This window comes from Psychrobacter sp. UBA6291 (genome assembly GCF_002439405.1).
In the GTDB taxonomy this organism is placed as follows: domain Bacteria; phylum Pseudomonadota; class Gammaproteobacteria; order Pseudomonadales; family Moraxellaceae; genus Psychrobacter; species Psychrobacter faecalis.
In genome coordinates, this window is the sequence record NZ_DJUD01000013.1 from 1 (window position 1) to 45079 (window position 45079).

Annotated in this window: 40 protein-coding genes and 3 tRNA genes; 25 read left to right on the forward strand and 18 right to left on the reverse strand. The window is 44.1% G+C overall.

What is annotated here, in order from left to right; translation table 11 throughout:
* Window positions 1-540 precede the first annotated feature (540 nt).
* The 4 genes from lptM to B3R91_RS01085 all read left to right on the forward strand — a co-directional run bounded on the left by lptM (window position 541) and on the right by B3R91_RS01085 (window position 4468).
* The gene (gene lptM, locus B3R91_RS01070) at window positions 541-852 is read left to right on the forward strand and encodes an LPS translocon maturation chaperone LptM (protein ID WP_286795949.1); all 312 of its coding nucleotides are present in this window, start codon (window positions 541-543) and stop codon (window positions 850-852) included.
* A gap of 123 nt (window positions 853-975) precedes the next feature.
* Window positions 976-2310, forward strand: coding sequence for a diaminopimelate decarboxylase (gene lysA / locus B3R91_RS01075; RefSeq protein ID WP_286795953.1), 1335 nt, complete (start codon window positions 976-978; stop codon window positions 2308-2310).
* A 223-nt stretch (window positions 2311-2533) separates the two neighbouring features.
* Window positions 2534-3421 (forward strand): diaminopimelate epimerase, encoded by an 888-nt coding sequence (gene dapF / locus B3R91_RS01080; protein WP_144297846.1) that lies wholly within the window; start codon window positions 2534-2536, stop codon window positions 3419-3421.
* A 6-nt stretch (window positions 3422-3427) separates the two neighbouring features.
* Window positions 3428-4468 carry a tyrosine recombinase XerC gene (locus B3R91_RS01085; protein WP_286795958.1) on the forward strand — a complete coding sequence of 347 codons (1041 nt, stop codon included), beginning with the start codon at window positions 3428-3430 and terminating at the stop codon, window positions 4466-4468.
* 34 nt (window positions 4469-4502) lie between these two features.
* Here the strand turns inward: B3R91_RS01085 and B3R91_RS01090 are convergent, their stop codons facing one another.
* Entirely contained in the window at window positions 4503-5390 is an 888-nt protein-coding gene (locus tag B3R91_RS01090; RefSeq protein WP_286795960.1) for a carbon-nitrogen hydrolase family protein, read from the reverse strand.
* A gap of 297 nt (window positions 5391-5687) precedes the next feature.
* Here B3R91_RS01090 and B3R91_RS01095 point away from each other — a divergent pair, with 297 nt between their 5' ends.
* Together B3R91_RS01095 and hpf are read left to right on the forward strand one after the other, a co-directional pair.
* A complete protein-coding gene (locus B3R91_RS01095; RefSeq protein ID WP_414707478.1) occupies window positions 5688-7406 on the forward strand; it encodes an RNA polymerase factor sigma-54 in 1719 nt (572 codons plus the stop codon).
* A gap of 430 nt (window positions 7407-7836) precedes the next feature.
* The gene (gene hpf / locus B3R91_RS01100) at window positions 7837-8217 is read left to right on the forward strand and encodes a ribosome hibernation-promoting factor, HPF/YfiA family (protein ID WP_068406286.1); all 381 of its coding nucleotides are present in this window, start codon (window positions 7837-7839) and stop codon (window positions 8215-8217) included.
* A gap of 271 nt (window positions 8218-8488) precedes the next feature.
* Here the strand turns inward: hpf and thiS are convergent, their stop codons facing one another.
* The 4 genes from thiS to B3R91_RS01120 form a co-directional block, all read right to left on the reverse strand.
* Entirely contained in the window at window positions 8489-8689 is a 201-nt protein-coding gene (gene thiS, locus B3R91_RS01105; protein ID WP_102077024.1) for a sulfur carrier protein ThiS, read from the reverse strand.
* Between the two features lie 66 nt (window positions 8690-8755).
* Window positions 8756-9127, reverse strand: a complete 372-nt coding sequence (locus B3R91_RS01110) for a DUF423 domain-containing protein (RefSeq protein WP_068406292.1) — start codon at window positions 9125-9127, stop codon at window positions 8756-8758.
* 63 nt (window positions 9128-9190) lie between these two features.
* Entirely contained in the window at window positions 9191-10054 is an 864-nt protein-coding gene (rpoH, locus tag B3R91_RS01115) for an RNA polymerase sigma factor RpoH (RefSeq protein ID WP_197488882.1), read from the reverse strand.
* 240 nt (window positions 10055-10294) lie between these two features.
* A complete protein-coding gene (locus B3R91_RS01120; protein ID WP_286795964.1) occupies window positions 10295-10777 on the reverse strand; it encodes a sulfurtransferase TusA family protein in 483 nt (160 codons plus the stop codon).
* 345 nt (window positions 10778-11122) lie between these two features.
* Here B3R91_RS01120 and B3R91_RS01125 point away from each other — a divergent pair, with 345 nt between their 5' ends.
* Entirely contained in the window at window positions 11123-12751 is a 1629-nt protein-coding gene (locus B3R91_RS01125; RefSeq protein WP_286795965.1) for a M48 family metallopeptidase, read from the forward strand.
* A gap of 63 nt (window positions 12752-12814) precedes the next feature.
* Here B3R91_RS01125 and B3R91_RS01130 read toward each other — a convergent pair whose 3' ends face one another.
* Together B3R91_RS01130 and rpsU are read right to left on the reverse strand one after the other, a co-directional pair.
* Window positions 12815-13264: a GatB/YqeY domain-containing protein gene (locus B3R91_RS01130; protein ID WP_286795967.1), complete on the reverse strand. Its 450-nt coding sequence runs from the start codon at window positions 13262-13264 to the stop codon at window positions 12815-12817.
* Between the two features lie 174 nt (window positions 13265-13438).
* The gene (rpsU, locus tag B3R91_RS01135; protein ID WP_010195908.1) at window positions 13439-13654 is read right to left on the reverse strand and encodes a 30S ribosomal protein S21; all 216 of its coding nucleotides are present in this window, start codon (window positions 13652-13654) and stop codon (window positions 13439-13441) included.
* Window positions 13655-14154: 500 nt separating this feature from the next.
* Between rpsU and B3R91_RS01140 the strand changes: the two genes are divergently transcribed.
* From B3R91_RS01140 to B3R91_RS01155, 4 genes are all read left to right on the forward strand, one after another.
* Complete coding sequence (locus B3R91_RS01140; RefSeq protein ID WP_286795969.1) at window positions 14155-14583, forward strand: hypothetical protein; 429 nt, start codon at window positions 14155-14157, stop codon at window positions 14581-14583.
* 144 nt (window positions 14584-14727) lie between these two features.
* Entirely contained in the window at window positions 14728-15255 is a 528-nt protein-coding gene (locus B3R91_RS01145; protein ID WP_286795971.1) for a c-type cytochrome, read from the forward strand.
* Between the two features lie 94 nt (window positions 15256-15349).
* On the forward strand, window positions 15350-16387 hold the full coding sequence (gene tsaD / locus B3R91_RS01150; RefSeq protein ID WP_286795973.1) for a tRNA (adenosine(37)-N6)-threonylcarbamoyltransferase complex transferase subunit TsaD: 1038 nt from the start codon (window positions 15350-15352) through the stop codon (window positions 16385-16387).
* A gap of 65 nt (window positions 16388-16452) precedes the next feature.
* The gene (locus B3R91_RS01155) at window positions 16453-16824 is read left to right on the forward strand and encodes a CrcB family protein (RefSeq protein ID WP_286795975.1); all 372 of its coding nucleotides are present in this window, start codon (window positions 16453-16455) and stop codon (window positions 16822-16824) included.
* Between the two features lie 83 nt (window positions 16825-16907).
* On the opposite strand, the gene B3R91_RS01160 is transcribed toward B3R91_RS01155, so the two are convergent.
* The 4 genes from B3R91_RS01160 to potA all read right to left on the reverse strand — a co-directional run bounded on the left by B3R91_RS01160 (window position 16908) and on the right by potA (window position 20917).
* Entirely contained in the window at window positions 16908-17798 is an 891-nt protein-coding gene (locus tag B3R91_RS01160; protein ID WP_286795977.1) for a LysR family transcriptional regulator, read from the reverse strand.
* A gap of 118 nt (window positions 17799-17916) precedes the next feature.
* Complete coding sequence (gene potC / locus B3R91_RS01165) at window positions 17917-18735, reverse strand: spermidine/putrescine ABC transporter permease PotC (protein WP_144297837.1); 819 nt, start codon at window positions 18733-18735, stop codon at window positions 17917-17919.
* Window positions 18735-19643 carry a spermidine/putrescine ABC transporter permease PotB gene (gene potB / locus B3R91_RS01170; RefSeq protein ID WP_198328838.1) on the reverse strand — a complete coding sequence of 303 codons (909 nt, stop codon included), beginning with the start codon at window positions 19641-19643 and terminating at the stop codon, window positions 18735-18737. The genes potC and potB overlap by 1 nt, the downstream gene beginning before the upstream one ends.
* The gene (gene potA, locus B3R91_RS01175; RefSeq protein ID WP_286795980.1) at window positions 19643-20917 is read right to left on the reverse strand and encodes a spermidine/putrescine ABC transporter ATP-binding protein PotA; all 1275 of its coding nucleotides are present in this window, start codon (window positions 20915-20917) and stop codon (window positions 19643-19645) included. The genes potB and potA overlap by 1 nt, the downstream gene beginning before the upstream one ends.
* A gap of 451 nt (window positions 20918-21368) precedes the next feature.
* On the opposite strand from potA, the gene B3R91_RS01180 reads away from it, so the two are divergent.
* Both B3R91_RS01180 and gloA read left to right on the forward strand, forming a co-directional pair.
* Window positions 21369-22007 (forward strand): carbonic anhydrase, encoded by a 639-nt coding sequence (locus tag B3R91_RS01180; protein ID WP_068406318.1) that lies wholly within the window; start codon window positions 21369-21371, stop codon window positions 22005-22007.
* A gap of 117 nt (window positions 22008-22124) precedes the next feature.
* On the forward strand, window positions 22125-22694 hold the full coding sequence (gene gloA, locus B3R91_RS01185) for a lactoylglutathione lyase (protein WP_286795982.1): 570 nt from the start codon (window positions 22125-22127) through the stop codon (window positions 22692-22694).
* A 77-nt stretch (window positions 22695-22771) separates the two neighbouring features.
* Here gloA and B3R91_RS01190 read toward each other — a convergent pair whose 3' ends face one another.
* From B3R91_RS01190 to ribA, 3 genes are all read right to left on the reverse strand, one after another.
* Complete coding sequence (locus B3R91_RS01190; RefSeq protein WP_286795984.1) at window positions 22772-23242, reverse strand: c-type cytochrome; 471 nt, start codon at window positions 23240-23242, stop codon at window positions 22772-22774.
* 491 nt (window positions 23243-23733) lie between these two features.
* Entirely contained in the window at window positions 23734-24741 is a 1008-nt protein-coding gene (hemF, locus tag B3R91_RS01195; protein WP_286795987.1) for an oxygen-dependent coproporphyrinogen oxidase, read from the reverse strand.
* 18 nt (window positions 24742-24759) lie between these two features.
* Window positions 24760-25443 carry a GTP cyclohydrolase II gene (gene ribA, locus B3R91_RS01200; protein ID WP_068406328.1) on the reverse strand — a complete coding sequence of 228 codons (684 nt, stop codon included), beginning with the start codon at window positions 25441-25443 and terminating at the stop codon, window positions 24760-24762.
* 541 nt (window positions 25444-25984) lie between these two features.
* On the opposite strand from ribA, the gene dxs reads away from it, so the two are divergent.
* Together dxs and B3R91_RS01210 are read left to right on the forward strand one after the other, a co-directional pair.
* Window positions 25985-28033, forward strand: coding sequence for a 1-deoxy-D-xylulose-5-phosphate synthase (gene dxs, locus B3R91_RS01205; protein WP_286795989.1), 2049 nt, complete (start codon window positions 25985-25987; stop codon window positions 28031-28033).
* 264 nt (window positions 28034-28297) lie between these two features.
* Entirely contained in the window at window positions 28298-29125 is an 828-nt protein-coding gene (locus B3R91_RS01210; protein ID WP_068406329.1) for an inositol monophosphatase family protein, read from the forward strand.
* A gap of 56 nt (window positions 29126-29181) precedes the next feature.
* Here B3R91_RS01210 and B3R91_RS01215 read toward each other — a convergent pair whose 3' ends face one another.
* Together B3R91_RS01215 and B3R91_RS01220 are read right to left on the reverse strand one after the other, a co-directional pair.
* On the reverse strand, window positions 29182-30621 hold the full coding sequence (locus B3R91_RS01215; protein WP_286795993.1) for a WS/DGAT/MGAT family O-acyltransferase: 1440 nt from the start codon (window positions 30619-30621) through the stop codon (window positions 29182-29184).
* 259 nt (window positions 30622-30880) lie between these two features.
* Window positions 30881-31720: a thiazole synthase gene (locus B3R91_RS01220; RefSeq protein WP_144297981.1), complete on the reverse strand. Its 840-nt coding sequence runs from the start codon at window positions 31718-31720 to the stop codon at window positions 30881-30883.
* A gap of 379 nt (window positions 31721-32099) precedes the next feature.
* Between B3R91_RS01220 and tnpB the strand changes: the two genes are divergently transcribed.
* Window positions 32100-33251: an IS200/IS605 family element RNA-guided endonuclease TnpB gene (tnpB, locus tag B3R91_RS01225; protein WP_286795995.1), complete on the forward strand. Its 1152-nt coding sequence runs from the start codon at window positions 32100-32102 to the stop codon at window positions 33249-33251.
* Between the two features lie 253 nt (window positions 33252-33504).
* A complete protein-coding gene (gene gspE, locus B3R91_RS01230; RefSeq protein ID WP_286795997.1) occupies window positions 33505-35061 on the forward strand; it encodes a type II secretion system ATPase GspE in 1557 nt (518 codons plus the stop codon).
* A gap of 123 nt (window positions 35062-35184) precedes the next feature.
* On the opposite strand, the gene B3R91_RS01235 is transcribed toward gspE, so the two are convergent.
* Both B3R91_RS01235 and B3R91_RS01240 read right to left on the reverse strand, forming a co-directional pair.
* The gene (locus B3R91_RS01235; protein WP_286795998.1) at window positions 35185-35679 is read right to left on the reverse strand and encodes a RidA family protein; all 495 of its coding nucleotides are present in this window, start codon (window positions 35677-35679) and stop codon (window positions 35185-35187) included.
* A gap of 74 nt (window positions 35680-35753) precedes the next feature.
* Entirely contained in the window at window positions 35754-36521 is a 768-nt protein-coding gene (locus B3R91_RS01240) for a DUF4442 domain-containing protein (protein WP_286795999.1), read from the reverse strand.
* Window positions 36522-36872: 351 nt separating this feature from the next.
* Here B3R91_RS01240 and B3R91_RS01245 point away from each other — a divergent pair, with 351 nt between their 5' ends.
* The 8 genes from B3R91_RS01245 to gspF all read left to right on the forward strand — a co-directional run bounded on the left by B3R91_RS01245 (window position 36873) and on the right by gspF (window position 44659).
* Window positions 36873-38315 carry an McrB family protein gene (locus tag B3R91_RS01245; protein ID WP_286796002.1) on the forward strand — a complete coding sequence of 481 codons (1443 nt, stop codon included), beginning with the start codon at window positions 36873-36875 and terminating at the stop codon, window positions 38313-38315.
* An 18-nt stretch (window positions 38316-38333) separates the two neighbouring features.
* On the forward strand, window positions 38334-39944 hold the full coding sequence (locus B3R91_RS01250) for an McrC family protein (RefSeq protein ID WP_286796003.1): 1611 nt from the start codon (window positions 38334-38336) through the stop codon (window positions 39942-39944).
* 242 nt (window positions 39945-40186) lie between these two features.
* A tRNA-Pro gene (locus B3R91_RS01255) sits at window positions 40187-40263 on the forward strand.
* A 109-nt stretch (window positions 40264-40372) separates the two neighbouring features.
* Window positions 40373-40449: transfer RNA gene (locus B3R91_RS01260), tRNA-Arg, on the forward strand.
* 39 nt (window positions 40450-40488) lie between these two features.
* Window positions 40489-40564: transfer RNA gene (locus B3R91_RS01265), tRNA-His, on the forward strand.
* A 466-nt stretch (window positions 40565-41030) separates the two neighbouring features.
* A complete protein-coding gene (locus tag B3R91_RS01270) occupies window positions 41031-41966 on the forward strand; it encodes an AraC family transcriptional regulator (RefSeq protein ID WP_286796004.1) in 936 nt (311 codons plus the stop codon).
* A 355-nt stretch (window positions 41967-42321) separates the two neighbouring features.
* Complete coding sequence (locus B3R91_RS01275; protein ID WP_286796005.1) at window positions 42322-43377, forward strand: hypothetical protein; 1056 nt, start codon at window positions 42322-42324, stop codon at window positions 43375-43377.
* A gap of 79 nt (window positions 43378-43456) precedes the next feature.
* Entirely contained in the window at window positions 43457-44659 is a 1203-nt protein-coding gene (gene gspF / locus B3R91_RS01280) for a type II secretion system inner membrane protein GspF (protein WP_286796007.1), read from the forward strand.
* Window positions 44660-45079: the final 420 nt, after the last annotated feature.

Genomic DNA, 45079 nt, shown 5'->3' on the forward strand with positions numbered 1-45079 from the left:
ATACTTTTTGATACACCACCATTTTTCTTAATATTGTTTTTCGCATTTCAGGCTTGCAGTGTTTTTAAAATACCTTAAAAGCGCATAATTGCCCAAAATTCTCGCAGCAATTAATGGCTATTAAACCCCATATTAGCGCTTCATTGCCGCTGCAAGGCTTCACTATAATGTACCATATTTTGAGGTTTATACCACGATAACTATAAGGCTTTAATCATGCCGTTTTATACAAGTGTACACCGAATGCCATCAACCGCTGCCAGAAATAATAGGATAAAAGCACTTTTTATAAAATTGTAAGTAAGTTTGTCTGTGGTTCTCTATCTGTAGCTATTGATAGCGTTTATAAAATCCCATTTTGCCTATCGTTAGTCGTTAATTCTTATAAATTTATGCGCCAATCAGCAGCAGGGGGCGCACAACTTTATCGAATAATGCTATGATTAAAAAATTGTCCTATTTCTATATTGCAGCCTTATTTTCGCTGATAGTGATTGTTATCGCCTGCAAACCATTGCAAGATGAAAGGTTAGCCATTCTATGTTTACTATACGCCGTACCTCAAATTTTAACAGCGCTAATTTAAGCGTTGATGTCAAACCTGCTATATATCAGTTAACCATAGCGACGCTGGTAATTGGGGCAACTGCGTTGGCAGGTTGCGGGCAAAAAGGCGATTTGTACTTAACAGAATCGAGTAGCCAAACGGTAAAAGATAATACGGCTGTGCTTGAGAGCACCAGTCATCCGCAAGATGCCGCCTTTACTAAGCTTAATGACAATGCAAATCACGCGCAAAACGCTGAAGATTTTCAGTTGCCTGCGCCGAGTACGGATCCTAACGATTATTAATGCTTGTCTATTAGTATTGGTTTATTAAAAGCCAAATATTCAAACGATTCTTAGCCTATTCAAGCTGCTAAACCCATTAATCCGTTAATCCCTTAATACATTGATTATATTAGAGACAACTTTATGAGTCAGTCAGTCACGACCAAAACTGAGCAAGGATTGTATGTGCATCCTGAAGCCTTAACCGACCATTTGCCTGCGCTCGATTATCGCGATGGCGCGTTATATATGGAGCAGGTAAGTATTGATGAGGTGGTTAAACACTATGGTACGCCATGTTATGTTTATTCAAAACAAGCGATTTTAGACGTTTATCAGGCTTATACGACGAGTTTTGCCAGCCTAAAGCATCAGATTTGTTATGCGGTGAAAGCAAACTCTAACCTTGCCGTACTTGGCATCTTGGCGCAAGCAGGGGCAGGATTTGATATTGTCTCACGCGGTGAGTTGATGCGGGTGTTGGCAGCGGGCGGGAAAGCTGAGCGCGTGGTATTTTCAGGCGTTGGCAAAACCTATAGCGAAATCGAATATGCCCTTAACCAAGGTATTGGCTGCTTTAACGTTGAATCAATTAGTGAATTGGCGCTGATTAACGAAGTGGCAAAAGCGCTTGATAAAACAGCGCCGATTTCATTGCGGGTCAATCCAGACGTCGATGCCAAGACCCATCCGTATATCTCAACCGGTTTAAAAGACAATAAATTTGGCATCAGTCACGAAAATGCCGTTGCGGTTTATGAACAAGCGGCGCAATTAGCGCATATTGATATTGTCGGTATCGACTGCCATATCGGTTCGCAACTGACCGAGGTCGCGCCATTTGTCGCGGCACTTGATAAAGTGATTGAGCTGATACATAGTTTGCGAGCTAAAGGCATTGAGCTGCGTCATATCGATTTGGGCGGCGGGCTTGGCGTGCGTTATATCGATGAAACGCCAGTGTCTATCGAGGAGTTTGCGCAAGCGTTACTACCCAAACTAAGTGAGCTTGATTTAACGGTATTCTTCGAGCCGGGTCGTAGTATCGTGGCCAACGCCGGTGTATTATTAACCAAGGTTGATGTACTTAAACCAACCGAGCACAAGAACTTTGCTATTGTCGATGCGGCAATGAATGATTTGATACGTCCTGCTTTATACCAAGCAGAAATGGCAGTGATTCCTGCGACATTGCCCAAAGACGGTTTAGATACCGATGGTACACAGCCGTGGGATATCGTTGGGGCGATTTGTGAAACTGGTGACTTTTTAGCAAAAGACCGCTTATTGTCATTAGCAACAGGTGATATTTTAGCTATCACTGGCGCTGGTGCGTACGGCTTTACCATGAGTAGCAATTATAATTCGCGCGGTCGTGCTAGCGAAGTGATGGTAGCCGATGATAAGCATCAACTGATTCGCAAACGCGAAACGCTTGAATCTTTATATGCTGAAGAAGTGTTGTGGCAGGATAAATAGTTTTTTAGCCAGTTTAGTGCTTACGAGTTTTTTTAGTTAAAAATGACCCATTGTGATAACGACAATGGGTTTTTTATTGCCTGCTTTAATGAAGGTTTGGATAAGAAATATTTGTTCGGTGATAGAGCTTTAACTTAGCGTTTGATAGCGGTGATAATTATGATTGTATCTGACAGCGTGCTAATATAAGGCATACATAAAAATAGGATAGGATAACAAGGATATGCTAATAGAATTTACAAAAATGCATGGGCTAGGCAATGATTTTATGGTCATCGATTTGGTGACCCAACGCTTAGAGTTGACCAAGGAATTGGTACAGCTGTTGGGTGATCGTCATTTAGGCATCGGCTTTGATCAATTGCTCGTCGTCGAGCCGCCGATGCGCCCCGATGTTGATTTTAGTTATCGCATTTTTAATACCGATGGCACAGAGGTTGAGCAATGCGGTAATGGCGCGCGCTGTTTTGCCCGTTTTGTGCAAGCGCGTAAACTGTCATTTAAGCAGCGCCTGCGCGTTGAAACGGCGAGCGGGATAATCTCCTTAACGACCGACCGTTATGGCTGGGTCGAGGTTGATATGGGTAAGCCCAAATTTGAGCCAAGTGAGATTCCCTTTACCCCAAGAGCGACGACCAAAATCCAAAATGCCTATCATCTAAACGTTAATGGTACGCCGGTGCAGCTTTATGTCGCCAATATGGGCAATCCGCATGCGGTCATCAGGGTTGATAATGTCCTAGAAGCTGATGTTGAGACCTTGGGTAAAGCCATCGAATCACATCCGGCCTTTCCAGAGCGCGTCAATGTCGGCTTCATGCAGGTCATGAATCAGCGTCATATCCGTCTGCGTGTTTATGAGCGCGGCGTTGGCGAAACCCAAGCTTGTGGTACGGGCGCTTGTGCAGCGGTGGCGGTTGGTATCCGTGAAGGCTGGCTTGATGAAGGCGAAGACATACGCGCGCAGCTTTATGGCGGCAGCATGATTATCAAATGGCAGCCGGGTTATTCTGTGATGATGACTGGGCCAACGGCGTTTGTCTATGAAGGGGTGTTTAGCCCAGATGGCTTAATGGCGCAAGCAGGCATTAAGCCTACTCCAGAAGGCTAATAGATAATGACGACAACGCCTAGCTCGAATATTCAGTCAAACATTACATCAAACACTAAATCAAACACATGGCTATCGGCAGAATTGGCAACAACCATCGAAGCAGATAGTACGCTACGTGAACTGCTAGCGCCAGTGCATCGTTGGCTAAATACGCTGTCGGTACGCAATCACTCCGAGCACACATTGGTGGCTTATTTTGCAGGTCTAAATCAATTGGCGCTGTTTTTACGCGGCAAACGTCTGACATGGACGCGTTGTGATAAGCGGCAGTTAGCCCAGCATATCAGCCAACGCCTAGATGAAGATAAGCTGGCACTGGCGAGCGTTCAGCAAGAGCTATCGGCTATCCGTCATTTTTATGGCTGGTTGATAGAAGAGGGTTTAGCGCGTATTAACCCGACTACGGGCTATCAGCTTAAGCGCAGCCCTAGACCGCTGCCGTCTATCGCCGATGTAGATTTATTGACGCAATTGCTTGACCAAGAGATCCCTGATACGCCAGAGCAGGCGCGCTTGTGGTTGCGTGATAAGGCAATGTTCGAACTGCTTTATAGTAGCGGTCTGCGTGTTGGCGAGTTGGTGGCGCTCGATATGGCCGATATAGACTTGGCTGATTTGCGCGTGCGCGTGACGGGTAAGGGCAACAAAACGCGCTTAGTACCTTTAGGCATCAAAGCCGCCGAGGCGATTAAACGTTATCTACCGCACCGCAATCTTTGGGTAGAGCAGATGGACAATGCGTTGTTTATCAGTGAAAAGTTAGGTACACGTTTATCCACGCGGGCGGTGCAGCAGCGACTCAAAGTTGCGGCTACGCGGGCTGGGATTGCGCAAAATATGTATCCACATTTATTGCGCCACTGCTTTGCATCGCATATGCTATCTGGCAGTGGCGATTTGCGCGCGGTACAAGAAATGCTCGGTCATAGCGACATTAGTACCACGCAGATTTATACTCATGTTGATTTTGCTAAATTGACCCAAGTTTATGATCGCGCTCATCCGCGTGCGTCGCATACGCAAAATGGTGTTGATGTTACTTAAGTTCTGGTTATTTCTTAAGCATTTAATCCTACATTTATGCCAAACGGTGACAGTCAAAGATTGGCATCTTTTGCCGTCCTTGCGCTTGTCCTGCTTTATCTAAGTTTGCTAATACCAAGGCATAATTTTTATTAGCAGAGTTTTTTAAGTCACTATCCTCATAGCTATTGATAATCGTGCCGTCATAAGCAGTAATCGTGCTATGTCCCCATGTTTGCCGACTATCGCCATTCTTATAAAGATGCTCACCACCTTGTGCGGCACCAATCACCATACACTGACTGTCTAATGCCCGCGCGCGTAGCAATAGCGACCAATGTGCCTGTCCCGTTAAATAAGTAAACGCCGATGGCGCACTTAACACCTCTGCGCCCGCCTGCCGTAATCGCTGCGCTAAGGCTGGAAAGCGTAAATCAAAACAGACCATCATACCGAGCTGATAAACGGCATCATTTGCTTCGAGTGGAACCACAACCGTTTGCGTGCCAGGCTCAAAAGTCGCCGCTTCATTATAGCTGCCTTTTTTATCGGCAACGGTTGCAGTGAATAAATGGATTTTGTCATAGCGTGCCACACGTGTACCATCGGGCGCAAACAACTGACTGACTTGGCGCAGTCTACCATTGGGCACGATGACGCCATCAGGGCGATAAGGGCAGGGCAGCGAGCCTGCTAATAGATAAATACCAAAAGCACGTGCATACTCGGCCATTGCGTCGGATAACTCATCAAAACGCTCGGCAGTGGCAAACTGTCGACCCATGCTACAGCAGTTTTCTGGTAAAACGATTAACTGCGCGCCTTGCTTACTTGCCTCGCTAATAGCAGCTTTTATATCGGCTAAATTGGCTTCGATGTCTTGCTGACTGCTCATTTGTACAGCAGCAACGGTCAGCGGTTCATTTTTAGTAATCTCATTCATAATATTATTCTCAATTTTTAAGCTTTATAGGGCTTTACTCTTAGTTATTTTTATTCTGTTATATTTAAAAGCTCGGCATCCCTGCAAAGCTTTTGCAGTTTTATAAGGTGAACAAAAGCTAAAAATGGCTTACCTGAACAGAATATAAATTATCATAGCAACATTGTAGCAAAAAATGCTATCGTCATGACCTGATAGGCTAAAGCGCTTATTAGTGATGATAAGCGTTAATAAGCGCAGGCTTTAACCAGCAAAACATATAGAATCTCACCACGATCGAAAGGTAAACAGTCACCCATGAGTATGTCGTTTGGATTGGCGACCACGCTAAATACCTCGCAAAAGCTAACCCCGCAAATGCAGCAAGCCATCAAATTGCTGCAGCTCTCTAGTCTTGAGCTTGCGCAGGAGGTACAGGCGAAGCTTGATAGCAATCCTTTGCTAGAGCGTGTGGAAGAGGATGAAGATGACTATGCTAATTGTGATAGTTACGACAGTCATAATGGCGAGCCGTTAACATTAGATAGTTGGAACCGAAATGCTAGCGTTGATTCGTTTGCTAAATCTACCCATTCTTCAGATGATGGTTTCGACTCTTCTGACAATAGCAGTGCTGCCAATATAAGTGATGAATACAGTGGCGATAGCTTAGATAAATTGCAGCAAGCCAGTTTTGATGATGAAGCAATCGACAACCATACCGTAGAGGGCGACGATTATAGCGGTTTTGGCAGCGGTAATTATGCCTCTGCCGCGATAGGTTCAGAGAGTCTTTCATCTCATTCGGCTAACGGCAACAATGAAGACTTTGATAGCTATCAGGGCAGTACCAGCGCTACCATTCAAGACCATGTACGCTGGCAGCTGAACTTTAAGCGCCTCTCCGAAACAGATACACTTATCGCCGAATATCTCATGGATTCTATGGATGAAATGGGCTTTATACGCCTTGATATCGATGAGTTGTTACAAAGCTTTGATACCATCGCCAGCTTTTATCAATGGGACGAGCGCGTCGAGTACGATGAGGTCATGGCGGTACTGCGCATTATCCAATCGTGCGATCCGCTTGGCGTTGGCGCACGCAATCTCAATGAGTGCTTAGCGCTGCAATTGTGTAAGCTTGATACGAATACAAAATATCTTAAAGAAGCCCAAGCGCTTCTCTCAGCCAGTGAGCATTTGGTCAGCAATAATATCAAAGCCTTGACTGAACTCACCGGCCTCGCGCCTGAACAGATTACCCCCGCGCTTAACCTGTTACGTACGTTAAATCCATCACCCGGCCTACTATTTCAAAGCAGTCAGCCCGATTATATGCAGCCGTCAGAAAGCTACGATATTCCTGATGTATTAGTCACGCCGATTCGCCGCCACAATAGCAATCACACCACTGATAACAAAAATGGAAACGACACGACTGCGCAAATAGACGGCTGGCAAGTGCGCCTCAATCCTGACACTTTACCTAAGTTGCGGGTCAATCAAGAATATGCCAATTTGGTCAAACGTGGCGATGACAGTCCTGACAATCAATATCTGCGCGAAAATCTCACCGATGCGCGCCTGTTTATTCGCAGTATCGAAGAGCGCAATCAAAACCTATTAAAAGTAGCAACCAGTATCGTGCGCTACCAGCAAGAGTTTTTGCAACATGGCGCCACTGCCATGCAGCCTTTGATTTTAAAAGCCATTGCCGAAGAAGTTGATTTGCACGAATCCACCGTTTCGCGCCTCACTACGAGCAAAACCATTTTGACGCCCCAAGGGTTGTTTTCCCTTAAGCATTTTTTCTCATCTCACGTCAGCAGTAGTGACGGAGACATCTCCTCAACCGCCATCAGCGCCATGATTAAACAGCTTATCGCAGATGAAGACCCGAAAAAGCCATTATCTGATAGCCGTATAAAAGATTTTTTATTCGCAGAAGGCATCGATATCGCCAGACGAACGGTAGCCAAATATCGTGAAGCAATGAATATCGGATCATCCACTCAGCGCAAACGAAAATATTAAATGTTGTCATTCAACGACTTATAAATGTCATACCACCAGAATTAAGCCAATTCAAACATAAATAAAAAATAAAATTTTTTGATTATATAGAAACATTTATGAAACATCATTTTTTATTACATTTACTTACAATTTGATGGCTTGCTACTCTTTGGTTTTCATGACAAATTAGAGTCATACCAACAACGAAAACCCAGTATTGGTTTGGCCGATTTAGTTAATTTAACAAATGATAAAAATGTATTTTAATTTTTTATTTTAATAAAGGAGTAGAAGAATAAAGCAGTTAGCGAATAGAAAATGACAAGCCAAACTTTATGATAAGAAAGGTACTGGATGAATTATTGGTAAGGCAGCATGACAAAAGCTATAAAGCTAACTCACTGCTGATTGTACGTAATAATATAAGCAATAATAAAAGGACGATAATATGAATGTTTCTATCAGTGGTCACCATATCAGTGTTACCGAAGCCATGGACAACGCCGTTCGCGAAAAGCTTGTAAAAGTAGAACGTCATTTCGATCAGATTCAAAGTATTCAGGTAAAATTATCGCTAGATAATAGCGGCTCAAGTGAAGGTGGGAAAAAGACCCATAAAGCCGAAGCGATTATGCGAGTTGCAGGTCAAGAAATGTTCGTCCAAGCCTGCGAAGACGATATGTATAAAGCCATTAATGAGATGGCAGACAAACTTGATAGACAAGTACGTAAATATAAAACCCGTCAGGATCGTAAGAAAACTCAAGGTCCAGGGCGCGATGAACGCTACGAAGAGCTGACAGTTGATGATGCAGCACCTGTCATGTAATGGGTTCGTCACTGCTCTAAGTAGTATTCACTACAGCAACCGATCTACATAGTAGCTGACTTTATTATTATGACTGTTTGATAAATATAGCCTATAAGATAATTATTATAATTGGCGTATTTACTAAGTAATCATATTGGAATGATAGCTCGTAAAGTTGCTTTATTTGTTAAGAGCACGACAAATAAAAAAGACCTCAACGTATCAACGTAAGAGGTCTTTTTTATTGCTTAATTTTTATCCATGAAAAAATTAGCGGGCCAATATTCGCTTAACCACCACCAACTGCTTGTACCACTTCTATATTCATACCTTCAACAATACGCATTTTATCAAGCTCACTTTTTGGAATAAGTTCACCATCGATTTCAACCGCATAGCGGCCTTTACTAAGTCCAAGCTCATTGACGACCATTTGGACGGTTTGATGCGTGGTCTGCAATTTTTTACCATTAACACTAATATTACTCATAATATGTGCTCCCTAAAAGCTAATAATCCTTTGTTACTCATCCATTGACCCATTTTGTTATTCAACTTAAGCAGTATGGCCTAAGCGAAATGTCGAGACCGCAAGCCATAGCCAACCGGCAATCATCAGCATACCGCCGATAGGGGTAATCGCTCCAAGCCAGCGCGGTGCCCCAAGCGTCATGGCATATAAACTGCCCGCAAAAATAAGTGCGCCGATTTGTAGCAGCCATGCTGTGGTTTGGGTCGTATAATTAAGGCGAATAAGAATACCAACGAGCAATAATCCAAGCCCGTGTACAAACCAATATAGAGTTGCCGTCTGCCACCATTCAAGCTGCTGGATACTGACCGAATTTTTAAGCCCATGAGCGCCAAACGCGCCCAAGGCGACGGCGATAGCCATATTAATAGCGGCGATACTTATCCAATTTAGCATGGTAAAACTCGTGTTATAAATAGGATTGTTATCATAGGTAAGTTTTAACTAACAAACTAAAGCTTATTGGATATCATCGGGCAAAATAACGCTATCGATGGTCATGGCTTCACGGATTTTATCCATGGCGTTTTTTTCGATTTGGCGTACGCGCTCTGCTGAGATAGAGTAAACCGCTGCTAGTTCATGTAAGGTTGATTTTTGCTCAGAAAGCCAGCGCTGCTCAACGATATCGCGTGAACGATCATCTAGCGTATCCATCGCTGCTAGTAGAGCCGATGAGTTGTTCTCTTCCCAGTCATCCTCTTCAACCATCTCTGCAGGGTCGATACCATCTTCTAAAAACAGCTGCGGCGCGTAGCGACCATCGTCATCATCGCTCGATTGCGCTTCAAACGACGCATCATACGAGGTCAAGCGTGACTCCATTTCTAGCACTTGTTTACGTGTTACATTTAAATCGTTGGCAATGGCATCGGCTTCTTCGAGCGTTAATTGGTTGTTGGTCTTTTTCAGGCTGCGTAAGTTAAAGAATAATTTACGGTGCGCTTTAGTAGTAGCAACTTTGACAATACGCCAGTTACGAATGACGAATTCGTGAATCTCAGCCTTAATCCAATGCACGGCAAAGGATACCAAACGCACGCCTTTATTAGGATCAAAGCGTTTAACCGCTTTCATCAAGCCCAAGTTGCCTTCTTGGATTAAATCGGCTTGCGGCAGACCATAGCCTGAGTAGCTACGGGCAATATGAATCACAAAGCGTAAATGCGACATAACCAGCAGACGCGCCGCTTCAACATCGCCCTCATCATAATAGCGGTGAGCAAGTTCTTGCTCTTGAGTCGGTGTCAAAATCGGAATTTGATGCACGGTATTAATATAAGCGCCCAAGTTTACGCCAGGCGCTGATAAATGTGTTGGCATAGCAGGCACTAAGTCACGAGTACGTGTATCGCCAAGTGCGCTCGCATCGTAAGGCGGACGCGCCGCAGCGGCTTTCAAGGCCGCATCGCGTGCTTCGTTTTTTTCAGGTGCTGCGCTGTCTTTTTTACGGGTATTTGCAGCGTTATTAGAAGTATTAGCCATATTCTTGACCTTGGTTAAATAGATAAGCAATGAGTCAGATAAAAATCTTATAGTTATAATTGTAAAGGATAGCGCCGCTTAGTTGCTATCAGTTTTGGTAATGATGAAGTGATATATTGTATCAACAGCAGTACTGGTTTTTGTTCCTAGCATTTTGTCGCTACTTGCCGCTGTTGCTTGATTGATAAGCAGTAATAAGGGGTTTGCTGTGCCTGTTTGCTGGCTCTGCTGACAAAAAGCGCTGATATCAGCTTGTGAGTTTGGGTCCGTGGCAACGACATATAGCGATTCACCAACCGCTACTTCTCGTAGCGCCACTTTGGTTTTTAATAGCGGCATAGGGCAGGCAAGACCGCGCCCATCGACCATATTTTTAATTATGATTGGCTGTTTTTGCTCTGCGCTATCCGTCGAGTTAAAATTTTCTACTAAGTTAAGAGTATCTGCTGGCAATAAATCGAGCAGCTGCGTTATCGATTGTTGCTGGGCGTCAGATACGGTTTCGACAAAACAAATAGGATATGAGTCTCGTACAATGACAGATTGGTTATCAGTAGACATAAAATAAACCTTTAAAATATCAATGTTTGAGAAAGTATCACTTGTAGTCCATGGATAACAAGCGCTTACCACGACCTACTATTATAGCAAATTGCCACTACTCAATTGCAGTTGAATATAGTTATCATAATCATTGGTCAATTAGTATATCTAATAACAACCGGGCGATAAGATAAACTTTACATTTAATACTTCGCTTTATAACGCTTAAGTTTACACAAGCATGTTGCACAAGCGTGACGCGTGGCAGCGTTATTGGTAGCCAGATGCAGACGGCAATTGACCTTAACTAAACAAGCTCGTATAGTCAAAAAGACGTTAGGATTACTCGGATAGGATACGCACTTGTATTATTTTCATAGCCCAGCACTGCTTAAAAAATCGCTGTTTAAAAGAACGCTAAAAACGTTAACAGGCGTTTTTGTACTAAAGGTGGGTATATCGGCTACCTTGCTGGCACTGGCAACTACTGCCAATAGTGCTGGCACGCAAGTCGCGCCATTTACTTACGGTTCCTGGCAGACGTCAAGTGCTGAAGAATTAGATTTACCCAATTTGCGCGGGCAGGGGCTAAGCTTTGCTGAGCAATATGAAAATAAACTGCTTGGTGAGTGGTCATTAAGAAACATCAATAGTCGCGCGAAGATGGAGCACGACCCTTGGATTTATGAAACCATAAAAGAGATGACGTGGCGGCTAAATGCGCAAGCTCGCCAGCAAGCGCCGCTAGGTTTGGTTATCATTGATAACCCTAGTATCAATGCTTTTGCAGCGCCCGGCGGGGTAATTGGGCTCAATACTGGAACGATACTGGCGGCAAGCAGCATGGATGAGCTTGCCAGCGTCGTTGCTCACGAGGTGGCTCATATTAGCCAGCACCATTATGAGAGCGGCGCGGATGAGCGCAAAAAAGCCTTGCTGATGCAAATAGGCGGTATGCTGGCAGCGATTGCGGCATCAGCGGTCGATGGCGATGCGGCGGCGGCAGTCATGATGGGCAGCCAAACCGCTACCATGAATAGCAGCATGGCTTTTAGCCGTAGTAATGAGCGTGATGCCGACCGCGTTGGCATGCAAATCATGAACCAAGCAGGTTACGATCCACGCGCCATGCCGCGCTTTTTTGCAACAATGAATCAAAAAAGCCAATTGAACCAAACCGCCAATCAATTCCTGCCCAGTTTTGTGCGCTCACATCCTTTGAGTAATGAGCGTTTAAGCGAATCGCAAAGCCGCGCCCAGCGTTATGATGCTCTGCCATTGTCCAAGCAGCAGCGCCATCAAGCCTTGTTTGATTTGCTCTATTGGCGCACGCAAAGCACCGGCGAGCATGTCTCTGAAACCGCGTTGACGACCGCCGCGAAAAATAGCGTTGGCGCAAAATTGGCGCTGATGTATTGGTATGGCGAGCAGCAGCGTTTTGGCGAGGCCCATGAGATATATACTGAGCTGTCAGCGCTACCCGCAGTCCAGCGGCAAATACTCGAGCCGTTATTGTCCATTACCCAAAGTCAAATTCTCACTGAGCAAAATAAATGGCAACAAGCGGCGGAACTGCTTGAGAGTCAGCAGCGCTTATATCCTGAACGCCGTGACTTGCGTCTTTATTTAGCAGAAGCACTGACCAATAGCAATCAGCCAGCCAAGGCGCAAGCACTGCTTAAGCCACTGACCGAGCAGCAGCCAAGCGACCGCTATGCGTGGCAAAGCTTGCAATTGGTCAATGAAAAAATTGCCAAAACTACTGATTCGCCGCAACTGGCAAAAATCGCTACTATCAACGCGCTGCGTTATCGTAGTCACGACCAGCTGTGGAGCGGACGTTATGAGCGCGCGCTGACTTCCTTAACGCAAGCCAAGCAATTAACTGAACAAATGCAAAAAACTGCGCAAGCAAGTAGTGCTCGACCGTTACTTGCCAGTATTAATGCGGAAATCAAAGCGGTAAAAACCGCCAAAGACTTTAAGCCTTAGGCGGTTGTTTGCTAGCTTGGGTCGATACGCAGTTTAAGAATATATAACTTTTTTTAACTTCACTTAACCTTGCAGAGCATCTTTTACCAATTTAGAGATTAATGCAGGGTCAGCACGGCCTGCGGTTTTATTCTTTAACACGCCCATCACGCTACCCATATCGCGCATTGAGGTGGCGCCTTGCTCTTTGATTTCAGTATTCACCAAAGCGGCAAGCTCGGCATCATCCATTTGTTTTGGCATAAACTCATTGATGATATCAATCTCGAACTGCTCTTTGCTGGCCAAATCATCGCGGCCGTTTTCGGTAAAGATAGACAATGACTCATGACGCTGCTTGAGCTGCTTTTGTAGCACTTCTAATACTTGCGCATCGTCAAGTTCGGTTTGGCGATCAATCTCAATCTGCTTGACCACAGATTGGACGTTGCGCAACACTTTGACGCGTTCAAGCTCGCGCGCTTTCATAGAGGTTTTGATGGTGTCAGATAACGTCTGTTTAAGTTGGCTCATTGTTATTATTCCTTATAAGTATGGGTAAAATAGTTTTTGGTAAGTGTTAAATAAAAATCTGCTGGGCATTTATCAGCAGCAATAACAAAAATTGTAGCATAAAAAACGCCACTGTTATTCATCGATAACAGTGGCGTTAGTGTAGCGCTGGTAGGTAGCTAATCGTATTGGTGATTAGTACATACGAGTGGTACGAATAGTTTCGCGTTGTAATTTTTTCTTATAACGCTTTACAGCAGCGGCTTTTTTGCGCTTGCGTACTTGCGTTGGTTTTTCATAAAATTCACGCTTACGTACGTCTGATAGAACGCCGGCTTTTTCACAAGCACGTTTGAAACGACGGATAGCGATGTCAACTGGTTCGTTTTCTTTAACCTTAACTGCAGGCATGAAATCTCCTTGATTAGGATGAGATATAAGGGCATTAGTTTGGCTGTGTATTAGTATTTAGCCGTAATATCTCAAGATTATCGGCATCAGCTCAAACTAGGATAGTCTTGCGCACTAGCACAAGGGCGCTTATTTTAATCAAAAACTGCAGTAAAGTCAAAGGCTTTAGCGTATTTATGTAAGATAAAGGCTTAAATAGAGGTCAAATAATAGACAATAAAATTTAATTACACCGTACAAATATAATAAGATTTAACCGAAGGCGTGAGTGTTAATATTTTTAATAATCTTTTAACAAATAATCAATAAATTGTGGACAAAACAGCTGTTTAGCAATAACGGCTTATATGGAGTCTATGGTATCCTATCCTATACTCAGTCTGTCGCTCATATTTAAGCTGCTTTAAATTTCAAGATTTAGCTATTGAAACTAGACGCTTAAAAATATGCCGAGATAGACGTTACAAGGCTTTTATAGCTATTATTTTGAGGATCTTTGAATGAAAAATGGCATGAAGAAAACAACGATTGGTACTGCATTGTGGGCGACATTGTTTCTGACGATGGGCGTCAGTCTAAGTGCTTGTAGCAGTGACAAGGAAGAAGCGGGCGCTGAATCAGGTGAAGTCTTAGCAAAAGATAAAGTCGATGAAGCTTCAGAACTTGCACGTGCAAACGCACCTGAAGCAGAAGATATGGACTTCCCAGAAACAGCGCCGATGCCTGTTGCTGACACGGCAGAAGGGACAGAAGAGGGTGCTGCGGGTACTGACACTGCAGTAGCAGAAGATGGCGCAGCGACAGATGCGGCAGGAGATATGGCTACTACAAGTACTGATACAGAAGCGGCTACTACTGATAGTGCCACGGCGACAAATACCGATGCGGCCGCTACGACTACTGATACGACTGAGCCTGCAACGAACTAATAGTATTTAGTAGCTATGAGTAATTAAGTAAGTAAGCCACATGCTCATTTCATAATAGCGATTCATCATTGCCAGCGATGACTATTAATATGCCAGCTACGATATTTAAGTTTATATTAACAAACTATAGATGAAGGATTAACTATGACTATGCAGCAAAATACAATGAAGAAAAAATCCGTTGCTAAATTGGCGCTCACAAGCCTAAGCTTGAGTGCACTTTTGGCATTGAGCGCTTGTAGTGGCGGCGACAATACAGCGGCTGAAGAGCCAGCTACTACCAATGAAACTGAAACAGTTGCTGTGGAACCTGAAGCGCCTGTAACAGAAACCGAAGTGGTCACCCCTGAGCCTGCGGTTGAAGCAGAGCCTACGGAAGTACCTGTCGTAGAGACTGAACCTGAAGCTGCTGCTGAACCAGAAGTGTTGGCGGCCGATGCTGGTGCTCAGCTGTACGAAAAGCAGTGTAAAGTTTGCCATGAGAATGGTTTGCTTGACGCACCGAAATTTGGTGATAAAGAAGCTTGGGCACCGCACCTTGCCAAAGACATAGAAACGTTACACATGCATTCTGCTAAAGGCTTTAATAAAATGCCTGCGCAAGCGGTTGGAGACGTCACTGAAGCACAAGTTCATGCCGCAGTTGATTATATGGTTGCTGCCGCTCGCTAATATTACGTATTGAAATTTGCTAGAATGACCGCCATTGTAAGCTAACAGTGGCGGTTTTTTATTAATGCTACAAAGCAAATATAAAGGCACATAGATGAAAGTATTGGGTTTAGAGACCTCTTGTGATGAAACAGGTCTGGCGATTTTTGATAGCGAGCAGATAGATAGCAATAATAACGGCTTGCTTGGGCAAGTGCTGTATTCACAGATAGAGCTGCATGCACTTTATGGCGGAGTAGTGCCTGAGCTTGCCAGCCGCGACCATATTCGTAAGCTGGTACCGTTATTCAACGAATTGCTAGAGCAGTGCGATATCACTAAAAATGAGATTGATGCGATTGCTTATACCAAAGGGCCGGGACTTATAGGGGCGCTGATGACGGGCGCATTGTTTGGACGTAGCTTGGCTTATGGCTTGGATGTGCCAGCGATTGGCGTTCACCATATGGAAGGACACCTGTTAGCGCCTTTGATGGGAGCGAATCCGCCAGCGTTTCCATTTGTCTCCTTACTGGTTTCTGGTGGTCATACTTTGCTAATTGCCGCATATGGTATCGGGCAATATGAAATCCTTGGCGAGTCTATCGATGACGCAGCGGGTGAATGTTTTGATAAAGCGGCTAAAATGCTTGGTCTGCCATACCCTGGTGGACCAAATATTGCCAAATTGGCAGAAAATGGCAATCAAAATGCCTATGACTTACCGCGCCCGATGCTACATCGCGGTTTAGATTTTTCCTTCAGCGGTATGAAAACGGCGGTGCATAATCTTATCAAGGACACTGATGGCTCCGACAGCGATCCAAAAGTGCGCGCCGATATTGCGGCAAGCTTTCAACATGCAGTAGTTGATACGCTAGTGAAAAAATGCGTCAAGGCACTGAAACAAGTCGAGATGAGTCGCTTGGTCATTGCAGGCGGCGTCAGTGCCAATAGCCATTTGCGTGAGATATTAGAGCGCGAGCTTGCTAAAATTAATGCTAGCGTTCATTACGCGCCGCCAGCCTTATGTACCGATAATGGGGCAATGATTGCTTATGCGGGTTACGAGCGTTTGCAAGCCGGTCAAGCAGATGATTTGGCTGTTAGCTGCGTCCCACGTTGGCCGATGACCGAGCTGCCTGCGCTATAAATGCTATAAGCTATGAACTATCTTATACTTAACCTATTAAACTTTATCTTACTCAAGGATAGCTTATGCAGTGGCTTGCAATTGGACTAGGTGCTGCCATTGGTGCTTGCCTGCGTGGCTGGTTGGCGCGTTTTAATCCGCTGCATAGCTGGATACCGCTCGGTACGCTTGGCGCCAATGTCTTAGGTGGACTTTTAATAGGATTAGCATTAGTTTGGTTTGAGCGTATGGGTAGCGACTTGTCTCCCAATGTCAGGTTGTTTGCCATAACTGGTTTTTTGGGTGGACTGACGACTTTTAGTACCTTTAGTGCTGAAGTATTTACCTTTATCCATAACGGCAAACTGCTTGCGGGTTTAGGACTGATTGGGTTACATGTGGGGCTGACGTTATTAGCAACGGCAATTGGCTTTTATTTGTTTAAATTGATTTTGTAATAATAAAAACTCAACAATAAAAAAGAGCCATATTAATGTTTAATACGGCTCTTTTTTAAACAACTTTTTAAAAAAAGCACTAGCTATACCGGTTTTACAATCCCTTCTAATAAACTGGCAAACCCTTGCATATAAGCAATATCTTGGCTTGCGGTGCGCGTCGCCGCATAGAGCTGACAATAGACGCCATTGCCTAATGCCCGCGAAACCACCCAGCCTTTTTTTTCATACTCGCTTACCACCCAATCAGGCAGTGCCGCCACCCCGCGTTCACTTGCCACCAATTGAATTAGCATCGCCGTGAGCTCGGTGGTACGAATCGCTTTAAAACTGACCGCTTCTGGGGTCATAAAATTGGCAATGATATCGAGGCGCTTAGCTTCCACCGGATAGGCAATCAAGGTTTCAGCAACCAAGTCTTGGGCATGAATAAATGGTTGCTCAGCCAAGTCGTGAGTCGGCGACAGCACCAAACGGCTCTCGTACTCAAACAATGGCTGATAACTGATACCTTCTATCGGTAAATTACTGGTGGTAATCAATAAATCGATATCACCTTCTTGCAGTAAATGATGCGGCTCAGGCTCAAAACCGGTGGCAAAATCCAGCTCAACATCTGACCATTCGCGGCGATAATGATTGAGAATGGGCATCAGCCAATCGAAGCAGCTATGACATTCAGAAGCCAAGCGCAATCTGCCCGCTTGACCATGAGCTAAGCGTTTTAGATTGGCTTTGGTGCGTGTGACCTGCGGCATGATACTGTCTGCCAGCGCCAGTACCGTTTTGCCCGCTGGCGTAAAGGTCAGCGGACGCGTGCGCCGATTGACCAAGCTAATATCGTAGTAATTCTCTAACTCTTTTAACTGATGCGAGACCGCAGAGGCGGTGACATGCAGCTCATCGGCAGCAGCGGCCAATGATCCATGGGCTCGCAGCGCAGTTAGCGTATTAAGATGACGAAGCTCTAGCATAAAATAACCTAACCACTGACGTTAAAGAAATAGGAAAATAGGTGTTTATAATTTTGAAAAATCATAGGCACTTTTTGCCTAAAATTACATTGCCATTATTTTACCGTAAAAATTAAAACTAGCGCCGACGCAGCAGTAATTGCGAGATTACCACCAAAACTAATGAAGCGACCAATAAAATGGTCCCAATGGCATTGACCTCAGGTTTAAGTCCCACGCGCACCATAGAATAAATACGGAGCGGTAAAATCTCATAGCTAGGGCCGGTCACAAAGGTCGATACCACCACATCATCAAGCGATAAGGTAAAGGCAAGTAGCCAACCAGCCATCACCGCAGGGAAAATTACTGGAATCAACACCGTACGAACCATCGTTGATTCGCTAGCACCTAAATCTCGCGCCGCTTCCATCAAACGCTCGTCTAAACTGCTTAAACGCGCAAAGACAGTGATAACGACAAACGGCAAGCAAAAGGTAATGTGCGCTAGTAATAGCGAGACAAAACCGAGCTGCAGGCCGATTAATAAAAACAGCGCCAATAGCGATATCGCTAGGACAATTTCAGGTGACATCATCAGCACAAATAACAGGCCATTGAGAAGCCCTTTACCGCGAAAGTCATAGCGATGCAGCGCAAGCGCCGTTAATGTACCGATAACGGTCGAAACCGTAGCCGCAACCAAGCCTAAAACAATAGAGTGCCAAAAGGCATCAAGCATCGCCTGATTATTCAGTAGCGACTCGTACCACTTTAAACTAAAGCCGCCCCAGTTATAACCAATTTTTGATTTATTAAATGACATTACCACCAAAACGATGATAGGCAGATATAATAAAATATAAATCAGACTGAGATAGCCTTTGGCGGCAATATTACCTAATTTGATAGAGCGTTTATTTTTAATTGGAGTACTATTCAGTGAACTATCAGACATTAGGCCACCTCGTTAAAATCAGTCTTGCCAATACGGCGGCTACTGGCACGATAAGCGAGTAATAATACCGCCATCGCAAGGGTCAATAGCACACTGGCGGCGGCACCAAACGGCCAATCACGCGCATCTAAAAACTGGTTTTTGATAATATTACCAACGAGTAAGTTACGTGAGCCGCCCAAGATATCGGCGACATAAAACATCCCCATCGCTGGTAGTAGTACCAACAGCACCCCGGAGATAATCCCCGGTGTGGTTAAGGGTAATACCACGTGCCAAAAGGTTTGGCGCTTTGAAGCACCCAAATCTTGCGAGGCAAGCAGCATATCATTACGCAAATCACTGAATACCGCATACAGTGGCAGCACCATAAAGGGAAATAACAAATAGGTTAAACCGGCAATAACCGCGCCTTGGGTATATAGAATATCAATGGGCGCATCGATAATACCAAGTGTTAATAAGGATTTATTAATCAAACCATTGCTGGCAAATAATAGTTTTAGCGCATAAGTCCGCACCAAAGAGTTGGTCCAAAATGGCAATATCAGCATAAGCATCAATAGTGGCTGCCAGCGTTTATCCACTCGAGAAACAAACCAAGCAAAGGGATAGCCAAGTAATAAGCAAATGACTGTGGTAATGCCCGCCATCCATAATGAATGCACAAAGACATCAAAATAAAGCGGGTCAATCATGCGCACGTAACTGTCGAGAGTGACCGGTAAACTAATAAAAGCGGTGCTATCACGGGTCAAAAAGCTGACGGCAATCACCAGTATATTTGGCAATAGCGCAAAGATGAGCAGCCAACCCCAAATTAGCCATAGCGTTGCGGTACGAAAAGGGCTTTTATTGCTCAAGTTTTTATGACTTGATTTTTTATTACCTACGTTAGGACGCGCCATTAGCTGATATCCTTTTGGGCAGCTAATTTACTAGGGCTATTTTTTATCCCGTTATCAATGCCGCTAGCAAGCGTATCTTCTTCTGGCAACACCCATTCCCAGCCATCGACCCACGATACTTTAACGCCTTCGTTAAGCTTATAATCAAAACTTGGGTCATCTTCATCAAAGAATTCCGAGGCTTTAATAATATGGCCGTTGGTTAGCTCAATAATCGAGTCTAAGGTACTGCCTTTATAATTACTTTCAATCACCCGCCCCAGTAAGCCGCCATGTTCTTTATCATTGGGGTCATAAATGCGTAAATCTTCAGGGCGCAATAGTAAGTTAACGATATCACCAACTTGCACGTCATTGGCAAAGTCAGGGCGGCGCAGATTGCGTAAGGTCGTCGGCCCCTCTTGCGCTTGTGCTTCGCAGACCTCGACCTCAATACGGCCATTGGTCACGCGCCCATCACGATCGGGCTGCTCAGGGTAAACGCCTTTGACTTCCGCTTTAAACAAGTTGGTTTCACCGATAAATTTGGCGGTAAAGAGATTGGCAGGGGTTTCATAAATCTCAATCGGCGTACCAATTTGCTGAAATCTGCCGTCTTTCATTACCGCAATGCGATCCGACATCGACAGCGCTTCTTCTTGATCGTGGGTGACAAAGACAAAGGTAATGCCAAGCTCACGTTGTAGACGTTTAAGCTCAGATTGCATTTGCAAACGCAATTTATGGTCGAGCGCCGATAAAGGCTCATCGAGCAATAGCAGTTTAGGACGATTAATCACCGCACGTGCAATCGCCACCCGCTGCTGCTGACCACCGGATAAATCTTGTGGTTTGCGATTGGCAAGGTGTTCAAGTTGTACCATCGCCAGCATCTCACGTACCCGCGTTTGTATCTCATCTTTTGGCACTTTTTTGAGTTTAAGCCCATAAGCGACGTTTTGCGCCACCGTCATATGTGGAAATAACGCATATTGCTGAAACACAGTATTGACCGGACGCTTATCCGCTGGCAAGCCTGCCATTTGCATGCCATCAAGATAAATCGACCCTGCATTTGGCTGCTCAAAACCCGCAATTAAGCGCAGCAAAGTCGTCTTACCGCAGCCTGATGGCCCAAGCAAGGTGATAAATTCGCCATGTTCAATATCAAGGTTAATATCCTTTAACACTTCGGTTTGATCATAAATTTTTTGGAGACCAGTCAGTTGCAGCAGCGCCTTGTCACTATTAGGCGACACCGGTGCGGTTTGCAGGTTTACATTCGTTTCGGTCATAAGGTTGATTCCTAAAACACCAAATGCGCAGCAGCGCTAAAATACTAGTGACTGGCAGCAATTTGCATGTTGTTAAGTCTGGCGATAAGCGTTGGCTATATATGGAGTATGGTTGCTGCGTATTATAACAAACCCTTGTTATAAGTCAGTGCAAGTTCGTTATCGGTTGGTTTAGGTTGTTAAAAAAAGAATGAGCAAAATGCTTGGCTGCAAATTTCTTGTCTTGCAATGCTTTGACTTGCGATGCTGCCATCTTACAATAAAGAATTTTTACCGTTTTTTTGCCTTGCTTGCGCTACAATAATTTTGTGTATGCTACATACAAGGATATTTGCAATAGCAAACGGCTAACTTTAAGAGATAAGCATAGCTGAAAGCTGTATCTTAAAGTAGAAAACAGAATGCTAGCGCAATTTATAATTTAAACCATTTTGATAAACAAGGACCCCTTATGCCTAACAGTAACCGCCCAAAAACTGGACAAGAAGCACTGGCACTACTCAAAGAAGGAAATGTACGCTACGTAGAAAGTCTGACCAGCACTGACCCTTGCATGCAAAAACGTCCCGAGCTGATCAGCGATCAAGATCCGTTAGCAATTATTTTGGGTTGCTCGGACGCCCGCGTCCCGGTTGAGATTGTGTTCGACCAAGGTTTGGGCGATTTGTTTGTCATACGCGTGGCGGGTAATGTGGTTGCGCCATCTCAAATCGGTTCGATTGAATTTGCGGCAGAAAAATTTGGTACCAAATTGGTGGTGGTCCTTGGGCATTCGCACTGCGGCGCGGTGACCGCTTGCGTCGATGCGCTGATCAATCCTGAGCAAAATTATTCGCCAAATTTACAATCAATCGTCGATCGTATTCGCCCAAGTGTCTATAACTTACATGAGCTGGCAACGGCCAACGGTCAAGACGTCGATGCGGATGAATTGGTCGATCGCTCTATTCGTGCCAATGTGCGCATGTCGGTCAGCCAATTAAAGCATGGTTCGCGCGCCCTAGAAGACTTAACCAGTAGCGGTCAGCTACTCGTCGTTGGCGCTGAATACAATTTAGAAACTGGAAAAGTACGCTTTTTAGATACTTAATAGCTATTTATCATTAAACGCTCGGAATGGTGGATACGATTTGATTTTGCACGTACCCGTTATCAATGATTTATAATGGATAAATGACGATTAAAATACTTAGATATTGGAAAGATTATGACGGATTTAACAAATTTAGATACTAATAAAGACAGTATCACTCAGCCTGAGAGCAGCGTAAAAGCAGAAGGCGTGCAGCCGATTTCAGCGCAGACAGCAGGTTATACCTTTAACCACACCATGCTACGCGTCAAAGACCCTGCCAAATCGTTGGCCTTTTATACGGGGATTTTAGGCATGACGTTACTGGCGGTAAAAAAATTCCCTGCGATGGGTTTTGATTTATATTTTTTAGCCAAGTTGACTGACAGCGAGCGGGAAAATTTGCCAGCGGGTGACGATTTAGAAATTTTCGCCTTCCGTCAGCGCGGTATTTTAGAGCTGACTCATAACTACGGTACCGAAACCCAAGCGAACTTTAGTTATCATGATGGTAATGGTGAACCACAAGGCTTTGGTCATATCTGCTTTAGTGTGCCAAGTCTTGACGAAGCGGTTGCTTGGTTTGATCAAAACAACGTCGAGTTTAAAAAACGTCCAGAAGACGGCAGTATGAAAAATATCGCCTTTATCAAAGACGTTGACGGTTACTGGATTGAAATCGTCCAAGCCGACTTAATGGGTTAAATAAGTCACTCTTTAACCAATAAAAAAGCCGCTATATGAACAATAGCGGCTTTCTTATATTTGAAAGCGAATACTCGTTAGTCTTTTTTCACTTTAAAATCGGTATGGCATGATTTGCAGCTGTCACCGACTTGCCCAAGCGCAGGCAAAACTTGATCGACACTGGTTGCATTTTGTGCCGCTGCATTCAAGTTAGCAGTGGCTTTTTGGAAGTCATCAGCTTCAGCGCGGAAACCATCAACGTTGCTCCAAACCGCTTCAGTAGCATTACCTGTGGCTTCTTGGTTTTGAAAGTGGCTCCAAGGATTGGCAGAGTCTTTTGCTAAAAATGCTGCTTGCTCTTTAAAAACTTCGGCATCAAAGGTATCTGGCGCTTCAGCCATATCACCCATGATACCCATCGCATCGCCCCAGCTTTTCATGGTGTCTTGACGCGCTTTGACGTCAGGGTCAACTGACGTACTACAAGCCGTTAGACCTAAGGCGGCTGCTATCAACGTTACGCCGACGATAGACTTGAATGATTTATTATTGGAAACCTGTGCCATCTGTATTGCTCCTTTATACGTGGCTAATAAAAAGGTGCCGAAGCACTTGCATGCTCGCCACCTGTTATATTGCTACTATGAATTGAATATTATGTGGTTGTTCTAAATGTTAAAGACAGCTAAGTTCTGGTCTTTTACCATATAGCGTTTTGAACCTACAAAGCTGTAAATCTATAACGCTTTAAACCCATACTGCTGTTAATTAAACCTCAACAGGCTAAAATAAAGTAGGATAATAAAGTACCTTTTTGTAATGTCATTTTTGTAATGGCATTTTAATCAGCTATGAATGTTCGCCAAAGCGCGTTTTATAAGCTAAAAGTAAAAATGCCCTATTTAACAGTTTAGCTACTCTTAAATAAAAATGGTAAATAACAAAGGTCAGCAGTAACGCTGACCTTGATAGTGTTTTTCTGAAATTTTAAAGAGAGCAAATAGGCTGTTTATCCAAGAACCAAAACGCTGTCTGCGGCTTATTATGCCAATGACGACTATAAAGTCAACCAATCACGCGGTTTTAGATAAAAATCGGTCAATTCAAACTCAGGCGTGCCGGGGGCAGGTTCAAAGCGATAATGCCAGCTAGCAAGCGGCGGCATACTGACTAAGATGGACTCAATGCGTCCATTACTTTGTAGCCCAAATAGGGTGCCACGGTCATAAACAAGGTTATATTCGACGTAGCGTCCGCGGCGATAGAGCTGAAATTCACGTTGTGCTTCGGTATAAGGGGTGTTTTTACGCTGCTCAAAAATTGGCAATATACCTTCAAGATAACCATTACCGACCGCTTGCATAAATTCAAAGCAAGTCTCAAAATCCCAACCGCGGCTCTCAGTATTGACGTCGTCATAAAATAGGCCGCCGATACCGCGCTGCTCATCGCGATGGCGCAGATGGAAGTATTCGTCACACCATTGTTTAAAGTCAGAATAGACGCTGTCACCAAACGGTGCGCACAGGTCGTGACAAACCTGATGCCAATGTACGCAGTCAGCAAGCACCGGATAAAACGGCGTCAAATCAAAACCGCCACCAAACCACCAAATCGGCTCTTCGCCCTCGGCTTCAGCAACAAATAAACGCACGTTGGCATGGCTGGTTGGCACATTGGGATTTTTAGGATGCACAACCAATGAAACGCCCATTGCTTGCGCTTTACGACCAGCGATATCAGGATGGCGCGCAGTTGCAGAAGCGGGTAGGTTATGCACATGAATATGGCTAAACATCACGCCCGCTTTTTCAATCACTTCGCCACCTGCGAGCACGCAAGAACGGCCGCCGCCGCCCTCAGGACGTTCCCAATCGTCAGGCACAAAGGTTGCCGGCTTATCATTGCTGCTGCCGTCGCGCTCTTGCGCTTCTAACGCTTGACAGATACGCGCTTGCAGATCCACCAAAAACTCACGCACGCGCGTGATGTCATTGTGGGTTGGCGTCACGGCCGAATTCGTCTCTGGCAAATTGTCATGATTATCTATATTTGGTATGGTCATAAAATATCTAATTATTTACTATTTATTAAGGTGTAAGGCGGTATTGAAATCTTTATCGAGCAGATGGCCCATGCGGTCGCGTTTGGTCGCAAGATACTCAGCGTTCATATCGTTCACCCCAACCAATAACGGCACGCGCTCGACGACATTAATACCATGCTCAGTTAAGTAAGCCACTTTATCAGGATTATTGGTAATCAGGCGCACGCTATCGACGCCGACATGAGCAAGCATCGGCCCGCACATATCATAAACGCGCGCATCCGCTGGTAAACCCAACATAAGATTGGCATCTAACGTATCATGCCCTTGATCTTGCAAGGCATAAGCACGGATTTTATTGGTCAAGCCAATGCCGCGTCCTTCTTGACGCAAGTATAATATCGCCCCGCAGCCGGTTTCTTGTATCGCCTGCATCGCGGTATTAAGCTGGGGACCGCAGTCACATTTTAATGAGCTAAAAGCGTCACCCGTCAAGCATTCCGAATGAATACGAATAAGCGGAATGAGCGCTTCTTTTGACGTCTGACTGTCTTCGATTGATGCCGTGTCCTGCTGATTTAAAACCTCAGTTTGATTGGCCACAGGTAAACCGACAGTAAGCATCACATGCTCTTGACCGTCTGCATTTTCAAAGATATGAATATCAAACTCGCCGTGACGAGTCGGTAGTTTGGCATTGGTGATAAATTGATATGACATTAATGTCCTGCATAAGCCGATCATCGTGACGCTAGCGGTCGGTTAAAGTTTTATAATAATAAAGGTGTGACATAAGCGCTGCTAACTAAAATAGCATACGAAAGCTGTTTGGTGGAAATACACACAAAGTTCACAGACGGCGCACGATGATTAAAGCGACAATTAAAAATAAATGCTATTATGCCATACTATTTTGACGGATACAGTGACAAGTCTTAGCCCTTGCATTACTATGTCGTCACTGTCGCCCGATATGCGCTCAATATGAAAGCAAAATTAGCAGGCGCTATAGTGTTTTATATGAGGACATAGTCTCATTTTAAAATGTCTATAAAATTGAAAGTTCTAAATTTTGAAAGTTTGTTTTATTTTGAATCGTTATTCACAGCTATTTTAAGCCCTGTATTAATAAACTTATAGTCGATGACATTTGTTGATTTATAATGTCCGCACTATTATTAACGCCACCTAGATGCTAGCTAGTGATAGCCCGTATCTAAGGTAGCATCTTGTTAGCAGATTGGTAGGTATCGTACGTTTTATGCAGCAGTCACCTCATTCCCCACAGTCTAAGTCATCATCTGCGTCAGCCATTGATTCTGCTGCATCGCTATCGCACCTGCAAAAAACTTATGCAGTCATTCCACGTGAGCGTCCGCATACGCCGCTACTTGATACAGTAGACGCTCCGATTGATTTAAAAGCGTTTAGCGAAAGTCAGCTCATTACCTTGGCGGATGAGCTACGGCTTTTTTTGCTCTATTCAGCCGGTCAAAGCGGTGGTCATTTCGGGGCCAATTTAGGCGTCATTGAGTTGACCATTGCCCTGCATTATCTGTTAGATGCGCCCCAAGATCAGATTGTTTGGGACGTCGGTCATCAGGCCTATGCCCATAAAGTGTTGACGGGTCGCCGAGATAAGCTTGGTACTATTCGCGCAAAAGATGGTTTGACCGCTTTTCCAGAACGCGCCGAGTCGGTTTATGACACTTTTGGCGTTGGGCATTCATCGACGTCTATTTCGGCGGGTCTTGGCATGAGCCTGGCGCTACGCTATCAAGGCCGCGCGCAAACGGTTGCCTGTATTATAGGTGATGGCGCAATGACCGGCGGCATGGCGTTTGAAGCGATGAATGACGCCGTCCAACAAGATGCGGATTTGCTGGTCATTTTAAACGACAACGACATGTCGATATCTTGCTCGATTGGTGGTTTTTCACGGCATTTAGCGACATTGTGGGAGTCAGGCTATCAGGTTGATATCTCTGATGCTGGCGAGCCCATATTATGCCAACGTCCTGATATGCAAGCTTATGACCGCCGTAAGCGTCATAACGAGCTGCGCGATGTGCCGCAATTAGAAGACAATCTATTTAAAGCCATTGGTTTTACTTATTTCGGTCCGTTTGATGGCCACAATATCCCTGAGTTACTGCGCGTACTATCGCTTGCCAAGCAATTAAAAGGCCCAGTGTTGGTGCATATCTATACCACCAAAGGTAAAGGTTTTGCGCCCGCTGAATTAGATCCAGTTGGCTATCATGCCATTAGTAGATTGCCCGCTGAAGATAGCGAGAAGAAAGTATTAAAAGATAGCCTAACAGCGAGTACACCGCTATTAAAATACTCGCAGGTCTTTGGCCAGTTCTTATGTGATAAAGCTGCTACTGACGAGAAATTGCTTGCTATTACCCCAGCCATGGAAGAAGGCTCGGGTATGATTGAGTTTGCCCGTCAATTTCCTAAGCGCTTTTTTGATGTAGCGATTGCTGAACAACACGCGGTAACATTAGCAGGCGGCATGGCGACCCAAGGCGTCAAACCAATCGTCGCCATTTATTCAACCTTTTTGCAGCGTGGCTACGATCAGCTGATTCATGATGTGGCGCTACAAAATCTTGATGTGATGTTTGCTATTGATCGCGCTGGTCTAGTTGGTGAAGATGGTGCTACCCATGCCGGTGTGTTTGATTTTGCCTTTTTACGCTGCGTACCGAATATGCTGATTGCCGCGCCAAAAGATGAAAACGAATGTTATCACTTGCTCAATACTTGCTATGAATATCAAGGCTGTACGGCTGTGCGCTATCCGCGCGGGGTTGGCGTTGGCGCGACGATTACCCAGCCTGCGCAAGTCTATCCTATTGGTAAAGCAGTGGTAGAGTCGGTATTAGGTCAAGATAACGCACCTAATAAGTTGGCATTATTGGCCTTTGGTACCATGGTTGCGACGGCTCAGCAAGCGGCAGAAAGCTTGATTAACGATAATATAAACTCAAACTGCCAAGTACATGTGGTGAATATGCGCTGGGTAAAACCTTTAGATACGCACTTGCTTGACAGCTTAATCAAGCAAGGCGTTACCCATATCGCCACTTTGGAAGAGCATACAGTTATGGGCGGCGCGGGCAGTGCAGTAAATGAATATTTACTTAACGAATCAATAGCCTTTAAAAATAGCCGCCCAGCTATCTGTAATATTGGTATACCTGATCGCTTTATCGCTCATGGCTCGCCAGCAGAACAAATGGCTGATTGTGGTCTGGATGTTGCAGGGGTCGTCAGCCAGCTGCAGCAATTGCTAAAATAAAATCCTATCACTCAAAAAAAATTGCTAAAATAGCGGATTGAGAAATAAAGCATTTTTGTTTAAACCTCGCCTACTTGCCGTAGGTGTGAATTATTTGACAACTTGGGCGGCACTACTGCTGGCAATCATTTATTTGGTTCGCTAGGCGGCGATGGTTTTCATGAGTTATTAATCCGATTTAATTTTAAGCGGCTTTTATTTTTCGTACATTTTATCAGTCCTATCTTTTAAGTAGTATTCATTCATCAAGCAAATAGGTTATTTATGGAACCCATGGTCGTTATCGCAGCGCGTGCTGCTGAAAAAGTTGGTAAAGAGATTTTATATGCGCATCAAAACCGCCACAAAATCGAGCTAGATATTGAGTCAAAAGGGCTTGATGGTTTAGTGACGCGCATTGATCGTTTCAGTGAAGAGCTGACGATTGAGACCCTAAAAGCCAGCTATCCAAATCACTCGTTTTTGGGTGAAGAGTTTGGTATGCAAGAAGGTCGCGGCGAAGATGCTGACTGGTGCTGGATTATTGATCCGCTAGATGGTACTAAAAACTTCGTCCATGGCGTACCGCAGTTTTGTGTTTCTATCGCGGTGCAACATAAAGGCGTGACCCAGCACGGCGTCATCTATGACCCTGTGCGTGATGAGATGTTCTCGGCTAGCCGTGGTAAAGGCGCGCGTTTAAACAATCGCCGTATGCAAGTGAGCGAGCGTAAAACCATCGACGGCGGCTTATTTACCACTGGTCATCCGCTTGAGCGTAAACGCAATGGTGAAGTCATCTCTTATGCCAAGCAGCACTTTGAAAGCTTACAAAAAATCTCTGAAGCGGGCGGTCAAATTCGCCGTTTAGGCTCAGCCGCGCTAGATTTATGTTATGTCGCCGCTGGTCGTTTTGACGGTTATTTTGAGATGTCTATTAAGCCGTGGGATATTGCTGCTGGTGAGCTTATCGTGACCGAAGCACGCGGCGTGGTCGTTGACCATACAGGCGCGCACAACTCAATGACCTCAGGCTCTATCTTTGCTTGTAATGTTAAATTACTAAAACCGTTAATGCAAGTGGTTGTCCCAACGTGGGGCGATATTTTGTAGTTTTAACTTATTAAAGATTTAGAAAATTAACATTGAAAAAGCTGGTTCCATTATGGTTATGGCGCCAGCTTTTTTGTTTTGCCGCTTTTCTTGTCATTACTTCTATCTGTCACCGTAATGCCTTGAAATTCAAGCTCTTTGCTGGTGCGCTCTAATAGTTGCAACTCTTCTTCTATGAGGACGAGCATATCTTGTACATGCGGTAAAGCTTTACTGCAAGCGGTAATGCCAAATTCAATCTTATCCAAATAGCTGGCGAGAGTGATATTCATCGCTTGTCCATTGAATACAATCGATGCCGGATACAAAGATTGCAGACGCGCGCCGTTCCAATATAGCGGCTTTTCTGACCCAGGGACGTTGGAGATAATCAGGTTAAAGGCCTGTTTTTTCGGAAACAGCCCAGTTGCCAAATTGATACCTTCCCACGCATAAGAAATCACACTGTAATTGATAACCTGCGCTTGATTCATACGGCGGAATCGGCGTTTGCCGTTATTCATACTGCGATGAATCAGCTCGATGCGGCTGAGTGGATCGTCTAAATGCGTGCCCAAATTGGCAAGAACAAATGACAACTGGTTGCCCGCCACGCTATTATCGGTACGTAATGACATGGGTACAAAAGCAATCAAAGGCTTGCTTGGTAGCGCATCTATCGACAGGAGATAACGGCGAATAGCGCCAGCACAAACGGCAAGCACCACATCGTTTTTACTGATATTTAAGCGCTCAGCAATATCATTAAAGCGCTGTATCTCATAGGACTGCGCGGCGATGCGCCGCGAGGCTGAAATGCGTTTATTAAGCACACTCATCGGCGCTGCAAAGGTACTGACATAACTGTCATCACCGAAATTTTTTAAGTTATCGAGCAATTCTGTAAATACCGGTTTAATGGTTGATATTTGCTCTTTGATAATGCGCCGCGCCGAACGCTCTTTCGGCAAAATCGCATCGACTTGGTTACGATGACGTGCCATTAGTGACCAAATCGGTAGCGTCACCGGTTCGGTTGGCGATTGCGATAAGGATTTTTTGACCAAGCGCATGGCAGCGATGCCATCAACGATCGAATGATGGATTTTAAAATATAAGGCAAAACGTTCAGGCGCGCCTTCGCTTTCTGGCTCAATTCCTTCAATAACATGACATTCCCATAGCGGCATTGCCCGATCTAACAGGCGACCATGCTCTCTTGATACGTACATCAAAAGCTCGCGTACACGCGCGGGCTGTGGTAGCGCTACATGGTGCAAGTGATGCTCAACATCAAAGTGTTTGTCTTTTTTCCAAAATATCAAATGCTCAAGCACTTGGTTAAAAGGAAAGGTCGGCGGCACCTCAGAGTGTTGCATTTGTTTGACCAATTGACAAACAAAACTGCTGTCCGCATTTTCTGGCAATTCGAATAAAAATAGACCCCCAACATGCATGGGCTGTTTACGCGACTCAAGAAGTAAGAACAACTGGTCGACTGCTGTGAGAAGTCGCATAATAAATCCTTTTATGACGATGAATAAAAAACGGCAATAAATTATATAAGTATTCAGTTAGGCAAAGGTAAAGCATAGTAAAACTAAAAAATATAGCAAAAACGATTAAAAACCTAAAAGTAGTCACAAAAATATCTTAATATAAAAAGCATGGCGCACGGGATTTTTATTATTTCATTATGTGTTAAGCCGTGCTTTTAAAGGTTTAAGCTAGAAAATTTGCCCTGCAGGATTCAACTTGAAAAATCTAAGCTAAAAACTACTGAAAGAAGTAGCCGGTCTGCGGCGAACTGGCAGCGGCCATTTTGCGCATCGGCATACGACCTGCTAAGAACGCCTGACGCCCTGCCCATATAGCATGTTTCATGGCCTGCGCCATCAACACGGGATTTTGTGCATTGGCAATCGCTGAGTTCATCAGCACGCCATCACAACCAAGCTCCATCGCAATCGCGGCATCAGAAGCGGTACCGACGCCAGCATCAACCAATACGGGTACATTGGCATTTTCAATAATAAGGCTTAAGGTATGGCGATTAAGCAAACCTAAACCTGAGCCAATTAAGCTACCAAGCGGCATAATTGCCACACAGCCCATGCTCTCTAATTCTTGAGCGACGATGGGGTCGTCAGAGGTATAAACCATGACTTCAAAACCATCATCGATTAGCACCTTGGCGGCTTTTAGAGTTTCCATCACGTTTGGATAAAGGGTTTTTTCATCGCCTAATACTTCTAGCTTCACCAGATTATGCCCGCCTAATAGCTCGCGAGCAAGCTTACACGTCCGAATCGCGGTTTCGGCATCAAAACAGCCTGCGGTATTGGGTAAGATGGTATATTTATCCGGTGAAATCACATCTAATAAATTTGGCTCATTGCTATTTTGACCAATATTGGTACGGCGAATAGCAACGGTGACAATCTCAGCTTCTGACGCGCCAATCGCCGCACCCGTCTCAGCCATGTCTTTATATTTACCAGTACCGACCAACAATCGAGAAGAGAATGTACGACTACCAACCGTGAAGGTATCATTCGATAAGGCATTTTGTGAAAATGATTGAACATTGGCAGGAGTATTTGCGGCTTGTGACATAAGGATAATCCTAATAGCGGGCTGACAAAAGTGACTAACGAGGTTATTAAGTTTGTTACTGTGTTTAATGAGAGTTTTTATTAAATAGTAGTAGAGGCAAAACGTAAATAGGCGTTATGTGGCCAAAGGCTTGCGATATTAAATGCTAATAATATAACTGCTTTAAAAGCAAAGTCATAAATCCAAGCAAAGCCTTGCTACTTGCCTAAAACAAAATGTTATTATAACAAACTCATACGCGCTTACTGACAATCTTTACCAAAAACCGCGCAGAAAGCCCCTACTTCTAAAGTAGCGAGATGAATGCGTTATTGGTAGCAGTCCTTACTACTATGGTATTATAATTAATAATCATACCACTTATTAACAACAAGCAGCGATGCCAAAGCAAATCCTAAAAGCCCATAAAGTCAGACTATATCCGACCATTGACCAGCAAGTATTCTTTGCCAAGTCATTCGGCTGTGTGCGCTTTATTTGGAATAAGATGCTTAGCGATAAGATTGAGCACTATAAAGAAACTAAAACAACCCTCAAAAACTACCCTGCTCAGTATAAAAAAGAGTTTGAGTGGCTACAAGAGGTCGATAGCCTGGCACTGTCTAAAGTTGAGCGTCATTTGCAAAAAGCCTATCAGTCGTTCTTTAAAAACGGCACAGGCTTTCCCAAGTTCAAGAAAAAAGGGCAACGCGATAGCTACACCACAAACAACCAAAAGGGCACAGTGGCGATCACAAACAACACCGTTAAACTGCCTAAGATTGGCCATATCTCCGCTAAATTCCCGAATAAAATAAACGGTTTGATTAAGAGCGCTACCATCAGTAGAACTCCATCAGGCAAATACTATGTCAGCTTATTGGTTAAAACCATTGCCACACCACTACCAAAAACACACTCTAACATCGGTATTGATTTAGGATTAACTGACTTCATCGTCTTATCGGACGGGACTAAAGTAGCTAATCCTAAGTTTTTATCGAAGTTGCAAGACAAATTAGCTCGCGCACAAAAGATTTTAGCCAAACGTAGAGCAGTTGCCGAACTTGCTAATCGCAAACTGAGTGACAGTCGCAATTATCAAAAGCAAAAATTTAAAGTTGCTAAAGTTTATGAGAAAATAACCAATAGCCGCACTGACTTTCTACACAAACTCTCATTTAATCTCATCAAAAACCACGATGTGATTGCCATAGAGGATTTAAACGTCAAGGGTATGGTTAAGAACCATAAACTCGCCAAAGCCATATTAGACAGTTCATGGTCAACATTCACCACCATGCTTGCTTATAAAGCGGAATGGTATGGCAAAACGCTTGTTAAAATAGACCGATGGTATCCATCCTCTAAAACCTGCTCAGGCTGCAACCACTTGCTGACCAAGGCTGAATTACCCTTGTCATTGCGATCATGGGATTGCCCTAGTTGTTTGCAAATCAATGATCGGGACATTAACGCCAGTATCAACATTCTCAATGAGGGTTTGAAACTGGCCACACTCAAAACCGTCGGTGCGACGGAGTTAGCTTAGTCAATTTACCTAACCGCTGATACAGAATACCGTATCAAGTATGGGTATTACCTAAGAAACCCCTACCTCTAAGGTAGTGGGTAGTTCATCCAGTTTAACGATTTAGGCAGGCGGCTTTAAATAGTCAGGTCAGTAGTGTTTTTTAGCATGTATTATTGTGTTTTCAAAGCCATTTTCAAAGTTATTTTATAAGCTGTTTTTTAAGTTCTTTTTTAAGTTCTTTTTTAAATTAACCACTCACTAGGTCGTCTTTATGCTGCAGCTGCCGTACAGTTTTGCAAAACGCCATCAAATTTTGGCCATTCTTGCTATTGATCCGGAGTTGCCGCCGACCTTGGTGTTGACCAAAACTACGCCATTGTCCGCCATTAATGAGGCGGTGCGTTTTTTACAGCAGCAAGGCGTACGCGGTGTACCAAATTATGAAAATATCAGCATTGAAGATTTCGAAAAACGTATGAATGCCGCCTATGCCGGTAATACGGGCGAGTCGCAGCATATTGCCGCTGGGCTTGAAGACCATCCTGACCTCGATAGCCTGGCCGATAGCGTTCCTGAAACAGAAGATTTGATGGATCAACAAGACGATGCGCCGATTATACGTCTGATTAATGCGCTGTTGTCTGAAGCGATTCGTCTAAATGCTTCAGATATTCATATTGAAACTTTTGAGAAGCGCTTAGTGGTACGCTTTCGTGTCGATGGAGAGCTAAAAGAAATTATCACGCCAAAACGCCAATTGGCGCCGTTACTGGTCTCGCGTATCAAGGTCATGGCTAAGCTAGATATCGCCGAAAAGCGTGTGCCGCAAGACGGACGCATCAGTTTAAGACTGGCAGGCCGTGAGGTCGATGTACGGGTATCGACCTTGCCATCGAGCTTTGGTGAGCGCGTGGTCATGCGTTTATTAGACAAGCAAGCGGGTCGTCTCAATATGACGTATCTCGGTCTATCTGATAATGACTATAGCGAGCTTAAGCGCTTAATCCATCGTCCACATGGCATTATTTTGGTGACTGGACCGACGGGTTCGGGGAAAACCACCACACTATATTCGGCATTGACCGATTTAAATGACCAAACCCGCAATATCTTGACTGCTGAAGATCCGATTGAATTTCAGCTCGATGGTATCGGGCAAACGCAGGTTAATAATAAAGTCGATATGACCTTTGCTAAGAGCCTGCGTGCCATGTTGCGACAAGATCCAGATGTGGTGATGGTAGGTGAGATTCGCGATTTAGAAACCGCCGAAATCGCCGTACAGGCGTCTTTGACCGGGCATTTGGTCTTATCAACGCTACATACCAATACCGCCATCGGTGCGGTCACACGTTTGCAAGATATGGGCGTAGAGCCATTTTTATTATCGTCATCGCTGATTGGTGTCGTCGCTCAGCGCTTGGTACGGACGTTATGCACATATTGTCATGGCTGGCAGGCTGCCGATAATGAACAGGCCAAATTATTTACTGAAATTGGTATTGCGGCAAATGCTACAAATACGGCTACTGAAAAATTAACAGAGAATATTATTAATTTGCCGAAACCAGTGGGCTGTGATAAATGTAATAATTCAGGCTTTAAAGGGCGGACGGCAATTTATGAAGTGGTACCGATTGACGATACCTTGCGCCGGATGATTCATAGTAATACTGCCGAGTACGAGCTAGAAGAATACGCCCGTCAGCAAACGCCATCGATACGTGCTGATGGACTACGCAAAGTCATAGAGGGTCGGACGACGTTAGAAGAAGTGCTGCGGGTAACCAAAGAAAGTGCCCTAACTGATGACGCTATGATTGTATAAAAAAACGATAGTATAAAGAAAAACGATTGTATAAAGCAAAACGGTTATTGAGTCAAAAGTCGGTGCAATTGGCTCAATAACCGCTAATCAAAAAGTCAGTTTGGTTTATTTGTAATAGCGCTGCTATTTCGCGGCGATACATTCAACTTCAACGCTTGCGCCCGCTGCAAGCTCTGAAACGCCAAAGGCTGAGCGTACAGGATAAGGCTTAGCCAACTCTGCTTTATAGACTTTATTAAAGTCATCAAAGTCATCCATATCAGTCAGCATCGCCATACATTTGACGATGTCTGATTTTTGGTAGCCGTACTTTAACAAGGTTTCATTGATATTATCGAGCGCTTGCTTGGCTTCGGCTTTGACGCCGCCTTTGACCAATTTACCGTCTTTAAAACCAATCTGTCCTGACATATATAACGTATCGCCGACACGTACCGCTTCTGAAAATGGATAATTGCCGCCATCACCGAGAAATACTGGGCTAGATTTGGTGACGGTTGCATTATTAGTTGTTGGCGCGGCATTGGCCGTAACCGCAAAACTTAAGCCTAATGAACAGGCGCTAATCAGCACTACTTTAGATAAATGAGTCGTCAGTTTATTGATATATCTAGACATACTTGTCTCCTTGTTATTGTAATGTTTTCTAAATCCATTTTTTGGTAGCTGTTTGCTTCTTTAACAAATTGAAATTAATTGCTTTCTAGTTCTAGCGTTGAGTGTTTGCTGCTTGCTTCACTTTCGTTTTGCTCGGCTTTAGATTGCTCATCTTTGGTTTTTTCATTGTCATTTTGCTTGTTTTCTAGCGCTTTAGCAGCTTTACCTTGACGGCGTGCTTCTAGCTCAGATTTGGGTATCCAAGCCCATGTCATCTCAACGACGATAGGGTCACGGTCGCTATCTGACTCGCGGTCATGAATCACGCACGGTATGACCATCTCACCCTTTGGCGTATTTAAAATATCCAAGCGTTGCTCGTCAGATAATGATGCCACCGCGGCGATTTGACCTTTTTTAATCGGGCGATAAAAATTCACCGAGTAAGATTTAATCAATAATACGCGGTCAGAGGGTAGGTTTAAACCCAAAATAAACCCTGTTGCGGTTTCCGCAAGTAAGGTGATAGCAACCGCATGAACCGAGCCAATATGGTTTTGCACCGCTTTGGTATTATTTAAGCTGACCACCACTTGATTGGGATCGACGTTTTCATAATAAATACCTGTTGTGCCCACGTACGGCACCACTTTACCAAAGGCTTTTGATAAAATGCTGGCGCGCGCGGCCGCAGGCAGAAACTTGGTGACAGATAGCAGTTTGGTAAATTGGTTGCTGATGGGTTTTAGCGTAGTGTGTGGTTGTGCAGCTGGCACTTTGGTGTTGTCAGAAACTTTGACTGGTAGTTTGCTACTTAGTTTGCTACTTAGTTTGCTAGGGAGTTTCTTTAATAATCCTGACATACAACATTCCTCAATTTTAAGTGGGATTTACAGTGTTTTGCTAGTGCGATAAAAAGGTTAAGACGATAGATAAGGCGACAAATTCTTTTTATCTTCGCAACTTAACTTAGCAACGATGTTAGTTATGGTACATTAAGTGCCGTATCGCTACTATTATTAACATGAACTGCCGCGCTTATAAAATATGACTAACGTAACGGTATCTTAGGTATGAGAAATAATGCCATTTTTCGTTAGCTCGCTTAATTTTAACTGGCCACGTTATAATCGTCAGGGTTTAGCACAGCTAAACTATTTTGCCGTGTTTTTCTCATGTTCGACAATGCCACGCTAGATAAGGCTATGCCAAATATGTCTCTTTCCAAACCAACCAATATCATCTATACGGGCGTTGCTGGTACAGGTAAAACCTATCGCTTGCTCCAAATCGCCCAGAAATATACTGACTACTTGCCAAAGATAAATGACAAAGAATTATTGAGACAACTTTTGCAGCCGTTAAGCTGGCGTGACGTGGTTTGCTTAATATTTTTGGATTTTAAGTCGAAAAAACAGGACTTGGTCAAGGTACCAGAAATTGTCAATCATGAGTTTTTTGTCAATAAAGCGGCGCAAAATGCGCGCGAGAAAAACTTAAGCAATACCGCCTGGTCTGTGCTACAAATGCATACGCCTACGAGCTCGCAAACGGTGAGTTATAAAAATCGAGCCAGCCAAGCCTATTTTGATAAAGACCATAGCGGTGCATGGTATTTACTGCCAGAAAGCATGGATTTGTTAAGTGATTTAGCGCAGCAATTAGCTGAGTTTCAACAGGCGCAGCGCGAGAATAATAGCCAAAATAAAGAGTTCCGTCAGCAGCGCTTTAGTATGGTCAGCTTTCATCAAGCCTATGGTTATGAGGAATTTGTCGAAGGTATCCGTCCGGTGATGGCGTCATCCGACCATACAAAAAATGGCCCATCTCAAATGAGTTATGCCGTGCAAGATGGGGCGTTTTTGAAATTGTGCCAACGCGCTGCCAATAATCCTGAGCAGCGTTATGCGATGCTGATTGATGAGGTCAATCGTGCTAACGTGTCACGGGTCTTTGGCGAGCTATTAAGTTTGATTGAACCCGATAAACGCGCTGGCATGGCAAATGCGATGACGGTTAATTTGGCCTATTCAGGGCGAACCTTTAACGTCCCTGCCAACGTTGATATTTATGCCACCATGAACACCCAAGACCACTCACTAGCGCCGCTTGATATGGCATTACGACGGCGTTTTCGCTTTATTGATTGTCCGCCGCAGCCGGAGTTGTTACCTATTATTTATCTCAATCAAGACTTAGAAGCTGATAATTCAGAAGCGTTTAAGTCAGAAGAAACGATAAATTTGGCGAAACTCTTAACCGGTTTAAATAATCGCATTACGCAAACCCTTGGGGCAGAGGCACAATTGGGTCATGCATTTTTATGGTCAGTAGACAGTCTTGAGCACTTGCAAACGGCACTGATTGAACAAATCATTCCGCAATTGGCGCAAGCAGCGGGCGGGCAAGTCACTGTTTTGCAATATATCTTTCAAGATGAGCAACAGCCGCTAAGCGCGCAGTTTATACAAGATAGCCAAGCGCTCATTGATAATGCCAATAACTTAGCCAGTCCTAATAATTCAAATCCAATGTTTGCCGATCCGCACGCATTTCTGGGGCAGCCTATGAGCGCTAGTAGCTATAAAATTAATGCCGATTTAATCAATCATACAGCTGAGTTTGCCAAGCCGTTTGTCTATCAGCGTTTATATTAACAAGGTTGCTAGCTTGTGATGAGTAGAGTATTACAGTCTGATGACAAAGCGATAGGCAGTCATATTAATAGCAACGTTAATAGTGGCAATAGTAATAGTGCAAGTATTGCTAATAACGTCAATAAGGCTGCACTTAATGCTAATATTATTACGGTGTTTGAGCATCAACGTTTAACAGCCCATGATTTTGTGCACGTAGCGGATTTTCATTGGCTAATGGCGCAAGAGTTTGCCGTTTTTAGCATTAAGCGTCAGCAAGGACAATGGCAGCTAAAAGTCGGCCATTATATTGGTATGATTTTATTACCCAGTGGCATGACGCTTGAGATATTGCCTAAGTTAATAGCAAAAACGTCTAGCAAACATAATTCGTCACAGCCATACGGTTTAGCTAAATCCAATGACATCAATCAAACGCGGCAATGGGTGCAGAATATGCTGGCGGATTTAACCAGTAGCAGTCATGATAAAAATAAGCTTCCTAATACAAAAAACTTTGGCCAATTTAGCAATCAGTTAGCAGCGCTACCGACGACTAAAGCAATGTCATTATCTGATTGGCTGATTGCGCAGTTTTTGCAGCGTTTGGTGCATTATCAACCGACTAAGCACTATCAGGCGCAAATCCATAACCAAGCAGCGCTACAAGGTCGCTTGCTGATTAAAGAACAGTTGCGCCATAACAGCATGCAGCCGCATAAGTTTGTCTGTGAAAGCAGTGTTCTGAGCCAAGAGATGCTGTGTAATCGCTTGATTAAAAGCGCGCTCAACTTACTTACTGCGTTATCTCCGCCATCAATGTCACTGCCCGCATTACAGCAGTGGCGACAAGTAGCAGTGTTAAGTCGTTATGAGCTACAGCGGCTTGAGTCTTTTTATCAGCAAGCAAAGAGGCAATTGGCACTGCAGCCTTTATCTCGGCAGCAATTACAAGCGGCGCAGCAGTTATTAGACTTGGCTTATTGGCTCTTGCAGCAATCTGACGCTCATACTGGCAATGGCATTAAGCCGCAAACATTAGCCAAGCAAAACGCCGCACAACCGCGCCTATGTTTATTGATTGATATGAATCAAGCGTTCGAGCAATGGACAAGCCTGCGCATAGCGGCCCAGTTTCAGCAAATTGATTTGGCTTATAAGCCTTTGTTTCAAGCACAGCGAGTGTGGCTACATGATGTAAAAGGGCAGGCGTGTTTGTCCATTCGTCCTGATTTATTGATTTATAAAAGTGCTCATTTGCAGACTGGACCTAACATTAAAGCGCTGGGTGAGGATGACGTAAAATCAGAAACGCATACCTCTGCTTGCTCACCCCAATCAGGCAATTATAGCCATGTGATTGATATTAAATGGAAGCATTTACCGCATGCAGGGGCGATTAGTGCGGGCGACGCCTATCAGTTGAGCAGTTACGCGCAGGCTTATCACGCCGAGCAGGGCTGGCTGGTCTATCCGGTACAGGACGATAGCAGACAACCAATCCTGCTCCAGCAACAAGCTTATAATGACGCAGACAATGATAAAAGCTACAAAAAGCCATCCAATCATGCCAAATTATGGCTGATACCCTTTAATGTGCTGACCGGAAAAATAAACGGCGGCTTGCTTCCAGATTTGAATGTAGTATAATAAGCGCTGTTGGCAATCTAGTATTAAGGTTAGTAAAAAACCAACGTTGCGACACCGTCATTTTTATAAAAAAGGCGTATTTTTGAAAGAATTGAACGATTCTTTAAAATAATCAAAAATAGGTGTTGACACAATCGGCTTTACCCCTTAATATGTGCACCTCGATAGCGAGGAACATTAACAAGTTAGCGGTATTACCAACAACGAGTTAAGTAACAAATTATCGAGATAATAGAGAATTTCGGAGTGTGGCGCAGTTTGGTAGCGCATCTGGTTTGGGACCAGAGGGTCGTAGGTTCGAATCCTATCACTCCGACCATCTATTTAAAGAGCCTTACAGGCTTTTTTTTATGTATGATGATATAGTTTTTTATGTTAGATATTTCTGATATGATAAACCAATCAAAATATATAAAAGACCTCTAAGAGCGCCTGTAGCTCAGCTGGATAGAGCATCTCCCTTCTAAGGAGGTGGCCGCAGGTTCGAATCCTGCCAGGCGCACCATTTAGCCTGTCAATCTTGCCTTATCAGGCAATAGTTATGGCGGTTGTAGCTCAGTTGGTAGAGCCCCGGGTTGTGATCTCGGTTGTCGTGGGTTCGAGTCCCATCAGTCGCCCCATATTTTATTCTGTACCTCCTTCCTTATTAAATTCAAAAATATTAAAATAACGCTGCTTGCCTTTACGGGCATTTTTTTGTGCCTGTTTGTTTTATATCAATGCATACTTTTTAAGTTATGATGATATGCGAACTAGCCTGCTGTTTTAATTCTAATAAGTTATAAACTTCCTAGGCATTTAATTATCTAAGCATCTGCTAGCCTTTTTTCGCTTTTTTTCTTATGATAGATAGGCTCGCGAATGTTCTATCATTTGTTAAGCCTTGTTCAATTAAGTTGTCACATTAAATTATTTACTTGATATTCTTATTCAAATTTTCGCTTTGATTTTATCCAAAATAAAATGCCTATCAAATAAAAATAAAATTTTTTGCCCTATTATTTTAAAAGATTTTGCAGTCATCAGTGCTTTGTTTCTATTTTTAAGTTTTTCTATATTAATTACCCATGATTGAGGAAGTGATGGATGGACGCACTAAGCGTATTGCTACAAAATGTACATTTATTCGAAACGAAGTATTATCGATTAAATGTGACGGGCAATTGGTCTTATTCACTCACTAGGCAAGATACGATTTTATTTTATTTGGTGATGTCGGGTGGTTTTTGTATCGACGTCGGCAATGGCCCACGAGAAACGCGCGCCGGTGACATGATTATGATTCCAAGCGCGCATCAGCATATGAGTTATGCGCTAAACTATCATAGTGATGAGGCGCAGCCGTTAGATGAGTTATTGACGAGCTGTAAAGATCATACGCTGGATTTGAAGGGTGACGGTGATTCTGAAGCGTCATTGATATTAATCGAGTGTAAGTATGATAAGGCAATGATTCGGCCTTTATTGTCCGTACTGCCATCGATTCTGCCGGAAGTCAATGATGAAGATGATGGCCGGTTTGAAGTGATTGATGTCGAGATTAGGCTACTGACGCTAGAGGCTGAGCACGAGCGCATGGGTAAAACCGCGGTCATCAATCATTGGGCAAGTATTATGATGATTGAATGTCTGCGGGTATATATTGAGAGTCTGCCTGAAGCCACTGAAAATTGGCTAAAAGCGATGAAGGATCCGTTTTTGACCAAAGCGCTGGTTGCAATGCATGAGATGCCAAGCGAAAATTGGACGATTAATAAGCTCGCTGAGGTAGCGGGGATGTCGCGCTCAAGCTTTGCTCAGCGCTTTAAAGAGGTCGTCGGTATACCGCCGTTGACCTATTTGATGGATTATCGCTTGCGCTTGGCTGCTCGTTATTTGCGTTTGCAGCAAAACAGTATCAGCCGTATTAGCGGTTTGGTCGGTTATGCCTCGGACTCAACCTTTAGCCAAGCGTTTAAGCGTGTTTACGGCATCTCGCCTAAAGCTTATCGGCAGCAGTATCAACAGCAAACGCTCTCTTAATTAGCTGTTAATTGCTATACCTTTTTCAAAAGCGCTCAGGCTATTTAATGGCTTTAGCGCTTTTTTGCTCGATGCTCACTATTAATTAAAACTCCCGCCTTTTAGCATAACTATTGCTTACCATTACCTTTATCACTGATTTAGATACTGAGTATTTCGGCGATGGCTAGCTGACAATGCACTTAGGTTAAGGTACTATAGAGTCATGTTTTGCCCAAGTTTCATAGCGAGATTTTAGCGCATATTATGGCACTGTCTACTGGCCGCTATCGGTAAGTAGTTGGTTTTAAAAGCTAATAGACTATTCATTTAGGATAACTTGGGCAAAGTTTATTTTTACAGCTAATGGTATTTTATGACTGAACCAACCGCTAAGCCAACCGTGACTTCAAATAGCCAGCATACTACTGCGTCCGCTACTTCGACAGCCAACGCTGATAAAAAAGACGTAAAAGGTAAAGTGAGAAACAAACAGCGTACGGCAAAAAATAAGCAAAAAACCAATATTACGCCTGCGCTTGATAAAGCGGCGCTGCTTGCGTTATTTACCTTGTCAGACGCCGAATCAGGTGCTGAGCAAGTAAGTCTAAATACTCTTAGCAGCAGTGAATCGAATAGCAGCGAAACCAATATCGCCGCGCAGCGGTTAGCGCTTTATCGTCGTCAGCATGAGCGTACACGTCAGCTTTATATGGCGTCTGCCGCCACCCGTCCTACGTATCTGGTGCAAACGCTAAAAACCCAGTTTGCAGAATATCAGCAATATTTACTGGCGCAGCAGCTTGATAAACGTGGTCTGATGGATACCGACGGGCTGGAGCGTTTATGGCAACAGTTGCACGTGGTCGATGATATTATCGAAGATATCGTCCGTCATATGCCGGCGCAGCAGCCCGCTGGTTGGCAGCTGACGACGCAAGATGGTCATAATCCACTGCGTTTTCCTACCGTTGGTAAGCTCAAACACGACAAACCTATCGTAGATCAAGGCAGCTTAAACAGTTATGTGCTTGGTCATTTTGGTGTCAGTAGTTTTACCTATGACCGCGCTTATTATATTGGACACGTGGTTGGTTACTTATTTAGCTGCTACTTTTGCGCCCATCTGTCTATTAGTTATGGGGTTACCGCCCTTGCTCCGCAGATCGTGAGCGACTACGAATACGCCAGTCTTGAGACGCCGCATATGGTGAGGTTGCTACAAGGCTTGGATGGTTATTGCAAAAAACGTATTTATCAATTGGCCGTTATTTGCGCGCGCCTTAGCGTCTTTGCCAGTGACAAGCGTATCGAGCGCATGCTGATTGCTGAGGTCAATGATTTTGATAAAAAATTGCAACAACAGCATCTAGATATTTTATTATTACAAGGCTTAATGCCAGATAGCAGCGATTCTACGCCGCTTTTTTAAGACATTTATTTTCTAAAATCTATTATAAGATTGCTGTTTATCAGCATGTTAAATTGCTCACCTTAGGATATTTGCTGCTATGCCCGCTTATCATTATAAAGCGTTAGACGACCATGGCAGTGTCCAAAAAGGCTTACTTGAAGGCGATTCTGCGCGGCAAGTACGTCAGCAGCTGCGTGATAAACAATGGACACCCGTTGAAGTCACCGCCGTCAATGACCGGCAAAGCCAAAGTAAAAACCGCTATAAAAAGCCATCAGCCTATGAACTAGCACTGCTGACTCGTCAATTATCAGTCTTACTTGCCGCCGGTATTCCTTTAGAGGAAACGCTGGCTGCCGTCGCCAAACAATCACCAAAAACCCACATCAAATCATTGATGCTGGCCGTACGCTCGCATGTGCTAGAAGGTTTGAGCCTCGCGCGCGCTCTGCAACAAGCCGCCAGTTTTCCGCCGCTTTATATCGCCACCATTGCGGCAGGGGAAAAATCAGGCCATTTAGATTTAATCCTTAATCAATTGGCAGATTACACCGAAAACCGTTTTGCGCTACAAAAGAAAATCCAAGGGGCGATGGTCTATCCGATTGTATTAATGGTAATGGCAGTCGGGGTCATTATGGGCTTGATGAGCTTTGTGGTTCCCAAGATTGTCAAAGTTTTTGAGCAATCTGAGCAAGCGCTGCCGCTGATTACCCAAATCGTCCTGAACTTATCAAACATCATTACCCAGTGGTGGTGGTTGATGCTTTTGGTATTGGCAGGGGCGGCGTTTTTGTTTCATCGCTTTGCGCAAACCCAAGCAGGCAAATTAACCATAGACAGTATGGTGCTAAGACTGCCGATACTGGCGCGCTTATCAAAAGGGCTTAATGCGGCGCGTTTTGCCAGTACGCTTGCGATATTGGTGCGCTCAGGGGTACCGCTGATTGAAGCGCTGCATATAGGGGCGGCGGTGACGACCAATTTACACATTCAAAAAACCATTATCACCGCAGCCGATAGAGTCACCGAAGGCTCAAGCTTATCGAGTCAATTAGAAAAATCTACCTACTTTCCGCCGATGATGGTGCAAATGATTAAAAGTGGTGAAAACTCAGGCGAGCTTGAAAATATGCTCAGCCGCGCCGCTAATATGCAAGAGGCCGAAGCAACCAACTTTATCAGCACCTTGCTGTCGTTACTTGAGCCGTTAATGCTAGTACTGATGGGCGTGGTGGTGATGATTATCGTCATGGCGGTGATGCTACCGATTGTAAATATGAATGATTTGGCAGGTTAGTAAGCGCTTAAGCTTTGTTAATTTCTCTGCAGCTGACTCAAAATCTATTGCCTCTATCTTGCTAAAGCTTCCGCTAAATTTCTTAAGCCTTGCTTAGTGTTGTAGATTGTTGACAGCGGTACGTTTTTACTAGAGCACAGTCAATCATCAGGCTATAGTAAGCGCTCGTCAAAAGCTTTGCTTATAAACTGTTTAGTATAAAGGATAGCGGTCATCCAATATTTCACGGCGTGTAACCATAAAAGTCGAGATTCATAACAAGCCATTGCAGCGCTGGATAAAAATAAAAGCATGGTTTATAGTGATAAGCGGTTTAGGGTTCATTAATCTAGGGCGTGTCTTCATTTTAAAAATGGTGATAAAAATGAGATAAATTGCAGTCAAACAAGGAAAATAGCGCCGTTAATATCGGGATATTAC

What these genes read in the sequence shown, in the direction of transcription:
- B3R91_RS01245 (WP_286796002.1), top strand. Translation starts at nt 36,873, where the DNA reads ATGTCTCTTTCCAAACCAACCAATATCATCTATACGGGCGTTGCTGGT.
- B3R91_RS01145 (WP_286795971.1), top strand. Translation starts at nt 14,728, where the DNA reads ATGACTATGCAGCAAAATACAATGAAGAAAAAATCCGTTGCTAAATTG.
- B3R91_RS01210 (WP_068406329.1), top strand. Translation starts at nt 28,298, where the DNA reads ATGGAACCCATGGTCGTTATCGCAGCGCGTGCTGCTGAAAAAGTTGGT.
- B3R91_RS01215 (WP_286795993.1), bottom strand. Translation starts at nt 30,621, where the DNA reads ATGCGACTTCTCACAGCAGTCGACCAGTTGTTCTTACTTCTTGAGTCG.
- potC (WP_144297837.1), bottom strand. Translation starts at nt 18,735, where the DNA reads ATGTCTGATAGTTCACTGAATAGTACTCCAATTAAAAATAAACGCTCT.
- lysA (WP_286795953.1), top strand. Translation starts at nt 976, where the DNA reads ATGAGTCAGTCAGTCACGACCAAAACTGAGCAAGGATTGTATGTGCAT.
- B3R91_RS01095 (WP_414707478.1), top strand. Translation starts at nt 5,688, where the DNA reads ATGAGTATGTCGTTTGGATTGGCGACCACGCTAAATACCTCGCAAAAG.
- potA (WP_286795980.1), bottom strand. Translation starts at nt 20,917, where the DNA reads ATGACCGAAACGAATGTAAACCTGCAAACCGCACCGGTGTCGCCTAAT.
- ribA (WP_068406328.1), bottom strand. Translation starts at nt 25,443, where the DNA reads ATGTCATATCAATTTATCACCAATGCCAAACTACCGACTCGTCACGGC.
- rpsU (WP_010195908.1), bottom strand. Translation starts at nt 13,654, where the DNA reads ATGCCTGCAGTTAAGGTTAAAGAAAACGAACCAGTTGACATCGCTATC.
- gspF (WP_286796007.1), top strand. Translation starts at nt 43,457, where the DNA reads ATGCCCGCTTATCATTATAAAGCGTTAGACGACCATGGCAGTGTCCAA.
- gspE (WP_286795997.1), top strand. Translation starts at nt 33,505, where the DNA reads ATGCTGCAGCTGCCGTACAGTTTTGCAAAACGCCATCAAATTTTGGCC.
- B3R91_RS01130 (WP_286795967.1), bottom strand. Translation starts at nt 13,264, where the DNA reads ATGAGCCAACTTAAACAGACGTTATCTGACACCATCAAAACCTCTATG.
- B3R91_RS01120 (WP_286795964.1), bottom strand. Translation starts at nt 10,777, where the DNA reads ATGTCTACTGATAACCAATCTGTCATTGTACGAGACTCATATCCTATT.
- B3R91_RS01085 (WP_286795958.1), top strand. Translation starts at nt 3,428, where the DNA reads ATGACGACAACGCCTAGCTCGAATATTCAGTCAAACATTACATCAAAC.
- rpoH (WP_197488882.1), bottom strand. Translation starts at nt 10,054, where the DNA reads ATGCCAACACATTTATCAGCGCCTGGCGTAAACTTGGGCGCTTATATT.
- lptM (WP_286795949.1), top strand. Translation starts at nt 541, where the DNA reads ATGTTTACTATACGCCGTACCTCAAATTTTAACAGCGCTAATTTAAGC.
- B3R91_RS01140 (WP_286795969.1), top strand. Translation starts at nt 14,155, where the DNA reads ATGAAAAATGGCATGAAGAAAACAACGATTGGTACTGCATTGTGGGCG.
- B3R91_RS01275 (WP_286796005.1), top strand. Translation starts at nt 42,322, where the DNA reads ATGACTGAACCAACCGCTAAGCCAACCGTGACTTCAAATAGCCAGCAT.
- thiS (WP_102077024.1), bottom strand. Translation starts at nt 8,689, where the DNA reads ATGAGTAATATTAGTGTTAATGGTAAAAAATTGCAGACCACGCATCAA.
- B3R91_RS01110 (WP_068406292.1), bottom strand. Translation starts at nt 9,127, where the DNA reads ATGCTAAATTGGATAAGTATCGCCGCTATTAATATGGCTATCGCCGTC.
- B3R91_RS01090 (WP_286795960.1), bottom strand. Translation starts at nt 5,390, where the DNA reads ATGAATGAGATTACTAAAAATGAACCGCTGACCGTTGCTGCTGTACAA.
- B3R91_RS01250 (WP_286796003.1), top strand. Translation starts at nt 38,334, where the DNA reads ATGAGTAGAGTATTACAGTCTGATGACAAAGCGATAGGCAGTCATATT.
- B3R91_RS01180 (WP_068406318.1), top strand. Translation starts at nt 21,369, where the DNA reads ATGCCTAACAGTAACCGCCCAAAAACTGGACAAGAAGCACTGGCACTA.
- B3R91_RS01235 (WP_286795998.1), bottom strand. Translation starts at nt 35,679, where the DNA reads ATGTCTAGATATATCAATAAACTGACGACTCATTTATCTAAAGTAGTG.
- tsaD (WP_286795973.1), top strand. Translation starts at nt 15,350, where the DNA reads ATGAAAGTATTGGGTTTAGAGACCTCTTGTGATGAAACAGGTCTGGCG.
- hpf (WP_068406286.1), top strand. Translation starts at nt 7,837, where the DNA reads ATGAATGTTTCTATCAGTGGTCACCATATCAGTGTTACCGAAGCCATG.
- tnpB (WP_286795995.1), top strand. Translation starts at nt 32,100, where the DNA reads ATGCCAAAGCAAATCCTAAAAGCCCATAAAGTCAGACTATATCCGACC.
- potB (WP_198328838.1), bottom strand. Translation starts at nt 19,643, where the DNA reads ATGGCGCGTCCTAACGTAGGTAATAAAAAATCAAGTCATAAAAACTTG.
- B3R91_RS01155 (WP_286795975.1), top strand. Translation starts at nt 16,453, where the DNA reads ATGCAGTGGCTTGCAATTGGACTAGGTGCTGCCATTGGTGCTTGCCTG.
- B3R91_RS01190 (WP_286795984.1), bottom strand. Translation starts at nt 23,242, where the DNA reads ATGGCACAGGTTTCCAATAATAAATCATTCAAGTCTATCGTCGGCGTA.
- B3R91_RS01270 (WP_286796004.1), top strand. Translation starts at nt 41,031, where the DNA reads ATGGACGCACTAAGCGTATTGCTACAAAATGTACATTTATTCGAAACG.
- gloA (WP_286795982.1), top strand. Translation starts at nt 22,125, where the DNA reads ATGACGGATTTAACAAATTTAGATACTAATAAAGACAGTATCACTCAG.
- B3R91_RS01220 (WP_144297981.1), bottom strand. Translation starts at nt 31,720, where the DNA reads ATGTCACAAGCCGCAAATACTCCTGCCAATGTTCAATCATTTTCACAA.
- B3R91_RS01160 (WP_286795977.1), bottom strand. Translation starts at nt 17,798, where the DNA reads ATGCTAGAGCTTCGTCATCTTAATACGCTAACTGCGCTGCGAGCCCAT.
- B3R91_RS01240 (WP_286795999.1), bottom strand. Translation starts at nt 36,521, where the DNA reads ATGTCAGGATTATTAAAGAAACTCCCTAGCAAACTAAGTAGCAAACTA.
- dxs (WP_286795989.1), top strand. Translation starts at nt 25,985, where the DNA reads ATGCAGCAGTCACCTCATTCCCCACAGTCTAAGTCATCATCTGCGTCA.
- hemF (WP_286795987.1), bottom strand. Translation starts at nt 24,741, where the DNA reads ATGACCATACCAAATATAGATAATCATGACAATTTGCCAGAGACGAAT.
- dapF (WP_144297846.1), top strand. Translation starts at nt 2,534, where the DNA reads ATGCTAATAGAATTTACAAAAATGCATGGGCTAGGCAATGATTTTATG.